Here is a 55,994-nt window from a genome sequence, read left to right as displayed (position 1 = left end):
CATCACCTGCGGCGGCGCGGCGGTCAGTATCGATGTCCTGCGCGGTCTGGCTGAGCAGGGCATTGAGGTGTTCCAGGGCTACGGGCTATCCGAGAACGCTTCGGTGGTCAGCATGAATACCTTCGAACAGCAGCGCCTGGGCAGCGTCGGCAAACCGTTACCCCATGTCCAGGTGCGTATCGGCGCCGACCAGACCATCGAGGTCAAGAGCAGCTCACTGTTCAGCGGCTACTCGGGGACGGACCCCAGCGCCTGCTCCATGTCCGATGACGGATGGATGGACACCGGAGACCTGGGGATGCTGGATGCCGATGGCTACCTCTACGTGCACGGGCGCAAGAAGAACGTGATCTGCCTGCCCAATGGCCGCAACGTCAGCCCGGAACAGGTCGAGCTGGAGTATCGCAAATACCCGGGCGTAAACGACGCCGCCGTGTTTTTCGATGAGCACCACGGTCTGGTGGCGTTGCTGTGTGTCGAGTCGACACCGGCGCGAGATGAACTGGTCGCCTGGTCGGCCGAACGCTTCTCCGATATCGAACGACCGAGCAGACTTTGGTTGTTGACCCAGGACGACCCCTTGATCGAGCAGCTTTATACCGTCACCGGTCGGCCGAAACGCGCCGATATCGCCACTGCTTTTTCCACTCTGCAAAGGAATGCATCCAATGAGCACACCTGCCTTTCACTGTGAAAACCCGGACGTATCCATCGTCGAGGCGCATCACTTCGCCAGCCTGGGCAAGGCTGAGCTGTACGAGCTGCTGGGGCATTACGGTGTCGTGCTGTTTCGTAACTGTATTCACAGCGCCGAGGATTTCAGCGCCTATGTGAAGCAAAACAGTTCGCGGCTGAGCCTGGATCCGGCCCGTATCATGGTCGGTGGCGCTGCACAGTTGGTTGACGCAGGGCGGCAGGCGGTCGGCCTGCATTGCGAGAATGGCAACTCGCCGTTCTGGCCGGACATGACCTGGTTCTATTGCCAGGAAGCACCGCGCAAGGGGTCGCAGACCACCTTGTGTGATGGCGAGAAGGTGCTGGCGAAACTCTCTCCAGGCTGCCGCACCTTCTTTGAAGAAAACCCTATTCGCTACAGCCGTACCGTGGCGGGCGAAAAGTGGCGCCGCCTGGTCTGTCACTACTCGCCGACCTTGTCGGACCCCGCGGCCGTCGACATCGAGGACCTGCTGCAAATCATCGGGAATGACCCGCAGACCCTGATTTCCTTCAACCCGGTCGATGATTCGATTCACTACGCCTTCAGCACCCCGGCGATCCTGACATCCGCTTTCAGCCAGCGTCCGGCCTTTGCCAACAGCATCCTGGGGCCATCCTTTAACTACGAGGCGCCGTTGATCGATACGGTGGCCGGACAGCCGATTCCGGCCGGGTTCCTGGCCGAGATCGAGAAGGTGTCCGCCCAGTACACCTGCCCGGTTGGCTGGCGTGACCACGACGTGGTGATGATCGATAACCGTCGGGTCATGCACGGTCGTGAAACCATCGTTGACGAGCGTCGGCGCATCTTCAACGCCTTGAGCTATCGCTGAGACTCCTCATGAAAAACAACAAACAAATTATCAGCGGGCAGTACGAGACCTACCTCGACGGCGATGGCCGACAGATCATCGACCTGACCGGCGGGTTCGGCTTCCAGGTGCCGTCAGTGATCGAGGCGGTCAGCCGCCAGGCGGACATCATGGGTTTGTCCAACCGGGTACTGATGTCCGAACCGTTGATTGCCTTGTGCCGACGCCTGGCCGAGCTGCTGCCCGCGCCGCTGGCCAGCTCTTATGTGTGCAGCTCCGGCGACGAGGCGTTTGAGGGTGCCTTGAAGTTGTGCAAGGGGCTCAAGCCCAAGGGCAACACCATCGTGTTTATCCAGGGTGGCGATTACGGATCGCTGACTTACGGACGTTGTCTCAATGCCGCGCCAGGCGATCTGGGTGTCCAGAGTTTTCTGGGGTTCAGGCGGGCGGCGATTCGTCATCTCCCTGACCTGGATACGGTGGATTGGAGTGATTGTTTTGCGGTGTGCCACAGCAATACCCGCACCGATGCAAACGGCCGACTGAAACTGCTTGAACCTGCGTTGATCGAGCAGTTGCATGCCCGCGCGGCACAGGCGTCGGTGCCGGTCATCGCGGTGGACACCCACAGCTGCCTCGGTAGCCTGGGTTCGCTGTTCGGTTTTCAGCGTTATCGCCCCGTCCCGGACATTGTCGTACTCGGTGGCCCCCTGAGCGGCAGTGCGATTCCCATCGGCACCTATACCTGCAGTGAGCGCATGGCCTGGCAGGTTTATGGGCGCAGCAGCCCGGCCAAACACGGCAGCACCACGGCCGGCAATCCGATGGCTTGCGTGGCGGCCCTGGCCGCTCTGGATTATGTGCAGGCTCACGATTCGCCCCGGCAATGCCATGAAAACGGCCAGCGACTGGCGCAAACCCTTGCTCCATTCGGTGCGGTGGCCGTGGGGGCCTGGGTTAGCCTGCCGCTGGCCGATGACCTGCAACCGGCCGTGCTCTGCGAAGCGCTTTACCAGCAAGGCGTCTATGTCAGCGCTCCCCGTGGCCGCGAATTGATTTTTCGCTGCCCGATCACTGCCCGCCCCGAACAGATTCAACGTGCTGCCCACCTCATCAAGGAGACCTTGAGCCATGTCCTTACTCAGGCCGCATGAACAACTGCTGGATGACTGCCAGCGGCACTGGAGCGCGTCGGCGGCCAAACTGTATCGCCTGGGCAAGACCAGCGTCGAGCAACAGGCCGATGGCATCCATGTCACCGACCACACCGGAAAGCGCTTCATCGACTGCGCGTGCAGCTATGGGGTGTTTATCGTCGGGCACCGCAACCCGACGGTGCTCGAGCGGGTGCAGGCGCAATTGATTCAGATGGCCTGGGTGCCGGAAGGCCGGCACCACCCGCTTCAGGACAAACTGTCCGAGCGTCTGTGCCAGTTGGTGCCAGGGGACTGGGGCGATGTGCAATTTATGGTGTCGGGCGCCGAGGCCGTCGAGCAGAGCCTGCGCTATGCGCTGCGGATCCAGCCGCAGCGGCGCGGGATCGTGGTGATGAGTGGCTCCTACCACGGCAAGACCCTGGCGGCGATGAGCATCCTTGGCCAGCAACAGAACCATGGCAGCTACGGTATCGATCCTCCCGAAGTGACCTGCGTGCCCTACGGCGATTTCGCTGCGCTGCAAAAGGCCGTGGGCGAGGGCGTGTGTGCGGTGTACGTCGAGCCGATTTTGGGCGGTGCCCATTTGCAGGTGCCTGCGGTGGGCTACATGGCCAACATTCGGGCGTTGTGCGATGCCACCGGCACGCTGTTGGTGGCGGATGAAATCCAGACCGGTTTCGGTCGCTGCGGCAAATGGTTCGCCGTGCAATATGACGACGTGGTGCCCGACATCATGATCCTCTCCAAGGGGCTGACCGGCGGTTACACCTCGTTTGCCTGCGCCATGTACAGCCAGCGACTGGCCACCCAGTTCCCGCTCAGCGAAATCGAGCCGGACTCGCGAACCAATGGCGGGCACCCGGTAGCGTGCGCTTCGGCGCTCGCGGCCATCGATTACATCGAGCAGCACAACCTGGTGGAACTGTCGCGGGTCAACGGCGGCTTGCTGCGCCATGGCCTGCAACGGCTGGCCCTGCGTTATCCGCGTATCGTCGAGGACGTGCCGGGCGTGGGCCTGATGACAGGGCTGCGCCTGCGCGGCTCGGTCTATGAAGCCTTGATGAGCATGGAACTGGGCAAGCGTGGCGTCCACGCCGGGCATTCGATGAATGAAAAGGCCGATCGCCCGGTGCTGCGTTTCTATCCGCCGCTGAACATCACCCCCGAAGCGTTGCGCCATGTCCTGACGATGATTGAGGAGGCCCTGGATGCCATTGACCGGCGTCCTGCGCTGGCGATCAAGGCGTTTTCCCTGGTAGTGCGCAATATGTATCTGTTGCCCAACAAGTGGTTGCGCAGCAAGGAGGCCTCGTGAGCATGTTCAATCCCGACACCCTGACCCTTCGGGAAATGGCCGGTCTGCTTCGACGTGGCATGCTGACCAGCGTCACACTGCTGGAGTTCTACCTGCAGCGCATCGCCGAGCGTAACCGGCACATCAACGCACTGATCCAACTGGCGCCTGTGGACGATCTAAGGCGCCAGGCCCGCGAGGCTGACGAGATGGCGCGTGTTGGCCAGTTCAGTGGTCCGCTGCACGGTATTCCCCTCACCATCAAGGACGTCCTCCATGTTCGTGGGTTCAAGATGTCCCGCGGGTTGGGGGAACTGTTGGGCGAGGTCAGCCAGGAAGACGCGACGGCCGTTGCCCGACTTCGGCAGGCCGGTGCGATCATTCTGGGTATCAGCAATGTGCCTGAACTGTGCATGGCCTTTGAAACCGAGAACCTGATCTACGGTCGCACCCTCAACCCCCACGATTTGCAACGCTCGGCCGGTGGCAGCAGTGGCGGTGAAGCGGCGGCGATTGCTGCTGGGTGCTCGCCGGCCGGCCTGGCTTCCGATGCCTGCGGCAGTGTACGGATACCGGCGCATTTCAATGGTATCTGCGGCCTGAAACTGACCCAGGGACGAGTGCCGTTGACCGGCCAGTTTCCCAATGACCGCTCCGGGCTGTTTCATATGACCTCAGCTTTTGGCGTGATGGGGCGTTATGTCGATGATCTGGCGCTGCTCGGGCAGTTGATCAGCGGTGCCGATGGGCATGACCCGGACACCGTCGATGTGCCGTTTGTCGACAGCGAGCCGCTGGCCAGCCTGCGGGTCGCGCTGTTCTCGGAGTCGAGCCGGACCCCGGTTAGTGAGGCTGTGAGCCAGGTATTGCAACAGGTTGAACGGTGCCTGAGCCCAGTGGTGGCGCAGGTGAGCACGCAAGCGCCGCCGATGCTCGACGAAGCCTGCGATGTGCTGTGGCGGGTCTTCATCACGGGGGCCGATGCTGGGCGCGGTTGGCGGAAGTTGTTCGAGTCCATGAACAAGCGCTGCTATACGCCGGCCATTACCCAGTTGCTGGACATGAGCGAGGCGGTGGAGCTGAGCGTGGATGAGGTCAAGCGCGACTGGATCATGATCGATACGTTTCGCTATCAGTTGGCGAAGTTCTTCAAGCAGCACGATCTGTTTATCTGCCCGGTATTCCCGGACGTCGCGTTCCATCATGGGGAGTCCCTGAAGGATCGGGGCCAGTATGCCTTCGTGTTCCCGTTCAGCCTCAGCGGCTCACCGGCGGTGGTTATTCGCGCCGGGTTCGACCCGTCGACCGGGATGCCCATCGGCATTCAGATTGTCGGGCCTCATTGGCAGGAAGAACGGCTATTGGCGGTGGCGGCTTTCCTTGAGCGGGAGCTGGAGCGCTGGAGCCCGGTTTCGCCTCGCCCAGCATCGACGTACTGATCGACCTCAGGCCGTAACGGTCCTGGTGCTACGGCTGCTGATCACCAGTGCCAGCATGCCGACACCCACCAGCGCGGCGCCGATGATCTCGATCATCATCGGTTGCTGCCTGAGCCAGAACCAGTGGAGTACCGTTACGAACAGGGTGTTGAGGTAAACATAAGAAATCACCGTGGATGGCGCGATCACCCCGATTGCCCGGTGCAGAAGCCAGAAAGTGGCGAGGGTACCGAACAGTGCCAGGTATACCAGCCAGCCGATATCCAGCGTCGACAGCTGCAGGCCGCTGCGCCAGCCGCCGCTGAACAGGCAGAACACCAGCAGAAACAGTGAACCGAACAACATGTTCCAGAACGTCATCGCCACCGGGTCCCGGCCCTTCAGTGCCGTGGCTTTGAACCGTTGGCTGAGGGGTGAATACACCGCCATCGCCAGGCAACCGGCACCGAAGACCAGCACGGGATAGAGCGTGGGCAATTGCCCCGGGGCCGAGCCTTTGAGGGTCAGCAACACAGCGCCGATTGCCGCGATCAGCATGGGCAGCAAGCGGGTTTTGAGGCTTGGACTGGGCAACAGGAACGCTTCGAAAAACAAGGTCATCAACGGCACCAGCGTGTACAGCGTCGCGGTATTGACCGCCGAGGTGTAGCGCAATGCTTCGAATAACGAACCAAAGTAAGTCGCCAGCAGCAGGCCGAGCACGGCATGGGCCAGCAGGCCTCTGGTGGAGTTGGGCGAGGTGTTTTTCAGTAGCAGCAACGGCAGGAACATCAGTGCGGAAAACAGCAGCCGCAAGCCCGTGAGCAAGATCGGATCAATCGACTGACTGACCTGTGCCGCTGCAAAAAACGACGAGGCGATCAGCATTGCCCAGATGAGCATGCCCCAGTGAGCGGCTGCAAAACCGACGGATTTCATCGAGGCTTTATTCCTGTGATTGAGTACATGCGAGTGGGACCGACCTCGGTGACTAGCTGATATGCCGCGCGTATTGCTTGGGATTGAAGCGCAACACCATCACGATCATCAGTGCCATGACCGCCGTGAGTGACCACCAGGCCCATTCGAAGCTGCCCAACTGATCGCGGATCATCCCGGCAATCAACGGCGAGAGCCCGGCGATCAGGTAACCGATGCCTTGCACGAACGCCGTCAGGCCACCGGCCCGGCGCGGGTTGTCCAGGTGGTCGAGGGACACGATCAGGCTCATTGGGAACAGGCCGCCGATACCCAGCCCCAGCAGGCAGGGCCACAACAGGCTGAAGCGTTCCGGGCTGAGGATCAGGCCGCAGAAACCGCCCATGATCAACGCCAGCAGGACCGCCAACACCAGGCGTTTATCCTGGCTGCGGTTGGCAATCGCCGGGGTGACGAGGCCGGACAACACTTCCATCGCCGTGAGGAAGCCCAACAGCAGGCCGGCGTGCTGTTCGCTCCAGCCTTTTTCCACGTAGTACGGCGCCAGCCAGGCCAGCACGCAGGTGTAGGAGGCGGTGCCCAGGCCGAAGAAAATTGCCAGCAGCCAGGCCCGGCCATTGGCGAAGAATGATTCCTGGTGGCGGGTCGGGGCATCGGGCAGGGGCGTGACAACCGCGCGCTGGGCGTACCAGAACCCCAGGGCGATCAGCGCGAGCAATGCCCAGATCGCCAGGCCGATGCGCCAGCTGCCGGTCTGCGTCAGGACGAAGGGGGAAAACGACGCGGCAATCGCCGCCCCGCCCATGATGGAAGTGACGTACAACCCCATGAACAGGGAGACGTTGTCGGCGAAGCGCGACTTGATCAGTGCCGGCATCACGGCCTGGATCAGGGCGATGCCGACCCCGGCCACCACCGCACTGGCGATCAGCTGCGCGGCACTGTCCAGGTACAGGCGCGACGCCGTGGCAATACCGATGATCAACAGCGACAGGACGATGGTGCGATGTTCGCCGATGCGCAGGGCGATGCGCATCCCGAGGAACATCGCCAGGCCCATCGCCATGACCGGCAACATGGTCAGCAGCGAAGCGGTACTGAAGCTCAAGGGCACTTCGCCGCGAATGGCCGACAGCAATGGCCCGACCGCTGCCATCGAAGGCCGCAGGTTCAGCGCCACCAGCACCACACTGACCATCAGCCAGACGGCGTGGGTGCTTGAAGTTCGAACGTTTTCCATAACAAAGCCTTGGCTGGATAAAGTGCCATTTAGGCTGGGGTCGATTGCCGGGGGCAAACTGAAAACTGGCGGGGGGTATTGAAAAATTAAATATGGCGCCCGATCAATGAAGGTTCGGTGCTCTTGTGGCGAGGGAATTTATCCCCGCTGTGGGAGCAAGGCTTGCTCGCGATGGCCGCGCCGCGGTCTAACAGCTGAACCGCGTTATCGTTCATCGCGGGCAAGCCTTGCTCCCACAGGATTTGCTCTACACGGCGGGGATAAATCGCTGCTACTCCATTGCCGGGCTCAACGTCCCCAGCCATGCCACCAACCCCAGTATCAGGACGGCTGTGCACAATTCCAGAATCATGCTGCGCCGCAAGGCATTCACCGCGACGCTGTGCTCCCCGGTCTGCCGGGCCTGTTCCAGCAGTGGGCTCAGATGAAAACGGTTTAGCGCGGCGAACACCAACATCGCTGCGAACAAGGCGAGTTTAAGCGCCAGCAACTGACCATAGGTGCTGTCCAGCAGCCCTTCGACATTCGGGCCGACAATGAACAGATAATTCACCACCCCCGTCACGCCGATCACCAACACGATCACTGCCCCGGCGGTTTCAAACCCGGTCAGCGTCCGCGCCAGTACCGGCTGCCGAGGTTCGGCCTGGCGCAGCAGTAGGGCAAACGCGGCCAAGGCGCCGAGCCAGCCACCCGCTGCCCACAAATGCAAAAAGTCGGTGATGAAGTGCCAGGTGCGGCGCTCACCTTGATCCATGGCGCCGTGCCCTGCCCAAGCCAGCGTCGCCAAAGCCACGGCGCCGCCAAGCAGGACCAGTGCCAAGCTGGCGGTCGGCCAACGTTTATTGAGCGTCACCGCGAAACCGGCCAGCACAAGCGCCGCGATCCGCAGGTTCCAGCTCCAACCCACGTCGGTCTCGAACACCATCATTTCAATGTGCGGCCACAGCTCGGCCCAATCCGCAATACCGCTCATGGCACGGGCCATGCCCACCATGGCGAGCACGGACAGCAGCACGCCGAGCACGGTCGTCGTCAGCAGCAACGACGTGAAATTCAACACCGCCCCCGACATCCGCTCTTTGCCACGCAGGCTATAGAGACCAAAAGCGGCCAGGCCGAACAGCAACATCAAATCCAGGTACAGGGCGAAGCGCAGAGCGATGTTGATGGCCTCGCTCATCGAATCACGTTCACCTTGAACGTGACGTTGCCGGTGATCGGGTGAGTGTCGGATGACACCGCGCGCCACTGCACCTGGTAGGTGCCTGCGGTGAGCGGGGTGTTGGGGATGATGACCATGGTCTTGGGGTCATCGCTGCCGGACACCTTGGCCGGCATGGGCATCGGCGGATGGGCCGCCATGCCGGGCATTTCAGTCATCATCAGCTTGGCGCCGGAAAACTTGGTCATCAGGTTCTCCGAAAAATGCAGTTCGATTTTCGCCGGTGCCGCCCCGTCTGCGCCTTCGGCGGGGGTGGAGGACAGCAGTTTCGGATGGGCCTGGGCCAAGCCACTGAGCAACAGGCCGGCGGACAGCGTGACAGCAACAACAGCGGTTTTGAGTAATGACATGCAAGGACTCCTACAACTCGTTTTTTTAGTTTTCAGTGGAACAGATCAGCGGGTCAGAACCACATGCGCAGGCCCAATACCAGGCGCGCTTCGCTGCGGTCTTCGTCTTCTTCACGGGCGTAGTCGGCGGTATTGCCGTAGACACGGTTCCAGGTCACACCGATATACGGAGCGAATTCACGGCGGACTTCATAACGCAGCCGCACGCCGAGTTCGGTGTCCGATAGCCCCGAGCCGACGCCGCGGGCGGGATCGTTCTTGCCATAAAAGTTGACCTCGGCGGTGGGCTGCAGGATCAATCTATTGGTCAGCAGAATGTCGTAGTCACCTTTCAGGCGCGCCGCGCTTTGGCCGCCCTCACCAATGAACGCGGTGGCCTCGGCTTCGAAGTTGTAGAGCGCCATGCCTTGCACACCGAAGGCGGCCCAGGTTTGCGGGTCGCCTGGCTTGAAGTCCTGGCGCACGCCGGCCACTACGTCCCACCAAGGACTGATGGCGTGGCCCCACAGGGCCTGGAGTTCCGCTTCTTCGGTCTTGCCATTGAGGCGCTCACCTTCGGAGCGCAGCCACAAACGGTCGATATCGCCGCCGATCCAACCCGAGGCGTCCCAGCTCAGGGCACTGCCGGCATCGGCGTCCTGCCATTCCAGTTGATCGATGAGGAAGAACGAATTGATCGCGCTGTCATGCACTGCGTGTCCGCCATGATCGTCGTAGACGGCAGCGCGGTCGGCGTCGGTCAGTTCGGGGATCGGCGTGCGGCTGGTGGTCGGTGCCGACTGCATCGGTTCCATGCCCTGCATCGAGTCCATGCCTTGCATCTGGTCATGGTCCATCCCCGGCATCTGGCTGTGATCCATGCCTTGCATATCGTTGCTCGCCGACCAGGCCGAGGCGGTGGCGCCGAGGGTCAGGCTGGCAATAAGCACCATGGGGTATTGAAAAACAGTGGTCATGGTCGGCTCCTCATTCCTGCACCCGAACTTCACGGAACATCCCCATCTCCATGTGAAACAGCAGATGGCAGTGATACGCCCAACGCCCGAGGGCATCGGCGGTGACCCGGTAGCTGCGGCGAGAGCCTGGCGGTACGTCGATGGTGTGTTTGCGCACCATGAACTGGCCGTTCTCGTCCTCCAGGTCGCTCCACATGCCGTGCAGGTGAATCGGATGAGTCATCATGGTGTCGTTGATCAGCACGACGCGCAGGCGTTCGCCGTACTTGAGCAGCAGCGGCGCGGCGTCGGAGAACTTCACGCCGCTGAACGACCAGGCGAATTTCTCCATGTGCCCGGTCAGGTGCAATTCGATGGTTCGCCCCGGTTCGCGGCCGTCCGGGTCGGGGAAGGTACTGCGCAGGTCCGAATAGGTCAGGACCTTGCGACCGTTGTTGCGCAGGCCAATGCCTGGGTCGTCGAGCTTGGGCTTGACGCTCATGGCCTGCATGTCCACCAGCGGGTTGTCTTTCTCTGTGTCCGGATGGGACTGCATGTTGCCCATGCCTTGCATGGAACCGTGGTCCATACCGGCCATGTCGCCCATGCCCATGTCATCCATGCTGAGCCGCGGTCGAGGGTCCAGCGCAGGCACCGGTGCTGCAAGACCTGCCCGGGCGGCGAGGGTGCCGCGGGCGTACCCGGTGCGGTCCATCGACTGGGCGAACAAGGTGTAGGCCTCTGCGGTTGGCTCGACGATGACGTCGTAGGTTTCGGCCACGGCGATCCGCAATTCATCGACGCTCACCGGTTTGACGTACTGCCCGTCGGACGCCACCACGGTCATTTTCAGGCCCGGAATGCGTACATCGAAGTAGGTCATGGACGAACCGTTGATCAAGCGTAGGCGAAGCCGTTCGCCGGGTTTGAACAGGCCGGTCCAGTTCATGTCCGGCGCCTGGCCGTTCATGAGATAGGTGTAGGTGGCGCCGCTGACGTCGGCCAGGTCCGTGGGATTCATCTTCATTTCGGCCCACATCTTGCGATCCGCCACGGTGGCGGCCCAGCCGTTCTTGCTCACATCGTCGATAAAGTCGCCGACGGTGCGCTTGTTGTAGTTGTAGTAATCCGACTGTTTCTTGAGCTTGCGGATGATGTCGCCGGGGTCTTCGTCGGTCCAGTCGGTGAGCATCACCACATAGTCCCGTTCGTACTGGAACGGCTCGGGGTCCTTGGCGTCGATCACCAGCGGGCCATAGACCCCGGACTGTTCCTGGAAACCGGAATGGCTGTGGTACCAGTAAGTGCCGTTCTGCCGGACCTTGAACTGATAGACATACATGCCGTCGGGCTCGATGCCTTTGAAACTCAGCCCCGGTACACCGTCCATGTTGGCCGGCAGCAAAATGCCGTGCCAATGGATGGAGGTGGTGTCCTTCAAGCGATTGCGCACCCGCAGGGTCACGGTGTCGCCTTCGCGCCAGCGCAGCAACGGGCCGGGAATGCCACCGTTGATGGTCTGGGCGGTGCGTGGGGTGCCGGTAAAGTTGACCGGGCTTTCGCCGATGAACAAATCGAATTCGGTGCCCGTCAGCACGTTGGGCTGGCCTGGACTGGTGACTGCCCAGACGGGCGCTCGCCACAACCCCAGGCCACCCAGGATGCCGCCGGCGGTCAGGCCTTTTACGAAGGTTCTCCGGGAAGTATTTGATTGCATGCCGTTTGAAATCCGTCAGTCGATTTGCAGGTTTGAAAAGAAGATGACACAGGCGGGAAGGGCGGGTGATTACATTTCAGTCAGGTTGGTGACGGGTGGGCACCCACCGTGGCAAAGGGCGCTTTTGTGGCGAGGGAGCTTGCTCCCGCTGGGGCGCGTCCTGTAAGAGCTGCCGAAAGCTGCGATCTTTTGATCTTTCGCTCTGGACTCAATTGGGCGGATAAAGATCGCAGTCTCGTTGCACTCGACAGCGCCTACGCAGCCCAGCGAGAGCAAGCTCCCTCGCCACAGTGGAGCGCGTGCGTTTCTGTGGCCGGGCACAGGTCAGAATGATCTTTTGCATCGGCGGGTTATTCTGTAGCCTTGCCGGCTTCACGCTGTCCCGTGCCTGATTGATACCCACTTTCCCGGCGGTACCCGAGTGGTCCGGAGCCGGGTGTATACTCGACTTTCGCGCTAGACGCGCCTGCAGGTCTTGCGAACATGACGCAAATTTCCGAACGCCTTCTGGTCCAGGCCCACCTCGACGCCAAGCAGCCCAAGCCGCTGACCGCCGAGCAAGAGGCCTGGTACCGCGCTGCCATCGCTGCCGAGCTCAAGGCTCAGGACGCGGTGCTGGTTGCGCACTTCTATTGTGACCCGATCATCCAGGCCCTGGCCGAAGAGACCGGGGGCTGCGTGTCCGACTCCCTGGAAATGGCCCGCTTTGGCAACGCCCATCCGGCCAAGACCGTGGTGGTGGCCGGGGTCAAGTTCATGGGCGAGACCGCCAAGATCCTCAACCCCGAAAAGCGCATATTGATGCCAACCCTGGAGGCCACTTGCTCCCTGGACCTGGGTTGCCCGGTGGACGAGTTCTCGGCGTTCTGCGACCAGCATCCGGAGCGCACCGTGGTGGTGTACGCCAACACCTCGGCGGCGGTCAAAGCCCGGGCCGATTGGGTGGTGACGTCCAGCTGTGCGCTGGAAATCGTCGAGAGCCTGATGGACAACGGCGAGACCATCATCTGGGCCCCGGACAAGCATTTGGGCACATACATCCAGCGCAAGACCGGCGCTGACATGCTGTTGTGGGACGGTGCCTGTATCGTCCACGAAGAGTTCAAGTCCAAGCAGTTGGAGGACATGAAGGCGCTGTACCCGGACGCCGCGATCCTGGTGCACCCGGAGTCGCCGACCTCGGTCATTGAACTGGCGGACGCCGTGGGCTCCACCAGCCAATTGATTGCCGCCGCCCAAAGCCTGCCGAACAAGACGCTGATCGTTGCCACCGACCGCGGCATTTTCTACAAGATGCAGCAGCTCTGCCCGGACAAGGTCTTTATCGAAGCCCCTACCGCCGGCAACGGCGCGGCTTGCCGCAGTTGCGCTCACTGCCCCTGGATGGCGATGAACACCCTGGAGCGCACGCTCAAGAGCCTGCAGGAAGGTGCCAACGAGATATTCGTCGACCCGGCGCTGATCCCCCAGGCCATTCGCCCGCTCAAGCGCATGCTGGACTTCACCCAGGCAGCGCGGATGAAGCTGGCGGGGAATGCTTGAGAGGCAGCTTCAAGCTGCAAGCCCCAAGCTTGCAGCTTATTTCCCTTTCTTGGGAATCCGCACCAGCTGCGTATCTGAGTAGATGTCATGCCAGCTGCGCTTGCGCTTGTCGAACAGGGCCCAGATGAAGCCCAGCCCCACCAGCAGCAATGACGCAATCGATACCACAAACCGCAACAGCGCCTGCCACAGGCTGATGGCGGTGCCATCGGCGTTCTGTACGCGGATGCACCACACCTGCATGCCCAGGGTCTGGCCGTTGTGGGTCCAGAACTTGGCGAAGAAGCCGAACAGGACAAAAAACAGCACGGTGGACAGCAGCGGGTCGCCGTCCAGCGCTCCGGCTTCGGTGAGGGCGCGCATTTTTTCTTCGCCGATGATCCCCATCTGAATCATCTTGTAGACGCCGCCGGTGACGATCAGCAGCGCCGTGCACAGCAGAAAGTCATAAAACATCGCGGCCAGGCGACGGCCCAGACCGGCGGGGGGAAAGTCGCCCTGGGGGGTAAGCAGGTGTTTCGGCATGACGGCCTCGGACGAAAAAAGAAAGCCATTTTACGGATTTACGCCCATAAAAAAGCCCCTGATATCAATCAGGGGCTTTTTAGTTCGCGAAAGCCTTAGGCTTCGGCTTGTACCTCGTCAGCCTGCATGCCTTTCTGGCCTTGCACAGCGACGAAAGTGACTTTCTGGCCTTCTTTCAGGCTCTTGAAGCCGTTGCCCTGAATGGCGCGGAAATGCACGAACAGATCCGGACCGCTTTCAGGAGTGATAAAACCAAAACCTTTTTCGTCGTTGAACCACTTGACGGTACCGCTCTGACGCTCAGCCATTTTCTTATTTCCTTTGACGCTTAAATTGATGACAGCCTCTTTCGCATGAAAGAGTACTGGGGCTGGGTTGCAGGAAAGTAAGAGACGTCGAACGGGATGTAGCAAAACTTCATAAGCTACTGCCCAGGTCACGATTCCAAGCGACCCATGCAAACACAGTGATCAAACTCTACGCCAACTACGAACAAAAAAACAACCCCCTCTGAGGGCCCGTATTTGCTCAGCCTTACCGGCATTTGCACACTCGCAGGCCTGGGCTTGTTCGATAGTCTAGTTCAATTGTTTTCAATCGTTATAAGCGCAGTTCAATGACGAAAAGATGCACCTTTTTATGGCGGTTGCGTTACACATTAGTGCACGTATAAGGCAACCGCGTTACGTATAGAAGCAATCAATCAGCCACGGTAGTAACGTTGTGGAACAAATGGCATTTTGCTTACAAGCAAAGGCACCTTTTTCCCACGAACAATGGCCCAGACCGGTGTATCCAGTGCGACATATGCACTGTCGAGATAACCCATCGCCAACGGACCGCCCAGGGTCGGGCCGAAACCACCGCTGCACACTGCACCAATAATTTCGCCCGTTTCGTTGACGATCTCTGCGCCTTCGCGCACCGGTGTGCGTTCTTGGGGCAGCAGACCGACGCGTTTTCGCTTCACGCCGCTCTGTTGCTGGGTAAACACGATTTCAGCCCCAGGGAAACCACCGGCGCGGGCGCCATCGGCACGTCGCACTTTGGAAATGGCCCACAGCAGGCTGGCTTCGATGGGTGTGGTTTCGGTATTCATGTCGTGGCCGTAGAGGCACAGGCCGGCTTCCAGGCGCAGGGAGTCACGGGCGCCAAGGCCGATGGCGGCCACTTGCGGTTCGGCCAGCAGGGCGCGGGCGAGTTTTTCGGCGTCGGCGGCGGGTACGGATATTTCGAAACCGTCTTCACCGGTGTAGCCCGACCGGCTGACAAAACAGTCCACGCCCAACAGCGTGATGCGTTGGAACTGCATGAAGGTCATCTTCGCCACGTCTGGCGCCAGTCGTGCGAGCACGGTGACGGCGGCCGGGCCTTGCAGGGCGAGCAGGGCGCGGGCCTCGAACAGCGGCTCGATGCTGCACTGCTCGCCAATGTGGGCACGCAGGTGGGCCAGGTCCTGATCCTTGCAAGCCGCGTTGACCACCAGGAACAGTTCGTCGTTACCCAGGTTGGCGACCATCAGGTCGTCGAGGATGCCGCCGTTCTCGTGGGTGAACATGGCGTAGCGCTGCATGCCCACCGGCAGATCGATGATGTCCACCGGCACCAGGGTTTCCAGGGCTTTGGCGGCGCTTGCGCCGGTCAGGCGGATCTGGCCCATGTGGGACACGTCGAACAGCCCGGCCTGATCGCGGGTGTGCTGGTGTTCTTTCATCACGCCCAGTGGGTATTGTACCGGCATGTCGTAGCCGGCGAATGGCACCATGCGGGCGCCGAGTTCGAGGTGCAGGGCATGCAGCGGGGTTTTCAGCAGTTGTTCGGTGGACATATCAGCTCCTGGAATATGTAGAAGGGAGGCGAGCAGCGCGCCTCAGCATTCGATGATGTTGACCGCCAGACCGCCGCGGGCGGTCTCCTTGTATTTGCTTTTCATGTCGGCGCCAGTCTGGCGCATGGTGCGGATGACTTTGTCGAGGGAAACGAAGTGATGCCCGTCGCCGCGCATGGCCATGCGCACCGCGTTGATGGCTTTTACCGAGCCCATGGCGTTGCGTTCGATGCACGGCACCTGCACCAGGCCCCCAATGGGGTCGCAGGTCAGGCCGAGGTTGTGTTCCATGCCGATCTCGGCGGCGTTTTCCACTTGTTGCACCGTACCGCCCAATACTTCGCACAGGGCGCCGGCGGCCATGGAGCAGGCCACGCCGACCTCACCCTGACAACCGACCTCGGCGCCGGAGATGGATGCGTTTTCCTTGTACAGGATGCCGATGGCGGCGGCGGTCAGCAGGAACCGCACCACGCCATCTTCGTTGGCGCCGGGGATGAAGCGCATGTAGTAATGCAACACGGCCGGGATGATCCCCGCCGCACCGTTTGTTGGGGCGGTGACGACGCGCCCGCCGTAGGCGTTTTCTTCGTTGACCGCCAAGGCGTACAGGTTGACCCAGTCCAGTACCGACAGTGGATCGCGCAGTGCGGCTTCCGGGTTATTGCACAGCTGGCGATGCAGCTCCGCCGCCCGTCGTTTGACCTTCAACCCGCCCGGCAGAATGCCTTCGTTGCGGCACCCGGCCGCCACGCAATCCTGCATCACCTGCCAGATCTTCAGCAGGCCGGCGCGGGTTTCGGCTTCAGGGCGCCAGGCGCTTTCGTTGGTCAGCATCACCTGGCTGATGGACAGGCCATAGGTGGTGCAGTGGCCCAGCAGGTCCTTGGCGCTTTTGAACGGGAAGGTCAGGGGCGTTGCATCTTCGACGATCCGGTCAGCGCCGGCAGCGTCTTCGTCGACGACAAAACCGCCACCCACCGAGTAGTACTCGCGGCTGCGCACTTGTAGCCCCGCCGCATCGAAGGCGCGGAAGATCATGCCATTGGGATGAAAGGCCAGCGGCTTGCGAATCATCGCCAGGTGCAGTTTTTCGTTGAATTCGATGGGGTGTTGGCCGAGCAGGTTCAGGCGTCCGTTACTGCGAATGTCCTGCAGGCGGGCATTGACTGTTTCGGTGTCTACGGTGTCCGGGTGTTCACCTTCCAGGCCCAGCAGCACGGCCTTGTCACTGCCGTGGCCCTTGCCGGTGGCGCCGAGCGAGCCGTAGAGCTCGACCTTGACGCTGGTGATGGTTTCAAGCAGGTCATCACGGCGCAGCCCCTCGACGAAACGGGCAGCGGCACGCATCGGGCCGACCGTGTGGGAACTGGAGGGGCCGATGCCGATCTTGAACAGGTCGAACACGCTTAACGACATGGTGTTTCTCCGGTTTCTTTTTATGAGGATCGACGGTGTAAGTTCTGGCATAGATCCTTGTGGGAGCGAGCCTGCTCGCTCCCACAAGGGATTCGGAGGGCAGGCAGACCGCCCTCCGCTCAGGTCAAGCGTAGCTTTCGATCGACGGGCAGGCGCAGACCAGGTTGCGGTCGCCGAACACGTTGTCGACCCGGCCCACCGGTGGCCAGTATTTGCCTTCGATCAACGACGCCACTGGGTACACCGCCTGTTCGCGGCTGTAGGGATGAGCCCACTCGCCGACGATTTCCGCCGCGGTATGCGGGGCGTTTTTCAGTGGGTTGTCGTCTTTGTCCAGGCTGCCGTTTTCCACCGCGCGGATTTCTTCGCGAATACAGATCATGGCGTCGCAGAAACGGTCCAGTTCTTCCTTGGATTCGCTTTCGGTCGGCTCGATCATCAGTGTGCCGGCCACCGGGAACGACATGGTCGGGGCATGGAAGCCGAAGTCGATCAGTCGCTTGGCCACGTCATCGACGCTGATGCCGCTGCTGTCCTTGAGCGGGCGCAGGTCGAGGATGCATTCGTGGGCCACCAGGCCGTTGCTGCCGGAGTAGAGCACCGGGTAGTGCTCCTCCAGGCGTCGGGCGATGTAGTTGGCGTTGAGGATCGCCAGTTGCGAGGCACGCTTGAGGCCCGCGCCGCCCATCATGCGGATGTACATCCAGGTGATCGGCAGGATGCTGGCGCTGCCGAACGGCGCTGCGCACACCGCGCCTTCCTTGCGTTCCATGTTGGCGTGGCCTGGCAGGAACGGCGCCAGGTGGGATTTGACGCCGATTGGGCCGACGCCCGGGCCACCACCGCCGTGGGGGATGCAGAAAGTCTTGTGCAGGTTCAGGTGCGACACGTCGCCGCCGAATTTACCCGGGGCGCAGAGACCGACCATGGCGTTCATGTTGGCGCCGTCGATGTACACCTGGCCGCCGTTGTCATGAATGATGCCGCAGATTTCGCGGATGCCTTCTTCAAACACACCGTGGGTGGACGGGTAGGTAATCATCAACGCCGCGAGGTGTTCGCGGTGTTCGATGGCCTTGGCCCGCAGGTCTTCGATGTCGACGTTGCCGCGGGCATCGCAGGCGGTCACCACCACGCGCATGCCGGCCATGTTGGCGGTGGCCGGGTTGGTGCCGTGGGCCGAGGAAGGGATCAGGCAGATGTCGCGGCGGTCTTCGCCACGGCTCTGGTGATACGCGCGGATCGCCAGCAGGCCTGCGTACTCACCCTGGGAACCGGCGTTGGGTTGCAGCGACACCGCGTCGTAACCGGTGGCGGCGCACAGCATGGCTTCCAGCTCAGAGGTCAGTTGCTGGTAGCCGGCGCTTTGTTCGGCCGGGGCGAACGGGTGCAGGGCGCCGAATTCGGCCCAGGTCACCGGGATCATTTCGCTGGCGGCGTTGAGTTTCATGGTGCAGGAGCCCAGCGGGATCATGGTGCGATCCAGGGCCAGGTCCTTGTCGGCGAGCTTGCGCAGGTAGCGCATCAGCTCGGTCTCGGAGTGGTAGCGGTTGAACACCGGGTGGCTGAGGATCGCCGACTGGCGCACCAGTTCGGCCGGGATGCGGCTTTGCACGGTGGCGGCCAGGGCGGCGAAGTCCGGCAGGGCCTTACCGTCGGCCAACAGGCTCCACAGGGTTTCGATGTCGGCCTGGCAGGTGGTTTCGTCTAGGGACAGGCCCAGGCGCTCAGCGTCCACGACACGCAGGTTGATGCGCTGGGTGCGGGCCTTGACGTGCAGGGCGGCGGTTTGTGCGCCGGTATGCAGGGTCAGGGTGTCGAAGAAGCTCTCTTGCTCGGCCTTCAGGCCCAGCGCGGCGAGGCCCTTGGCAAGGATCGCGGTCAGGTAATGGATGCGATTGGCGATCTGCGTCAGGCCTTTAGGGCCGTGGTACACGGCGTACATGCTGGCGATGTTGGCCAGCAACACTTGAGCGGTGCAGATGTTGCTGGTGGCTTTCTCGCGGCGGATGTGTTGCTCGCGGGTCTGCATGGCCAGGCGCAGGGCCGGCTTGCCGAAACGGTCCACGGAAACACCGACCAGACGGCCCGGCATGTCGCGCTTGAAGGCATCCTTGGTGGAGAAGTAAGCCGCGTGCGGGCCACCGAAGCCCAGTGGCACGCCGAAGCGCTGGGCGCTGCCGATGGCCACGTCGGCGCCGAATTCGCCCGGCGGGGTCAGCAGGGTCAGGGCCAGCAGATCAGCGGCAACCGCCACCAAGGCGTTGGCGGCGTGCAAGCGTTCGGTCAGTTCGCGGTAGTCGAACAGGTCACCGTTGCTGGCCGGGTATTGCAGCAGCGCACCGAAGAAGGTGCTGACGTCGGTCAGCTCGCGCTCGTCGCCGACGATCACGTCGATGCCCAGGGGCTCGGCACGGGTGCGCAACACGTCGAGAGTCTGCGGGTGGCAATGGCGGGAGGCGAAGAAGGCAGTGCTGCCCTTGTTCTTGCTCAGGCGCTTGCAGAAAGTCATGGCTTCGGCGGCGGCGGTGGCTTCGTCCAGCAAGGATGCGTTGGCGATTGGCAGGCCGGTGAGGTCGCTGATCAGGGTTTGGAAGTTCAACAGCGCTTCGAGACGGCCCTGGGAGATTTCTGGCTGGTACGGCGTGTAGGCGGTGTACCAGGCCGGGTTTTCCAGCAGGTTGCGCAGGATCGGTGCCGGCGTGTGGCAGTTGTAGTAGCCCTGGCCGATGTAGGTCTTGAACAGTTGGTTCTTGGCGGCGATGGCCTTGATCGAGGCCAGTGCATCGGCTTCACTCTGGCCGTCGCCCATGTCCAGCACGCTGGTGCCCTTGATACTTTCGGGAATGACGCTGGCGCTCAACGCTTCCAGGGAACCGAAGCCCAGGCGCTCGAGCATGGCTTGCTCGTCGCTGGCTCGCGGGCCGATGTGGCGAGCGATGAATTCGTTGGCGGTGCCGAGATTAACGGTCATGTTGCGCTCCTCAGGCTTGGGCGTTGGCTTTGATCAGGCGGTCGTAGGCGTCCTGGTCCAGCAGTTGGCCCACGTCGGCGGCGTTGGCTGGGTTGAAACGGAAAAACCAGCCGTCGCCCAGCGGATCTTCGTTGACCAGTTCTGGATTGCTTTCCAGGGCCGGGTTCACTTCGAGCACTTCACCGTCCAGTGGCATGTAGACACCGCTGGCGGCTTTCACCGATTCCACGGTAGAGGCTTCGGCACCCTTGGCGTAGTTTTGCAGTTCCGGTAACTGAACATAGACCACATCGCCCAAGGCGTTCTGGGCAAACGCAGTGATGCCGACTGTAACGCTGCCGTCGGCTTCGGTGCGCAGCCATTCGTGATCTTCAGTGAAACGCAACTCGCTCATGGAAACTCCTGGGGCCAGATTCGTCTGGTGGACGCGAAAAAAGGCGCGGGACATGGCCCGGCCGAATGGCTATACCCATAGCAAGAATACGGCCAATGTTAATAAACTCTTATATATCAATGGTTTGTTGTGTTTTCTGAGCGTGCAAGAAGACAGCTCTGTAGCGAAATCGCTACAGGGCTGGGTCTGGATAAAACCATTGTGGGATCAAAGCCTTACCCGGCGCAGGTTAGCGATGAGTGTAGCGATATCATTCCGCTGTAGCGCTTTCAGTACAGGTGGAGGTCGGTTTTGGCTAAATTTCGAACACGTCACCGGCCCCTGTGCGCTCACGGTTTGTTGGGAATCCCATACTTGCGCAACCGATGGGCAATCGCGGTGTGGGAGGTTTGCAGGCGGCTGGCGAGTTGGCGGGTGGATGGGTAGTTGACGTAGAGGTTTTCGAGCAGGTGTTTCTCGAAGGTTTCCACGGCCTGCTCCAGGCTTTCGACCTCTACATCGCCCTGACGCGCCACGGAGGTGCCGGCGATGTCCAGGTCGCCGATGTCCACCAGGCTGCTTTCGCAGATGGCGGCGGCGCGAAAGATCACGTTCTGCAATTGCCGCACATTACCCGGCCAGCGGTTGCCCAGCAGCGCCGGGTAGGTGCCGGGGGCCAGGCGGCAGACCGGGCGTTGGATCTGCGCACAGGCCTGCTGCATGAAATAGCGCGCCAGCAGTAGGATGTCCTGGCCGCGCTCACGCAGTGGTGGGACTTCGACGTTGAGCACGTTCAGGCGATAGAACAGGTCTTCGCGAAACGAACCTTCACTGACCATTTTTTCCAGGTTGCGGTGAGTGGCGCTGAGGATCCGCACGTTGACTTTGATTTCCCGGTCGCCGCCGACCCGGCGGAAGCTGCCGTCGTTCAAGAAGCGCAGCAGCTTGGCTTGCAGGTACGGTGACATCTCGCCGATTTCATCGAGAAACACCGTGCCCTGGTTCGCCAGTTCCATCAGCCCCGGCTTGCCGCCCCGCTGCGCCCCGGTGAAGGCGCCAGGGGCGTAGCCGAACAGTTCGCTTTCCGCCAGGTTCTCTGGCAGCGCGGCGCAGTTCAGGGCCAGGAACGGCGCGCCGTGACGGGCGCTGATGGCGTGGCAAGCCCGGGCCACCAGTTCCTTGCCGGTGCCGGTTTCACCTTGGATCAGCAACGGTGCATCCAGGGTCGCCACCCGTTGGGCCCGGGCCTTGAGGGTGCGAATCGCCGGGGATTCGCCCAGCAGCGCGTCAAAACCTTCGGCGTGGTCGTGATGCAACGCGGACAGGCGTTCGCCGATGCGGTTCGGCGGGTAGAGCGTTAGCAACGCACCGGCGTCGGTGATGGGTGTGGCGTCCAGCAGCAAGGTCTGGCCGTTGAGGGTGATTTCCCGCAGCGGCAAGCGGAAACCGTTCTCCAGCAGGGCCTCCAGCAGCGCTTTGTCACTGAACAGATCGGCCACGCTTTGCCCAGCCGGTTCACGACCGTACAGGGCAATCAGCGCCGGGTTGGCCAGCAATATATTGCCGGCGCTGTCCAGGGCCAGTACCGGGTCGGTCATGGCCGCGAGCAGGGCATCAAGCTGCAAGTGCCGACGCTGGCCCGGCAGGATGTCTACCACGGTGACCGCCTGCACGCCCCGCACGCTGAACAGCGCCTCGCGCAATTCGTCCAGCACCTGCGGGCTGAGGGTCGGGGCGTCGATGTAGACGTTGGGCGGCACCATCTCCACCGCATCCAGATTGAGATTGCGTCCACCGAGCAAAGCCAGGACTTCCTGGGTGATGCCGACGCGGTCGATGAAGCTGACGTGGATACGCATGGGGCGGTTTTGGGTTCTGGAATACGGAGGGTGGCAAGTATGCCTTGGGGCGGGCTATTGGTGAAATCCTGGTGCAAGGCTTAAGGCCGTACAGAGAACTCCCACAGGGATATTGTTTACAGCCCCACATCCCACTCAGGCGTCTCGGGGAATTTGAGTACCAGAAAATCCAGCATGCTGCGCAGCGTCGACGGCATGTGCTTGCGTGATGCATACACCGCGTACATGTTCATTTGCCGCGGTTCGGCGTGGGCCACCAGGCGGGTCAGTTCGCCGCTTTTGATGTGGGTGCCGGCCTGATAGCTGGGCAGCATCGCCACGCCCGCGCCCGCAATGGTCGCCCGCAGCAGGGTGCTGGCCTCGTTGGCGCTGATATTGCCCTGCACCGGCACCGAGACCTGCTCGCCGTCCTGCTCGAAATGCCACAGGCTCTTGCCGAAGTAGGAGTGGGTCAGGCAGTTGTGCCGGCTCAGGTCCTCCACCCGCAGCGGTGCGGGGTGTTCGCGCAGGTAATCGGGCGAGGCGCAGATCACCGAGCGGCAGACCGTGAGGCGCCGGGCGATCAGGTTAGGGTCCAGATCGTTGCTTACACGGATCGCCAGGTCGATGCGCTCATCCACCAGGTTCACGGTGCGATCAAGCATCTGCAGGTCAACGCTTACCCCGGGGTATCGCCGGACGTACTCGGCCATGGCGGCGGCCAATTGGGCCTGGCCGAACGAGGTGCTGGCGCTGATGCGCAGCATGCCCCGTGGCGCGTCGTGCGGCGTGCTGACGGCTGCTTGCATATCGCCGGACAGCTCCAGCATCTGCCGGCAGCGCGGCAGGGTCTCCGTACCGGCGGCGGTCAGGCTCAGCTTGCGGGTGGTGCGGTGCATCAGCCGGGCACCGACCCAGTCTTCGAGCTCCGCCAGATACCGCGACACCACCGGCCGCGACAGGTCCAAATGTTCAGCCGCCGCCGACTGGCTGCCCAGGTCCACTACCGTGACGAACACCTGCATTGCTTGTAGACGATCCATGATTTGCCCGATTTCAGAAACAAACTATGTTCCAGCATCGCATTTTTTGGAACGAGCCAGGTAACTAAGCTCTGTCTCATCCCCTTTCGGGTTTTTGGACAACGGAGCACAGCATGACCGTATTTACCCCACTCAAGCGCCTGCTGCTGGCGACCACCGCCCTGGCCTTCACAGCCCACGCCTGGGCCGCGGACCTGACCCTTGATGTCTACAACCCTGGCGCGGCAGCAATTTTCCCGGTGACCTCGGTATTGGTCAGCGGCGAAAAAGAGGCGATTCTGGTGGACGCCCAGTTCGGCAAGTCCCAAGCCGAACAGGTTGTGGAAAAAATTCGCGCCAGCGGCAAACAACTGACCACGATTTACATCAGCCATGGCGATCCAGACTACTATTTTGGTTTGCAAACCCTGACCGCTGCGTTCCCTGAGGCCAAGGTGCTGGCATCCGCGCCGACCGTCGAGCACATCAAGCAAACCGCAGAAGGCAAGCTGAAATATTGGGGGCCGATCTTGAAGGCTGACGCACCGGCCAAAACCATCGTGCCTCAGGTACTCAAGGGCGACAGCCTGACCCTGGAAGGCAAGCGCTTGCAGATAGTCGGCCTTCAAGGCCCGCAGCCGGACCGCAGTTTCGTGTGGATTCCATCGATCAAGGCCGTGGTTGGCGGTGTGGTGGTGGCTGAGAACATTCATGTCTGGATGGCCGATACCCAGACGCCGCAGTCCCATAAAGACTGGCTGGCAACCCTGGCGGGCATTGAAAAGCTGCAACCGAGCACGGTGATCCCGGGCCATTACCTGGGTGAAAGTGCCCGGACCCTGGCCCCGGTGACATTCACTGCCGGTTACATCAAGGCTTTTGACGAGGAAACCGCCCGCGCCAAGGACTCCGCCGCGCTGATCGCCGCCATGAAGCAACGCTATCCGAACCTGGGTGAAGACAGCTCCCTGGAGCTCAGTGCCAAGGTTGCCAAAGGCGAGATGAAGTGGTGAAAACCTACGGGGCTGCCTGACTGAAGGGGGCTCGGTTGAAGCGCTTTTGTGGCGAGGGAGCTTGCTCCCGCTGGGCTGCGCAGCGGCCCCAAAACCAGAACATCCATTGCCCCTGACACACCGCATGAACCGTATTGCGACTGCTTCGCAGCCGAGCGGGAGCAAGCTCCCTCGCCACAACGGTGTTCATACCGCAAAGACTTGTCATGTCTGTTTCAAGCAACAGTTTCAATCGCATCTATGTGTAATCACTGGAGAACATCATGAGCAAAATCGCAATCATCGGCGCCACCGGTCGTGCTGGCAGCCAACTGTTGAAAGAAGCTTTGCGTCGCGGTCACAGCGTCACGGCCATTGCCCGCAATACCGCAAAAATCGGCAAAAGGGCCGGGGTGGTCAGCAAGCAGTTGGACGTGTTGGACAGCGAGGCGTTGACCGCGGCGGTGACCGGCCACGACGTGGTGATCAGCGCGGCCCACTTCTCCACGGTGCCGGCCGACAAGGTCATCGCTGCGGTGAAGGCGGCTGGGGTCAAGCGGTTGTTGGTGGTGGGCGGGGCCGGTTCGTTACTGCTGCCGGACAACAACCGTGTGATCGACAGCGAGGGCTTTCCAGAGGCATACCTCGCCGAAGCCAGCGCCGGTGCGTTGTTTCTGGATGTGCTGCGCAAGGAACAGGAGCTGGACTGGACTTTTCTCTCGCCCTCGGCGGAGTTCGTCGAAACCGAGCGCACCGGTCAATTCCGTATCGGCGAGGATCACTTACTGTTCGACGACGCCGGGCGCAGCTGGATCAGCTTTGCCGATTACGCCATTGCGATGATCGATGAAGTGGAAACGCCGCAGTTTTCGCGGGCGCGGTTCACCGTCGGTTACTGATCTTGCACGGCCTGTAGCATCAGCCGTGGACCTTTCCCCAGGCGCTGACCAGCACCGCCTTGGCCTAATGGCTCAGGCCATATTTTTTGACTTTGTCGAACAGTGTGGTCTTGGCCATGCCCAGCTCCAGGCTGGCCTGGGTCAGGTTGCCACCGCTGCGTTGCAAGGCGTCCACCAGCAAGTTGCGCTCGAAGGCTTCCACCGCTTCGGCGAAGGCCAGGCCCTGGCTGCCGCTGCTGGCGCCAGACTTCTTGAAGGCCGGCAGGCCGAGGGCGTAGCGTTCGGCGACGTTGCGTAGTTCCCGCACGTTGCCCGGCCAGTCATGGCTCATCAGGTTCGACAGGGTCTGGTTGTCCAGCTCCGGCACTGTGCGGTCGAAGCGCAGGGATGACTGCTGAAGAAAATGTTTGAACAGCTGCAGGATGTCTTCGCGCCGTTCGCGCAGGGGTGGCAGCTCCAGGGTCACCACGTTGAGGCGGTAATACAAGTCGCTGCGAAACTGCCCGGCCCGGCCCATTTCGTCCAGGTCGGACTTGGTGGCGGCGATTACCCGGCAATCCACGGCCACGCTCTGGTTCGAACCCAGGCGTTCAAGGGTGCGTTCCTGCAACACCCGCAGCAGTTTGATCTGCAACGGCAGGGGCATGCTTTCCACTTCATCGAGAAACAGCGTGCCACCATCGGCGTGCTCGATCTTGCCGATCCGGCGTTTGCCGGCGCCGGTAAAGGCATTGGCCTCATGGCCGAAAATCTCGCTTTCGAACAGGTTCTCCGGCAGGCCGCCGCAGTTGAGCGCGACGAACTGTTTGCCGTGGCGTCGGCTGAAGTCATGCAGGCAACGGGCGACCAGTTCCTTGCCGGTGCCGGTTTCGCCTTCGATCAGCACGTTGGCCGAGGTGTCGGCGACGTTGGCGATCAGCGCTCGCAGGTGCTGCATGGCCGGCGAGCGACCGATGATCCGGCCTTCCAGTGAATCGCGTTCGGCCAATTGCCGGCGCAGCGATGAAACCTCCCGGGCCAGGCCGCGCTGCTCCAGGGCGCGGCGGGCGACGTCCACCAGGCGTTCTGGGGAGAAGGGTTTCTCCATGAAGTCATAAGCGCCTTTTTGCATGGCGTCGACGGCCATGGAGATGTCGCCGTGACCGGTGATCAGCACCACCGGTAGGCTGCGGTCCCGTGCCTTGAGGCGGGTCAGCAGCTCCAGGCCATCGATGCCCGGCAGGCGAATGTCGCTGATGACGATGCCGGCAAAGTCATCGCCGACCCGCTCCAGAGCCTCTTCGGCACTGCCCACGCCGATGCAGGGAATGTCTTCCAGGGTCAGGGCCTGTTGGCAGCCCAGCAGGACATGGGGGTCGTCTTCGACGATCAGTACGCTCAGGTCGTTGTTCATAGCGGCTCGGCAGGTGAAAGGCTTACCAACGGTAAACTGAGGACAAACGTGGTTCCACTGCCCTCAACCGGGTACTCGACGCCCAGGTATCCGCCCGTGGCGGCGGCCAGGCTCGCCGAGAGCGTCAGGCCCAGCCCCAGGCCTTGTTCGCCGGGTTTGGTGGTGAAGAAGGGTTCGAACAGATGCTTGCGCGTCTCTGGATCGATGCCGTGGCCGTTGTCCCGTACCCGCAGGCGGTATTTGCCGTCGCTGGTTTCACCTTCAAGCCATAGTCGCGGCTCGGGTTGGGTCTGCATGGCGTCCAGGGCATTACCGATCAGGTTCACCAGGATCTGTTCCAGGCGCGTCTGGTCGATTTGCACCTGAACGTCCTCGAAAGCGGCATGGACCTGGATATGCGAGCTCTCGAGGCGGGCGCCCAACAGTTGCAGCGCGGCCTCGACCGCCTTGCCGAGGCTGGCCTGGCCCTGGTCGTCCCCGCGCCGGGCAAAGGAGCGCAGGCTGGCGGTGATCCGGCCCATGCGATCGATCAATTCGTTGATGGTCTTGAGGTTGGTGCTGGCGACATCCAGTTGGCCACGCTCCAGGAAGCGCACGGTATTGCCCGACAGGGTGCGCAGTGCGGCCAGCGGTTGGTTGAGTTCATGGGCGATGCTGGTGGACATCTGGCCGATGGCCGCCAGTTTCCCGGCCTGCACCAATTCGTCCTGGGCCCGACGCAAGGTCTCTTCGGCTTGCCGGCGTTCGCGAATCTGGCCCTTGAGCCGTTCGTTGCTGGCCCGCAGGTCGGTGGTGCGTTCGGTAATCCGACGTTCCAGCTGATTGTTGGCTTCCTGCAAGGCTTCGCGGGCGGCGAGGCGGGTGGCGATGACCTTGCGCCGCTCGTTCCAGGCGATCAGCAGGAACGCCACCAGGGCGAAGGCCACGGCCACCAGGATGCCCTGGTTGATTGCCTGGCGACGCAGGTCTTCCAGCGGAGTCAGCAGGGTGAAACTCCACGGTGTGTCGCTCAAGGGCCGGGTCTGTGACAAGTAGCTGATGGCCTGCTCGTCAGACACCAGTTCGGTGTTGGCCGGGAACGTCAGCTTCTCCATGCCTTCGGCCAATCGTTCCCGGGCCAGGGGGATCAGTTCGTTCAACGGGAACCAGTAATACTGCAGGCTGCGGGCCAGGCGCTCCTTGGTTTCATCACTCAGCGGCCGCACGGACCTGAGCCGTCGCGCCGGGTCGCTGGACAAAATGATGATGCCATTCTCATCGCTGACGAACGCCTCCAGGCGTGCCCGCTGCCAACGTTCTTCCAGGGCTTCGAGGCGCACCTTGACCGCAGCGACGCCGATGATCTTGCCCTGTTCTTCCAGGCCATGGGCCAGATAGTAGCCAGGCTCGCCGTTGGTGCTGCCGATGCCATAGAAGCGCCCGGGCTGGCCGCGTACGGCGTTCTGGAAATAGGCGCGAAAGGACAGGTCTTCACCCAGGTAACTGTCGACGTCGCGCCAGTTGCTGGTGGCCATGACCCGGCCGGTGGTGTCCATCACGTAAATGGCCCGGCTGCGGCTGCGTCGGTTCAGGCCTTCGAGGTATTCGTTGACGGCCTTGCGATGCTCGGGCGTCGGGTCGGCGAGCAGTTGCGAGACGCTGGATTCAAGCTCCAGCAAACTGGGCAGGTAGGTGTACTTGCTGATCTCGCTCTCGACCGCACGGGCGTGCAGCTCCAGCTGACGCTCGCCGTTCTCGGCAAGGCCGCGAATGCCATAGTGCTCGCTGATCCAGAAGCCGACGTAACCCAGGCCGATCATCAGGGCAATGATCAGCGGCGGCAGAAACAGATGACGGATCAGGCGGGGTTTCACGGCGAGTGATGGCGGCGCGGCGCGATAGAGAGTGGGGTCGCATTTCATCACAGAAGCCTTGGGTCAACCACAACACTTACTAGAGAACACCGCGGTCCCTTGTGGGAGCGGGCTTGCTCGCGAAAGCGGTGGATCAGTCACATGGATGTTGAATGTGCTGCCCTCTTCGCGAGCAAGCCCGCTCCCACAGAGGGAGCGGTGTTGTTTAGTGCTGCAGGATTTTCTCAAGGAAATGCTGCGCACGTTCGGAGCGGGCGCTGATGTCGCCGAAGAACTCTTCTTTCTTGCAGTCTTCGATGATCTGGCCCTGGTCCATGAAGATCACCCGGTTCGCCACTTTGCGGGCGAAGCCCATTTCGTGGGTCACGCACATCATGGTCATGCCTTCGTGGGCCAGTTGCACCATCACGTCGAGCACTTCGTTGACCATTTCCGGGTCAAGGGCCGAGGTCGGTTCGTCGAACAGCATCACCACCGGGTCCATCGCCAGGGCACGGGCAATCGCCACGCGCTGTTGCTGACCGCCGGAGAGCTGGCCCGGGTGCTTGTGGGCGTGCGCGGAAAGACCGACCCGCTCAAGCAATTGCAGGCCTTTCTGGGTGGCTTCTTGCTTGCTGCGGCCCAACACCTTGATTTGCGCGATGGTCAGGTTTTCGGTGATGGTCAGGTGCGGGAACAGCTCGAAATGCTGGAACACCATGCCTACGCGCGAACGCAGTTTCGGCAGGTTGGTCTTCGGGTCGGCGATGGACGTGCCGTCGACCACGATGTCGCCTTTCTGGAACGGCTCCAGGGCGTTCACACATTTGATCAGCGTGGACTTGCCCGAACCCGACGGCCCGCACACCACCACAACCTCACCCTTGCTGACCTCGGTGCTGCAATTGGTCAGTACCTGGAAGTCCCCATACCACTTGTTGATGTTCTTGATAGAGATCATACGGCGAACCTTTTTTGCAGACGCTTGACCAGCAGCGAGGCGGCAAAGCTGATTGTGAAGTACACGAGACCTGCGACGATCAGGAACTCATTGGCGCGGCCGATGATGTCGCCATTGGCCCGCGAAGCATTGAGGAAGTCCACCAGGCCGACCGTGTAGACCAGCGAGGTGTCCTGAAACAGGATGATGCTTTGTTGCAACAGCAGCGGGGTCATCTTGCGAAACGCCTGGGGCAGGATGATCAGGCGCATGGTCTGGCCATAATTCATGCCCAGTGCCTGGGCGGCGCCCATCTGGCCCTTGGGGATCGCCTGCACGCCGGCCCTTACGATTTCGCAGAAGTACGCCGCCTCGAACATCATGAACGCCACGACGCAGGAGCCGAACGCACCGATCGGTGTGTCTTCGCCGGTGATCCAGCGCAGCACGAACGGCACCGCCAGGTAGAACCAGGTGATCACCAGCAGCAGCGGGATCGAGCGGAAGTAATTGACGTAGGCGCCGGCAATGTTGGAGACCAGCTTGTTGTGGGACAGGCGCATCAGCGCCAGGATTGTCCCCAGGATGATCCCGCCGACGACGCCCATGGCCATCAGTTGGAGGGTCATCAGCATGCCGTTCCACAAGCCGGGAATGGCCGGGATGACGCCACTGAAATCGAATTCCATTATTTACCCCCCACGGAGATCAGGCCGGGCACCGCGACTTTCTTCTCGACCAAGCGCATGAGCAGCATCAGGGTCATGTTCAAGGTGAAGTAGATCAGCGTGGCCAGGGTGAAGGCTTCGAACAGGTTGGCGGAGAACTCGGCGGTCTGTTTGGTCTGCGCGAGCAGTTCCATCAGGCCGATCAGCGAAGCCACGGACGTGTTCTTGAAGACGTTGAGGAATTCCGAAGTAAGTGGCGGAATGATGATTCGGTAGGCCTGGGGCAGCAGCACGTTCCAGTAGATCTGCGGCAGCTTGAAACCCATGGCGCGGGCGGCGGACTCCTGACCGCGCGGCAGCGCCTGGATACCGGTGCGAACCTGTTCGCAAACCCGGGCGGCGGTGAACAGGCCCAGGCACACGACAACGCTCAGGTAGGCCGAGGTGGTCGGGTTCAGGTCCTGCTTGTACCACTCCTGCAGGTTTTCAGGCAGCAGGTCGGGCACCAGGAAGTACCAGATGAACAGCTGAACCAGCAGCGGCACGTTGCGAAAGAGTTCTACGTAGCATGTGGCGATACCCGACACCAGCCGGTTCGGCACCGTGCGCATCACGCCCAGAACCGAGCCCAGCAGCAGGGCGACAATCCAGGCCACGATGGCGATGGCGATGGTCCAGCCCAGGCCGGTCACGTACCAGTCGAGATAAGTCTCGCTGCCCACGCCGGTGGACTTGAAGAACACGCCCCAGTCCCAGTTGTAATTCATTAGGGTCTCCCCTCAGATCGTTCGATGTACAAATGCTTGACTGCCAGGCACACACGATCGGCTCGACAGCCACCGTCCGAGTGCTTCCAGAATTGCCAGCAGGGAGTGACACCCCCTGAAAGGGCCGAGCCCCTTCAGGAGATAAGGTTAGTCAGAAATCAGGATTTCTTGTCGTCAGCCGCTTTGTCGGTCGGATTGGCGATCAGTACCTTGAGCTCTTCGCTCATCGGGAAGTTCAGATTCAGACCTTTTGGCGGGATTGGCTGCATGAACCATTTTTCGTAGATCTTGTTGATCTCGCCCGACTTGTAGGTCGCGACGATGGCATCGTCCACAGCCTTTTTGAACGGCTCGTCGCCTTTGCGCACCATGCAGCCGTAGATTTCGTAGGACTGTGGCGTACCGGTTACGGCCCAGTCATCGGCCTTCTTGGCCTTGGCGGCTTCACCGGCCAGCAGGGCGTCGTCCATCATGAACGCGACGGCCCGGCCCGATTCCAGCATCTGGAAGGATTCGCCGTGGTCTTTGGCAGAGATGACGTTCATGCCCATCTGCTTGTCGGCGTTCATTGCCTTGAGGAGGCGCTCGGACGTGGTGCCGGCGGTGGTCACGACGTTTTTGCCCTTGAGGTCGTCGAAATCCTTGTACTTGGAGTCTTTCTTGGACAGCAGGCGGGTGCCGATCTCGAAGATGCCAATGGAGAAGTCAACTTGTTGCTGACGCTCGACGTTGTTGGTGGTGGAACCGCACTCCAGGTCCACGGTGCCGTTCTGCACCAGCGGGATACGGGTTTGCGAAGTCACCAGGTTGTATTTGATCTGCAGGTTGGGCAGGTCCAGGTCTTTTTTGATGGCTTCGACGACTTTCATCTGGATGTCGTGGGAGTAGCCGACCGGTTTGCCGGAAGCGTCCGCGATGTAGGAAAACGGAATGGAAGCGTCGCGATGCCCAAGCGTGATAACGCCGGACTCTTTGATCTTTTTCAGCGTGCCGGTCAGTTCGGCTGCGAAAACCGGAGTGCTGATCAGAGCGGCAGCAATGGCTGCGCCCAGGAGAAGATGGGGAACGATACGCATCGATGTTTCCTCGACATTGTTTTTTTTATTTAGCCGGTTCGTCGGCCCTGAGTGCTTCGAATGCCTGGCAGCTCCTGTTGTGTTGCGTGCAGGCATTCGTCTCCAAGAGTGTAGAGCATGACTCATGCCAGGCCTGGAGCTCATGGTTAACGTGTTGTTTTTAATGGTAATTAATGTTTTGTTGCGGATTTTTGGCAACCAGATCATCCGGTTAGCCGAATTGATGGGTGGGTCGCGTTCGGAAAACCGAATATATTTACGGCTCACATCAATCCCTGTGGGAGCGAGCCTGCTCGTGATAGCGGTATGTCAGACCCGTTGATGTGGAGGCCGATGGCCCCATCGCGAGCAGGCTCGCTCCCACAGGGGATAAACGGGGATTGCAGAATGCAAAAAGCCCCTGAATCGCAGGATTCAGGGGCTTTCGTGTAAGCGGTTAACCGATCAGGCCGCTTCGATCTTGCGGCGATTGTGCTCAACCTTATTCAGGTACTGCTGCAGTTTCTCCTGTTCGGCCGGGGTGGTGAACAGGCCCAGTTTGCTGCGGCGCCAGAGGATGTCCTGGGCATCGATGGCCCATTCGTCGCTGCATAGGTAGTCGACTTCCCGGGTGTACAGGCCCGCACCGATGTGTTCGCCCAGGTCGCCGAGGCTGTGCACGCCTTCGAGCATGCGCCAGGTGCGGCTGCCGTAGGTGGTGGCCCAGCGGCGAGCGATGTCAGTGGGCAGCCAGTCGAACTTGTCGCGCAGCGCCGAGCACAGCGCCTGCGGGGTGGTCATGTTTTCGCCGCCGGGGAGGGCAGCTACGGCGGTCCAGCTCGGGCGCATCTGAGTGAAATACGGGGCCAACTGTGCCATGGCCGACTCGGCCAGCTTGCGGTAGGTGGTCAGCTTACCGCCGAACACCGACAGCAACGGGGCTTCTTCGCCACTGCCAGAGAGCGCCAGGGTGTAATCCCGGGTGACGGCCGACGGGTTGTCGGATTCGTCGTTGCACAGCGGACGAACACCGGAATAACTGTGCAGGATATCGTCGCGGCTGATCTGCTTTTTGAAGTGAGCGTTGACCACCTTCAGCAGGTAATCGGTTTCGCCATCGGTAATCGTCACTTTGGCCGGGTCGCCCGTGTATTCGCGGTCGGTTGTGCCGATCAGGGTGAACTGGTTCAAGTACGGAATGGTGAACACAATGCGCTGGTCTTCGTTTTGAAGAATGTGCGCGTGCTCGCCTGCGTAGAGTTTCGGCACAATCAGGTGACTGCCCTGGATCAGGCGGATGCCGTAGGGCGACTCCATCTTCAGGTCATCGCGAATGAACTTGGCGACCCACGGGCCAGCGGCGTTCACCAGCGCCTTGGCGCGGATCGAAAACAGGCTGCCGTCGGCGCGTTCCAGATGCAAGTGCCACAAGCCTTTACTGCGGCGGGCGTTCACGCAGCGAGTCCGGGTGTGGACATGAGCGCCTTTTTCCCGGGCAGCCATGGCGTTGAGCACCACCAGGCGCGCGTCATCGACCCAGCAGTCGGAGTATTCGAAGCCTTTGGTGATCTCGCTCTTCAATGCGCTGTCGGCACCGAATTTCAGGCTTTTAGAGCCAGCGAGCTGTTCACGCTTACCCAGGTGGTCGTAGAGAAACAGACCGGCGCGAATCATCCAGGCCGCACGCAAGTGCGGGCGGTGAGGCAGCACGAAGCGCATCTGCTTGACGATGTGCGGGGCCTTGGTCAGCAGCACTTCGCGTTCGGCCAGTGCTTCGCGCACCAGGCGGAATTCGTAATGTTCGAGGTAGCGCAGGCCGCCGTGGATCAGCTTGCTGCTGGCCGACGACGTGTGGCTGGCCAGGTCGTCCTTTTCGCAAAGGAACACCGAAAGACCGCGACCGGCAGCGTCTGCGGCAATCCCCACGCCGTTGATACCACCACCAATGACGGCGATGTCGTAAACCTCAGCGAGAGGGGGCGTAGGCAAGGTAGAAGTGGGCATCGGCTGGCCTCGGGCTCTTTTTCGGCATGTTGGAATATTTGAATTCGAACATTAATGTTCATTTGCGAAAATACTAGCCCATAAATACGGCAACAGCCAGTCGACTTCGATTGAAAATACTGATCAAAGGATGGTGAAAGGAAAATTTACGAACATGAAGAGGATCATGGGGGGCGAAAAACGCTTCTGTGGCGAGGGAGCTTGCTCCCTCGCCACAGGGTACCGCGGGTGAAGTCAGACCACTTCCAGCCTGATCTTGTGTTGGCTCAGCAATTGCGCCAGGGCCGGCACCGGTTGCTGGTCGGTCACCAGGCAATCAATCAGGCTGATGGGGCCCAGGCGGACCATGGCGTTGCGCCCGAATTTGCTCGAGTCGGCGGCCAGCAGCACTTTCCGGGCGTTGGCGATGATCGCCTGGGAGACCCGAACTTCCTGGTAATCGAAATCCAGCAGGCTGCCGTCTTCATCAATACCGCTGATGCCCACCAGGGCGAAGTCAACCTTGAATTGGTTAATGAAGTCCACGCTGGCCTGACCCACCACGCCGCCGTCACGCCGTACGTTGCCGCCAGCTATCAGGACTTCGAAATCGTCCTTGGTGCTGAGGATCGACGCCACGTGCAGGTTGTTGGTGATGACCTTCAGATGATTGTGATTGAGCAGCGCCCGGGCGATGGACTCGGTGGTGGTGCCGATGTTGATGAACAGCGAGGCATGATCGGGGATCTGGGCAGCGATGGCTTCGGCGATGCGTTGCTTCTCGTCGCGCATTTGATCGGCGCGCATGGCATAGGCGGTGTTTTCCACGCTCGAATCGTAGGCGGCGCCGCCATGGTAGCGGCGCAGCAGATTCACTTCCGCCAGTTGATTGATGTCGCGGCGGATGGTTTGCGGAGTGACCACGAATAACTGGGCCATTTCCTCAATACTGACGTAGCCGCGTTCGCGGACCAGTTCGAGGATTTGCTGCTGACGCGGAGGCAGATTCATGGGGCTTCCTTTGGGCTGCCGTGCAAAATTTGCCCATGATGCCGCAGGAATCCACTCCCGACCAGTTTCAAGCCGTCATTGCGTCTGGCTTGGGCTTATTCAGCGTCTTCGTGGGGTTCCCAATCGCGGGTGCGGCTGACCGCTTTCTTCCAGCCACCGTAGAGTTTTTCTTTCGCCTGCTCGTCCAGTTGCGGTTCGAATTCGCGCTCGATCACCGCTTTGCCACGCAGTTCTTCCAGGCTGCCCCAGAAGCCGCACGCCAGGCCGGCCAGGTACGCGGCGCCCAACGCCGTGGTTTCACGCATTTTCGGGCGTTCGACCTGAGTACCGAGAATGTCGGCCTGGAACTGCATCAGGAAGTTGTTCGCCACCGCGCCGCCGTCTACGCGCAGGGCCTTGAGGCGTTCGCCCGAATCCTGCTGCATCGCGTCGAGTACATCGCGGGTCTGGTAGGCAATCGACTCCAGCGCTGCACGAATGATGTGATCGACGCGTACGCCGCGGGTCAGGCCAAACAGCGCGCCACGGGCATAGGGGTCCCAATACGGTGCGCCCAGGCCGGTGAAGGCGGGCACCAGGTACACGCCGTTGCTGTCCTTGACCTTGTTGGCAAAGTATTCGGTATCGAAAGCGTCGTTGATGACTTTCAGTTCATCGCGCAGCCATTGAACGGTGGAACCGCCATTGAATACCGCCCCTTCCAGAGCGTAGGCCACTTCGCCGCGGGGGCCGCAGGCGATGGTGGTGAGCATGCCGTGATTGGATTTGACGGCCTTGTCGCCCGTGTTCATCAGCAGGAAGCAGCCGGTGCCGTAGGTATTTTTCGCCTGGCCTGGTTCCACGCACATCTGGCCGAAAAGAGCGGCCTGCTGGTCACCGGCGATGCCACCGATGGCGATGCCGCTCTTGGTGTGGCCATAAATTTCCGAGGACGACTTCACTTCTGGCAGCATTTGGCGAGGGATGTCGAGGATGTCGAGCATCTTCGCGTCCCACTCCAGCGAGTGAATATTGAAGAGCATGGTGCGCGAGGCGTTGGTGTAGTCGGTGACGTGGACCTTGCCACCCGTAAATTTCCAGATCAGCCAACTGTCGACGGTGCCGAACAGCAGTTCACCATTGCGCGCACGCTCGCGGCTGCCTTCGACGTTGTCCAGGATCCACTTGAGCTTGGTGCCGGAGAAATACGGGTCGGTAACCAGACCGGTGGTTTCGCTGATGTATTGCTCGTGACCGTCGCGCTTGAGCTGCTGGCAGATCTCGGTGCTGCGCCGGCATTGCCAGACGACGGCGTTATAGATTGGCCGGCCGGTGGTCTTATCCCACACCACGGTGGTTTCACGTTGGTTGGTGATGCCGATGGCGGCGACTTGATCATGATGCAGGCCAGCCTGGGCCAGGGCCTCGACCATGACCGCGCTCTGGGTCGCGAAGATTTCCATCGGGTCGTGTTCGACCCAGCCGGCCTGGGGGTAATGCTGGGCGAATTCGCGCTGGGCGGTGCAGACCACGTTGGCATCACGGTCGAAAATGATCGCGCGCGAGCTGGTCGTACCCTGGTCGAGGGCAATGATGTAGTTCTTGTTCTGAGTGTCGGTCATTTCGATTGCCTTGGGACGTAAATAAAAGGAAAGGCCATGAAGGGCGGCAGCATGCGCCCATGGTTTCAGGACGTTCTGGGCTTGCCGTCAATGGCCGGTTTTGCATCCTTTGTAGCAGTTATGGCGCTGGGCAAATGGCGGGAAATCAGCCCGCGATAGGCAGCAGCACCCAGGCACGCACCAAAAATCGGTGCAAAAATCGGAACCAGGAAGTACGGGATGTCGCGTCCACCCGTGAGGGAAATTTCACCCCAGCCAGCGAAGAAAGTCATCAGTTTAGGGCCGAAGTCGCGCGCCGGGTTCATCGCGAAGCCTGTCAGTGGCCCCATCGAGCTGCCGATCACCGCAATCAGCAGGCCGATCAGCAGCGGCGCCAGCGGGCCGCGAGGCAGGCCATTGTTATCATCGGTCAGGGACATGATCACACCCATCAGGATGGCGGTGATGATCATTTCCACCACGAAGGCCTGGCCGGTGGACAGTGCCGGGTGCGGGTAGGTCGAGAACACCGAGGCCAGTTCGAGGCTGGCTTGCGTGCCACGAATCATGTGCTGGGACTGTTCGAAATCGAAAAATAGATTGCTGTACAGCGTATAGACCAGGAGCGCACCGCAGAAGGCGCCGGCAACTTGGCTAACGATATAGAAAGGTAGTTTGCGCTTCTCGAAGTCGGTGAAAATGCATAGGGCAATGCTGACGGCAGGGTTCAGGTGGGCGCCCGAAACGCCTGCGCTGAGGTAAATCGCCATGCTGACGCCGACACCCCAGATGATGCTGATTTCCCACAGACCGAAACTCGCACCTGCGACCTTGAGCGCTGCAACGCAACCAGTGCCGAAAAAAATCAGCAGGGCAGTCCCCAGAAACTCGGCCAGGCATTGGCTGCTAAGGGATGGCTGTTGTAAAGCAATTGTCATTCAAACCTCGGTTTTTGTTGTTGTCCGGCGCGTTCGACATATAGCTCGATAGCGCGTTTCTCCGAGGCAGGATCCCCATCCTGGTCTCGGGGTGTTGCTTGAGACATTCGTTGTGGCTTTCAGTTTCGAAAAAATATAGACAAGAAACGCTGGTGTCAAAGGTCGAAAGTGAACCATTGGTCACATTTCAACTATTCGTGGCGTGAATGACGCATTTATCGACATGGCCGCTTCGGTACTGACAGCCCAGTCGCGAAGTCTTTTGGCGGACGATGGCTTAGAATCGCCCCACTCTTTTTGATTTCCTTGTCAGGAGCAGTCATGACACCCGCGTTGGATCTGCTTAAGAAAGTGCGCGCCGAACATCGCATTCACAGTTACGAACACGATCCCAAGGCAGCGTCCTATGGCTTGGAAGCGGCTGAAAAGCTCGGGCTGGATCCGGCGCAGGTGTTCAAGACGCTGTTGGTGGCCAGCGAAAAAGGTGAGTTGTTGGTGGCGGTGGTGCCAGTGGCCGGGAGCCTGGATTTGAAAGCCCTGGCCCATGCTGCCGGCGTCAAGAAGGTCGAGATGGCCGCCCCGGCCGCCGCCCAGCGCTCAACTGGTTATCTGCTCGGCGGCATCAGCCCGCTGGGGCAGAAGAAGCGGCTGCGTACTTTCATTGATAACTCTGCCCAGCCGTTCGCCAGTATTTTTGTCAGTGCGGGACGGCGGGGTTTGGAGGTAGAGCTGGCGCCTTCGGTACTGGCGGAGCATACCGGGGCGAAGTTTGCGGCTATCGGGCGGGCCTGAAAAAGCTGAGTGGCTGCTGCGCAGCCAAGCGGGAGCAAGCTCCCTCGCCACAATGGTGTAGGGCTGAGGCCTTGGCAGGATTTTCACTCTAAGCTGTAGGGTGAAAATTGCGCTGATCTGTCACTGGAAAACCGGGAGCTCGGGCCCTCATGCTGGCGCATCAATAAAAAGGAGAAGTGCCATGCAGCTTGCGTTTCATCAGGTCGATGCGTTCAGTGACCGACCGTTTGGCGGTAACCCGGCGATGGTCTATCGGCTCGGCGCCTGGCTTGCCGATGACTTGATGCAAAAGATCGCCGCCGAACATAACCTGGCTGAAACCGCTTTTCTGGTGCGCGAAGGCCAGTATTGGCATATCCGCTGGTTCACCCCCACCACTGAAGTCCCTTTATGTGGGCATGCCACCTTGGCCAGCGCCTACGTGCTGTTCGAGGTCTACCACGAAACCGCCGAACGACTGGATTTCATCTGCAAGTCCGGGCCGTTGAGCGTCAGTCGCGAAGGCGATCGCTTGTGGCTGGATTTTCCGGCCATTGTACCGAGTGAATTGGGCGCGTCCCTGGCTGTCCAGAATGCCCTGGGGGTCGAGGCAGTGGATGTGCTGAGCTCCAACGAACTGTTCGTGGTGCTGGAGTCGGAGCAGGCGGTGCTCAATTGCAAGCCGGACATGGCGGCCCTGGCAAAATTGCCATGGCCGGGTGCCATCGTGACTGCCCCGGGAACCAAACATGATTTTGTCTCACGCTACTTCGCCCCTGCCATCGGCATCAACGAAGACCCGGTGACCGGTTCGACCCATTGCAGCCTGATTCCCTATTGGTCCCGACGCTTGGGCAAGCAGGCGCTCACGGCTTATCAGTGCTCGGCCAGGGGCGGGGCATTGTTCTGTCGACTGGAGGGCGAGCGAGTGAAGATTGGCGGGAATGCGACGTTGGTGGCCAGTGGAACGTTGATGCTGGGTTGATAACATTCCTGCGAGGGATTTAATCCCCGCTGGTCTGCGCCCTGTAGGCGCTGGCGAAGCCTGCGATCTTTTGATCTTTCGCTTGGGACTCAATTGGCAGGGGAAAGATCGCAGCCTCGTTGCACTCGTCAGCTCCTACAGGCTGTAGCGCCGCACGCCACTTTCCACCGGTGGTATGTGCGCTGCCGTACTGCCCGACGCCTGGAACAGCACCAGGTGTTCAGCCGCCACGCGGATACCGACACTGGCCCCGATCTGATGGTCGGAATGGCTCGGGAAGATCGATTCCAGTTGGGCGCCTGTCGGCAATTGCAGGCGATACAAGGTTGAAGCCCCCAGGAACGTCTTGCCGACAATTTTGGCGGTGAGCGGGCTGTCCGGTGCGTAGACGATATCGTCCGGGCGCAGCAGCACGTCCACCGCGCCGCCGATGGGCCAGGTGTAGGCCCGGTTACCGCGCAGGACGCCCAGCTCGGTCTGCACCGATTCCGGGCTCTCAAGCTGCCCGCGAATGAAGTAGCCCTGGCCAATGAAGCTGGCGACGAAGGGTGTCAGCGGTTCGTGGTACAGGTTGTAGGGCGTGTCCCACTGTTCCAGTCGACCTTCCTTGAACACCCCGACATGGTCACTCACGGCGAAGGCTTCTTCCTGGTCGTGGGTGACCAGGATCGCGCTGGTGCCGCGGGCCTTGAGAATGTCCCGTACCTCATGGCTAAGCTTGCGTCGCAGCTCGCCATCGAGGTTGGAGAACGGCTCGTCGAGCAATAGCAACTGCGGCTCCGGTGCCAGTGCACGAGCCAGGGCCACACGCTGTTGCTGACCGCCGGACAGCTCATGGGGAAAGCGCTTGCCCAGGTTCTTCAGGTTGACCAGTTCCAGCAGTTCTTCGACCACGCGATCCTTGTTCGGATGCTTGCGAATGCCGAAGGCTATGTTCTCGGCCACGCTCAGGTGAGGGAACAGCGCGTAGTCCTGGAACACCATGCCGATGCGGCGCTTTTCCGGGGCGAGGGTGAAACCGGCGCGGGAGATGGTTTCTCCGGCCAGTTGGATCTCACCCTCATGCACCGGCTCGAAGCCGGCGATGGCTCGCAACGTTGTGGTCTTGCCGCACCCGGACGAACCGAGCAGGCAACCGATATCGCCGGCATTGAGGTGCAGGTTGAGGTTCTGGACGACCCGCTGGTTTTGGTAACCGCAGGCCAAGTTGCGCAAATTCAGTAACAGCGAATGGCTCATGCGTGGCGGTACGCCGGCTCGACAAGGAACTCAAGCAGGGCCTTTTGTGCATGAAGACGATTTTCTGCCTGGTCCCATGCCACCGAGCGTGGGTCATCCAGCAGGTCGAAGCTGATCTCCTCGCCACGGTGGGCCGGCAGGCAGTGCATGAACAGCACTTCGGCGTCCGCCAGGTCGAGCAGGGCCCGGTTGACCTGAAGCGGGGCGAACAGCTTGAGACGCTTGGCGGTTTCTTCTTCCTGGCCCATGGAGGTCCAGACGTCGGTGCTCACCAGGTGTGCACCGGCCACGGCCTGTTTCGGATCACGAACGACGGTTACCCGCGCTCCGGCCTTGGCGACCAGTTCGGCATTGGGGTCGTAGCCTTCGGGGCAGGCAATGCGCAGCTGGAAGTCGAACTGCACCGCGGCTTCTATATAGCTGTTGCACATGTTGTTGCCATCACCGATCCAGGCCACGGTCTTGCCCTGGATCGAGCCACGGTGCTCGAGGAACGTCTGCATGTCGGCCAGCAGCTGACAGGGGTGCAAGTCATCGGACAGACCGTTGATCACCGGCACGCGGGAATGAGCCGCGAACTCGGTCAGGGTGCTGTGGGCAAAGGTACGGATCATCACGGCGTCGAGCATGCTCGACATGACGATGGCGCAATCGCTGATGGGTTCGCCACGGCCCAGCTGGGTGTCGCGGGGCGACAGGAAGATCGCCTGGCCACCAAGCTGGATCATGCCGGCTTCGAAAGAAATACGGGTGCGGGTCGATGACTTCTCGAAGATCATCCCCAACACACGGTTTTTCAAGGGCTCGAACAGTACGCCGCGGTTACGCAGGTCCTTGAGCTCCACGCCTCGACGGATCACGCTGAGCAACTCATCGGGCGTGAAATCCATCAGGGAGAGAAAGTGCCTTGCGCTCATGATTGACTACCTTTTTGTAACTGACCGCAGATGCTCAAAGCCTTGTTTAATAAAAAAACGGGCGAGACCTGCGGCAAAAGCCGCACGGGGCGACGAAATAGGGGAAGGCGCGATCTTATAAGGAAATGTCGCGTCTTACCAATAGGGGCTACGGTTTTAGGGGATTTCAGCGAAGCCGTCACAGGGCTGCGAGGGCATGTATGGGGCCGGTTTCCTGACAGCAGCGACCCATTTGTACACTGGCGTTGCGCAGCTTGGCAATCAAGCAGGGCGGGCACGGCATCGTTTACGGTAGGTTTGTCGCCTGTCGTCCCATGATTTCGCCTGTTGTTGTCGAGCTTGAAATATTTCCTAATGCAAAGGCCTGGGTTATAAATAAGCCCTTAGACGCAGGAGCCCCGAAATGGATTCGAAAGAGCAACAACTGATGGAACTATTGGGGCTGACGGCACGCTCGCTGACCCACCTGACGGCTTCAATGACGTCCATGTCATTCGAGCTGCTGCGAAGCGAGGATGAGGTGACCAAGGCCGCAGGCCGCCGAATGATTGATCGCATGGCCACCATCAGCAGTGGGCTTGACGAGCATTGGCGGTTGATCGGCGAGCTGACGGGGGTGCCCATCGCTCAAGAACAGGTGCAAACCATCGAAGAAATCCAACTGCAGGCGCCGCCTCCCGAGCAGCCTTGATGCCACTTCATCGGCGGGCCTGATGCCCGGCAATTCACAGGACGAACGTCGCTGGCAAAGGGCTGGATCAGGCGCCATAGTTTTGTTCCCGCGGCCGAAAGCGCCCGCCACGAATAAAACAGAGACTGGCCATGACCAAGACTCTCCACCACCGTGCGTGCCATCTGTGTGAAGCCATCTGTGGCTTGACCCTCGAAACCACCGAAACCGACGGCCAGGGCCTGGCGATCACCTCGATCAAGGGCGATGCGCTGGACAGCTTTAGCCGTGGCCACATCTGCCCCAAGGCGGTGGCCCTGCAAGATATCCAGAACGATCCGGACCGCCTGCGCCAGCCCATGCATCGGGTTGGCAGCGAGTGGCAGCCCATCGCCTGGGACGATGCCTTCGCGCTGGTGGCCGAACGCCTGGCGGGCATTCAGGAACGCCACGGCCAGAACGCGGTGGCGGTCTACCAGGGTAACCCCAGCGTGCATAACTATGGGCTGATGACCCACAGCAACTACTTCCTGGGCCTGTTGAAAACCCGCAGTCGCTTCTCCGCGACCTCGGTGGATCAACTGCCCCATCACCTGACCAGCCACCTGATGTACGGCCACGGCCTGCTGCTGCCGATACCGGACATCGATCACACTGACTTCATGCTGATCCTGGGCGGCAATCCGCTGGCGTCCAATGGCAGCATCATGACCGTGCCGGACGTGGAGAAACGCCTCAAGGCGATCCAGGCCCGTGGCGGCAAAGTGGTGGTGGTCGATCCGCGGCGCAGCGAAACGGCAGCCATCGCGAACCAGCATGTCTTTGTAAGGCCCGGTGGCGATGCTGCGTTGCTGTTTGGTTTACTCAATACGCTGTTCAGCGAGGGCCTGGCCCGCGATAGCCATCTGCCGGTGGATGGCCTGGAAGACGTGCGCCAGGCCGTTGCCACCTTCACGGCAGAAGCCATGAGCCCGCTCTGTGCGGTGCCCGCGCCGCAGATCCGGCAGCTGGCCCGGGACTTCGCCGCCGCGCCGTCAGCGGTCTGTTATGGACGAATGGGGGTCTCGACCCAGGCTTTTGGCACGCTGTGCCACTGGCTGATTCAGCTGATCAACCTGGTGACTGGCAATCTTGATCGCGTTGGCGGGGCACTGTGCACCGAGCCGGCGGTGGATCTGGTCGCCACCACCTCGGGAGGGCATTTCAACCGCTGGCAAAGCCGGGTGTCCGGGCGTCCCGAGTACTCTGGCGAGTTGCCGGTGTCGACCCTGGCCGAGGAAATGCTCACCGAGGGCGAGGGCCAGATTCGTGCGCTGGTCACCGTGGCCGGCAACCCGGTGCTGTCCACCCCCAACGGACGGCAACTGGAGCAGGCGCTGGACGGGCTGGAATTCATGGTCAGCATCGATTTGTATATCAATGAAACCACGCGCTACGCCGACCTGATCCTGCCATCGACCTCGGCATTGGAAAATGATCATTACGACACCACGTTCAACCTCTTTGCGGTGCGCAACGTGACCCGTTTCAACCGGGCGATCCTGCCCAAGCCCGAGGGGGCCCTGCACGACTGGGAGATCTTTGTCGGCCTGGCCAAGGCCTTCGCTGCTCGAACCGGCAAGGAACTCAAACCGACCATGCCGCCGGCGCAGATGATCGATTTCGGCCTGCGGGCGGGGGCGTATGGGGATGCCTCGCCACACAAGCTGTCCCTGGCGACCCTGTTCGACCATCCCCATGGCATTGACCTCGGCGCGCTCAAGCCCAACCTGGCCCTGCGGTTGAAAACCGACAATCAGCGTGTGCAGGCCGCACCCGCGGTGATTCTCGCCGACCTTGAGCGCTTTGCCGCGTTGCAGGCACCCACGCCGGATGAATTGCTGATGATTGGCCGTCGCCACGTGCGCAGCAATAACTCCTGGATGCATAACTTTCATCGCCTGGTGAAGGGCAAGCCGCGTCATCAGTTGTTGATGCACCCCGATGACCTGGCCAGTCGCGGTCTTGTCGACGGGCAGCGAGTGAAGGTCAGTTCGCGGGTGGGCGTGATCGAAGTCGAGGTGCAGGGCAGCCTGGACATGATGAGAGGCGTGGTCAGCCTGCCCCACGGCTGGGGCCATGCCCGGCCGGGCGTGCAGATGACCATTGCCAGCGGGCAGCCGGGTTCCAGTGCCAATGACCTGACCGATGACTGTCAGCTTGACGAGTTGTCCGGCAATGCGGCGCTTAACGGTGTACCGGTGAAGGTGGCGGCTGCGTGAATTTGTCTCTGGGTCAGACCGAGCAGCGGGCTTGGCTTTCCGTTACAATGCGCCACCGTGTCGACAACTTAAGTCGCAAAAGTTTAAGCCGAGGTGCTCCATGGATATCATCGAAACGATTAAAGACCAGATTGCCAACAACACCATCCTGCTTTACATGAAAGGCTCGCCGAATGCCCCACAGTGCGGCTTTTCGTCCAAGGCTGCTCAGGCTGTGATGGCGTGTGGCGAGAAGTTTGCCTACGTGGACATCCTGCAGAACCCGGAAATCCGCGCCAACCTGCCCAAGTACGCCAACTGGCCAACCTTCCCACAGTTGTGGGTGGGCGGTGAACTCATCGGCGGTAGCGACATCATGACCGAGATGGCCGCTGACGGCTCTCTGCAGGCCACGATCAAGGAAGCGGTAGAAAAAGCTGCGGCGAACAAGACTGAAGCCTGATTTGTGGGAGCGAGCCTGCTCGCGATGAGGGAGTGTCAGTCAATACATTTGTGACTGACGCACCGCTATCGCGAGCAGGCTCGCTCCCACAATGGATTGCAGTTGTCTTGAAATCCAGGCAATAAAAAGCCCCGCCTCTCGTAAGAGGGCGGGGCTTTTTATTGGGTTAAACGCGAAGAATTACTCTTCACCCATCTGCGATTGCAGGTAGTTCTCAAGACCCACTTTGTCGATCAGGCCCAATTGGGTTTCCAGCCAGTCGATGTGCTCTTCTTCGGACTCGAGAATGTCTTCCAGCAGTTCACGGCTGCCGAAGTCGCCAACACTTTCGCAAAGGACGATGGCGGCTTTCAGGTCGGCGTGGCCGGTGCGTTCGATACGCAGGTCACACTCAAGCATTTCACGGGTGTGTTCGCCGATTTGCAGCTTGCCCAGGTCCTGGACGTTCGGCAGGCCTTCGAGAAACAGGATGCGCTTGATCAGCTTGTCCGCGTGCTTCATCTCGTCGATGGATTCGTGGTACTCGTGCTTGCCCAGCTTGTTCAGGCCCCAATCCTCGTACATGCGCGCATGCAGGAAGTATTGATTGATCGCGACCAGCTCATTGGCGAGGATCTTGTTGAGCTGCTGGATGACTGTAATGTCGCCTTTCATGGCGAGGCCTGCCCTGTAATAGCTGTGTATAGGGCGAGTTTGAGCCGCGCACCTACGGGTGTCAAACCTAAGTTATTGAATAATAAATGAAAATTAATCGGAATAAGAATGTTTGTGTTCCGCGTCTGGAGGCTAAGCGTTTGATTTACAGGCATAAAAAAACCGGACATTGAGTCCGGTTCCTTGAAAATCCGTTATTACGCGGCAGTAAATTCTACCGGGTAAGGGATCGAGGCCTGGGCGGTTTGCACGTTGGCGAGGGTTTCGCGAACCACTTCCTTGGCAAGGCAGGCACATTTGCCGCATTGGCTGGCTACGCCGGTGGCTTGGCGGACTTCGCGGTAGCTGCAGCAACCTTCATAAATTGCTTCGCGGATTTGTCCGTCGGTGACGCCAGTGCAGAGGCATACATACATAAGTAAGAACCGTCGCTGGTTGTGACTCAATTGAGACGGATCTTAATGTTAACGAGAATGATTGTCAAAGTGGTTTCTGAAACCCTTGCGCCAGAGCGGCCCCAACCTGACGAACGGTTTTAACCATCGCTGAATAAGAGACCCTGGAGTAGGGCGGCGATTTTTGCGCTCACTGAAAAACCGTTGAAGACAGCCCAAATGTGCGGTGTATGATGTTCGGTCCTTGCTAAGCGGGTTCGTGTCACAGGGCTGTCGCCTGAGGGTGACAGGCTGATGCGAACCTTGTTTTTCACGTTATTACACTAGGAGATATCCAATGAGCGTACTCGTAGGCAAACAAGCCCCTGACTTCACCGTTCCTGCCGTCCTCGGCAACGGCGAAATCGTCGACAGCTTCACCCTGTCCTCGGCCATCAAAGGCAAATACGGCCTGGTGTTCTTCTACCCGCTGGACTTCACCTTCGTCTGCCCGTCCGAGCTGATCGCACTGGATCACCGTATGGATGACTTCAAGGCTCGCAACGTTGAAGTGGTCGCCGTTTCGATCGACTCGCACTTCACCCACAACGCCTGGCGCAACACGCCGATCAACAATGGCGGTATCGGTCAGGTGAAATACACCATGGCTGCCGACATGAAGCACGAAATCGCCAAGGCCTATGACGTTGAGTCCGAAGGCGGCGTGGCCTTCCGTGGCGCGTTCCTGATCGACGACAAAGGCGTTGTCCGTTCGCAGATCATCAACGACCTGCCGCTGGGCCGTAACATGGAAGAGCTGATCCGTCTGGTCGACGCGCTGCAATTCCACGAAGAGCACGGCGAAGTCTGCCCGGCCAACTGGAAAAAAGGCGACAAGGGCATGACCGCGTCCCCTGAAGGCGTTGCCGCTTACCTGGGCGAGCACAGCGACAAGCTGTAAGCGCACAAGGCATAAAAAAACCGGCCTCGATAGGCCGGTTTTTTTATGGGCGTTGTAGGAGCTGCCGAGTGTAACGAGGCTGCGATCTTTGGGTGAAAGCCTAAGATCAAAAGATCGCAGCCTGCGGCAGCTCCTACGGAATGCACAGGGCAATCCGGCGGGGATAAATCCCCTCGCCACAATGGCTCTACTCTCTAGTCGTCGAAATCCTGCCAACCACCCATTTCTTTCCAGCGATTGACGATGCCGCAAAACAGCTCGGCCGTTTTCTCGGTGTCGTAGCGGGCCGAGTGGGCTTCACGGCCATCAAAATCGATGTCGGCCGCCTGGCAGGCCTTGGCCAGTACGGTCTGACCATATGCCAGGCCGGCCAGGGTCGCCGTGTCGAAGCTGGAGAACGGGTGAAACGGGTTGCGCTTCATGTCCAGGCGCGCGACGGCGGCGTTGAGGAAGCCCAGGTCGAAGCTGCTGTTATGGCCGACCAGGATCGCTCGCTTGCAACCGTTGGCCTTCAATGCCTTGCGCACGCCACGGAAGATGTCGGTCATGGCCGTCTCTTCGCTCACTGCCATGCGCAATGGGTGATCGAGCTTGATCCCGGTGAACTCCAGGGCGGCCGCTTCGATGTTGGCGCCTTCGAACGGTTCGACGCGGAAGAAATAGGTGTGATCAGGAAACACAAAGCCTTTTTCGTCCATGCCGATGGTGGTTGCGGCGATTTCCAGCAGCGCATCGGTGGCGGAGTTGAAACCGCCGGTTTCTACGTCGATGACGACCGGCAGGTAGCCCCGGAACCGGGCTGCCATGGGGTGACGGGCGCCGCCCGAACCACCGTTGCCCTCCAGTTCGTCGTCGAAATGATCTTCACTCACGCGTTTTCCTCCAGCAGGCGCCAGCGCAGTTTTTCACCGGCGCGCAGCGGGATTACAGTCAGCTCGCCGAAGGGCAGGCTGGCGGGGGCGGTCCACTCGTCGCGGACCAGGGTAATACGATCGGTGTTCACCGGCAGGCCATAGAAACGCGGGCCATGCAGGCTGGCGAAGCCTTCGAGTTTGTCCAGCGCATTGCGCTGCTCGAACGCCTCGGCGTACATCTCGATGGCGGCATAGGCGGTGTAGCAGCCGGCGCAACCGCAGGCGGCTTCCTTGGCGTGCCGGGCGTGGGGCGCCGAGTCCGTGCCGAGGAAAAACTTGGCGCTGCCACTGGTGGCGGCGTCGAGCAACGCTTGCTGATGGGTGTTGCGCTTGAGGATCGGCAGGCAATAGAAGTGCGGCCGAATCCCGCCCACCAGCATATGGTTGCGGTTGTACAGCAGGTGATGCGCGGTAATGGTCGCGCCGACGTTGGCCGTGGCCTCGTTGACGAACTGCACGGCATCGCCGGTAGTAATGTGTTCGAACACCACCTTGAGTGTCGGGAAACGCTCCACGACGCGGCGCATGTGCTCGTCGATGAAAAGTTTCTCGCGGTCGAACACGTCGACGTCGCCCCGAGTGACTTCACCGTGGATCAGCAAGGGCATCCCGACTTCGGCCATGGCCTCCAGCGCCGGGAAGATCTTGTCGATGCTGGTGACACCGGAATCGGAGTTGGTGGTGGCGCCGGCAGGGTACAGCTTGGCGGCATGGACGAAGCCGCTGGCCTTGGCGTCGCGTATTTCTTCGGGCTGGGTGCGGTCGGTGAGGTAAAGCACCATCAGCGGTTCGAAGCGGCTGCCAGCCGGGCGTGCGGCGAGGATGCGCTGGCGATAGCCGTCGGCCTCGGCGGCATTGCGCACTGGCGGAACCAGGTTAGGCATGATGATTGCGCGCCCGAAGGTGCGCGCGACATCGGCGACGGTATGGGTCAACACAGCACCATCGCGAAGATGAATATGCCAGTCGTCGGGACGCAGCAGGGTCAGGCGGTCAGACATTGGGGGCTTCCAGGCGGGTCAAACTCTGGGGAATGCTACCGGAAAAGACCGATTCAGGCACCCGCTATCAAGTTCTGCGGCAAGTTACCGATAGCTCCTACAAGTGTGCCGCGAATCCGTGCACTGCCCCGGACGGGCGTCATGCCCTCAGTCTGTGTCGATATTTGTATAGAAGCCAGTGGAGCCTCCCGTGCGCCAGCGTTATCTAGCCTTGCTCAGTGTGTTTGCCAGCCTTCCCGCCATGGCGCTCACTTTCCAGACCCGTCTGGAGAGCATTGAGTGGACGGTCGAAGGTGACAAGTTCGAGTGTCGGCTGAGCCAGTCGATCACCGATTTCGGTAGCGGCGAGTTCGTGCGCCGGGCGGGCGAACAGGCCACGTTCCGGCTCAAGGCCTATAACCCGATGCTCGGTGGCGGTTCCGCGACCTTGTTGGCGGCCGCTGCGCCGTGGCAACCGGGGCGGGGCGACATCAACCTGGGCTCGGTCAATATCGGCAGTGGCGATGTGTTGTTCAACAGCTCCCAAGCCCAGGCTGGGCGTCTGATCATCGGGCTGATGGACGGGCGTAGCCCTGTGGTGCGGCGCAACACCGAGGATGGGCGGGTATCGGAAGTCCGCCTGCTGCCGGTGCGCTTCAACAAGGCCTTCAGTGACTATCAAAGCTGTGTGGCGAAACTGCTACCGAAGAATTTCGAGCAGGTGAAGCAATCCCAGATTGCCTTCCCCGGCGAGGGGGTCGAACTCGATGCCCAGGCCAAGGCTCAGTTGCAAGTGATGCTCGACTTCATCAAGGCCGACCCGAGCGTCAATCGAGTCGAACTCGACGGCCACTCCGACAACAGCGGTAACCGCTTGACCAACCGTGAGCTGTCGCGCCGTCGGGCCTTGGCAGTCATGGACTTCTTCAAGGCCAATGGCTTCCAGGAGTCACAGATCACCCTGCGTTTCCACGGTGAGCGCTATCCCCTGGTGCCGAACACCAATGCCACCAATCGGGCCAAGAACCGCCGCGTTGTCGTGCGCCTGGAGCGCGGGGCGCCCGTCGAGGCCCCAGCACCGCAGTCGACTACACCGCCGCCAGCCCCCGCAGCAGCTCCTGCCAAGGCTCCGGCGCCGGCCGCAGCTCCAGCCAAGGCCCCCGCGACCGCGCGCACATCCTGATTGGGCTTTGATCGTCGCGCGGTCGACATAATCTGTCGCTTCGTCGTCATAAGCTGTCGCGCCTCTGTAAATTATCCGCGCTGGACGTTAGACTTCCCGGCTTTCCGTACAACCCGTGGAGTGATGGCATGGCGGACGTAAACAAGGTCGTTCTGGCGTATTCCGGCGGCCTGGACACTTCGGTGATCCTCAAGTGGCTGCAGGACACTTATAACTGCGAAGTGGTGACCTTCACCGCTGACCTGGGGCAGGGCGAAGAAGTCGAGCCTGCACGCGCCAAGGCTCAGGCCATGGGCGTCAAAGAGATCTACATCGATGACCTGCGCGAAGAATTCGTGCGCGACTTCGTCTTCCCGATGTTCCGTGCCAACACTGTTTACGAAGGCGAGTACCTGCTGGGTACGTCCATCGCCCGTCCGTTGATCGCCAAGCGCTTGATCGAAATTGCCAACGAAACCGGTGCCGACGCCATTTCCCACGGCGCTACCGGCAAAGGCAACGACCAGGTGCGTTTCGAACTGGGTGCCTACGCCCTCAAACCCGGCGTGAAAGTTATCGCTCCGTGGCGCGAGTGGGACTTGCTGTCCCGTGAAAAACTGATGGACTACGCCGAGAAGCACGCGATCCCGATCGAGCGTCACGGCAAAAAGAAATCCCCGTACTCGATGGATGCCAACCTGCTGCACATCTCCTATGAAGGCGGCGTGCTAGAAGACACCTGGACCGAGCACGAAGAAGACATGTGGCGCTGGACCGTCTCCCCGGAGAAAGCCCCTGACGCCCCGCAATACCTGGAGCTGACCTATCGCAACGGCGATATCGTCGCACTGGATGGTGTGGAAATGAGCCCGGCCACCGTGCTGGCAACCCTGAACCGTATCGGTGGCGAACACGGCATCGGTCGTCTGGACATCGTCGAGAACCGCTATGTCGGCATGAAGTCCCGTGGTTGCTACGAAACCCCGGGCGGTACCATCATGCTGCGCGCTCACCGGGCAATCGAATCGATCACCCTGGACCGCGAAGTGGCTCACCTCAAAGACGAGTTGATGCCCAAGTACGCCAGCCTGATCTACACCGGTTACTGGTGGAGCCCTGAGCGCCTGATGCTGCAACAGATGATCGACGCATCCCAGGCCCATGTGAATGGCGTTGTGCGCCTGAAACTGTACAAAGGTAATGTGATCATCACCGGGCGCAAGTCCGACGAGTCACTGTTCGATGCCAACATCGCGACCTTCGAAGAAGACGGCGGTGCCTACAACCAGGCCGACGCGGCTGGCTTCATCAAGCTCAATGCCCTGCGCATGCGCATTGCGGCGAACAAGGGTCGCAAGCTGTTCTGATCCTGGCTATATGAGAACGGCCTGCCATGAGCAGGCCGTTTTTTTGCCCCTTTCCCGTGCTGCCCATCTGTGGCGGCGCTATCTTTTCCATCGGTCCTGCCTGTCTGGTCCAACGCCTGCGCTGTCGCCGCTGTAAATGACGTACACGACGATTTCCGCGTGTTCCGCAACGTGTTTTGAGCGTTTTGATCGATAGGCTTCTATCAGGCCTTCCGATGGGCTGCCCACCAGAAAAATGACCTGCTGTGGATCGTGCCTGCGTCGATGAAGGCGCAACAATAACCCTTTGACCTTGTTCGCTCGTCGTAACGTGCGTCTACGCCGGCAGGTCGAGTCATCCATGCTCTTTATGAAGTGTTTGCTCTTGCGAAAGTCCGAGGGTGAATATAACGAACGATAGTTGAAGTTGAGTGTGATGAAAAAAAGCAGCAATAGATAAAACGGAAAGCTGATCAAGAACCAGAGATAATATTCACGGTCCTGATCATCCAGAAAAGGCAGGGAGATCGCCGCGGATGTTTCGGATAACGTTGCGAATATGGCAATGAGGGTCATGGGGTTGTTGATGGTTTTCAAAGGTTTGGTCATGGTGAATGCTCATGGGTAATGTACGCTCGGTGATTGAATAACGTGAGGTGTATTGTTGACGATTGAAAACAGTATAGGTGGCGTGACCAGCGACGACTATATTCTGCTTAAGTCGTTGAATTAAATTTCGCAAGCTCCTATATAAAATTTATTCCAGTGGGCGGAATGCTTGCTGTTTTATCGATAAATAATTCAGTTACTTTTTATGAGTGGGGCGGCTTTTATCTCCCTGTGTATGGGACGGTTTGGCGGAGAAAAAGCGCGCTATTCGTAGGGCTGTCAGGTCGTTGGGAAGGACCGGTCGGTCACTGTAAACAAATTCATGGCACATTATTTCCGGGGTTATTTGTAGGATTTTTCTGTATTGCTTGTAGGTTGCGTCTCTCGGTGCGAGCGGTCAGGGGGGGCGGCATGCCAAGGTAGAAATGACTAGGCTATTGTGCGTGCTCTAAAAATTCGAACAGCGAAGTTGGATTTGCCCATGAATAAAGTGCTGATCGTGGATGATCATCCCGTCATTCGTCTTGCTGTACGTTTGCTGATGGAGCGTCATGGATATGAAGTTATTGCTGAAACTGATAATGGCGTCGATGCGTTGCAACTTGCTCGTGAACTTATGCCTGATATCGTTATCCTGGATATCGGTATTCCGAAACTGGATGGGTTGGAGGTTATTGCGCGCCTGACCGCCAACCCTTCACCTTTGAAAGTGTTGGTGCTGACCTCGCAGGCCCCTGGGCATTTTTCCATGCGTTGTATGCAGACGGGGGCGGCCGGTTATGTCTGCAAGCAACAGGACCTTACCGAGTTGTTGAGTGCGATCAAGGCAGTGCTGTCCGGTTACAGCTATTTCCCCAACCAGGCATTGCATACGGTGCGTTCGAGTCTTGGTAACGCCAGCGAGTCCGATATGGTGGATCGTTTGTCCGGACGAGAAATGATGGTCCTGCAGCAATTGGCTCGCGGAAAGACCAACAAGGAAATTGCAGATGGGATGTTTTTGAGCAACAAGACCGTCAGTACTTACAAGACGCGCTTGTTGTTGAAGCTCAATGCCCGCTCGCTGGTCGATCTGATCGAGCTGGCGCAACGTAATGGATTGGTGTGAGTTTTCGGTCACGCGTACTCAGTAAAAAGCCTCCATCAGGGAGGCTTTTACGTGTCAGAGGTCAAAGTCGTAATCAGCCAGTTGCTTCTGCAAGCGGCGCTCTTCCAGCAAATTATCGATGGTGCGGCGTTTGCTCAGATTGGTTTTCGCCACTTCCACGACAGGTTCCGCGTCGTCGGCCTCAACGGCGGTAAAATCCTCTTCTACATCCAGTTGTTCTTTACCAGCACTCATGGGTTCGACTCCAGGCTAAGACTGCCATTGGCGCCCCTTATATCGATAAACCACGGGCGGGTAAAAAAGATTTTTTCAATCGATGAATCAATAAAAGCAATAGCGCCTCAATCGTCCGAGGTCTTTTGCTTGTATTCGCATAAATCTTCGATTCGGCAGCTGCCACAGCGAGGTTTGCGTGCCAGGCAAACGTAGCGCCCGTGGAGGATGAGCCAGTGATGGGAATCAAGGAGAAATTCCTTAGGTACGAACTTCATCAGTTTCTTCTCCACCTCCACCACGTTTTTACCGGGGGCCAGCCCGGTACGGTTGCTGACGCGGAAAATGTGGGTGTCGACCGCCATGGTCAACTGACGAAACGCGGTATTGAGCACCACGTTGGCGGTTTTGCGGCCGACGCCTGGAAGCGCTTCCAGCTCTTCGCGCGTCTGCGGGATTTCACTGCCGTGGCGCTCGATCAGTAGGCGGCAGGTTTCGATCACGTTTTTTGCCTTGCTGTTGAACAGGCCGATGGTCTTGATGTATTCGCTGAGCCCCTCGACGCCCAAGGCGTAGATCGCCTCCGGGGTGTTGGCCACCGGGAACAACTTGGCTGTGGCCTTGTTGACGCCGACGTCGGTGGATTGGGCCGACAGAATCACCGCGATCAACAACTCGAACGGCGAGCAATAGGCCAGCTCGGTTTTCGGCTCCGGGTTGTCTTCGTGTAAGCGACGAAATATTTCCAGGCGTTTTGCGGCGTTCATGGGTGCGGCGTTTCCTCAAGAGTTGAATGGGGTTTGGCGACCGTCCAGGCCTGGTAAGCAGCGAGCAGCAGGCCGAGCAGAATGAACCCGCCGGGGGCGAGCAGGGCCAACGGTATGCCGCTGCCAATCAGCTCGCGCAGAGCGCCCAGGCCGATCATCACCATGCCGAACAGCCCCGCCAGCCGGAGGTGGGCACGCAAGCGGGGCTCAACGAAGAAGTCGTCGTACTCCAGCGCCATGCAACTCAAGGCGATCCAGCCCATGTAAAGGCTTAACGGCCAATACAGTTGCAGCATCCAGGCCTGGGCGGCAAGGCTTGCACAAGCGGTCAGGGTGGCGGCCAGTACGACGGATGCGAGCAGCCGCTGATGCGCTGTCAGGCGCGACCGTAAAAGCGCCATTGCCAAGCCATGGCCCGAGCTGATCAAAAACCAGGCCAGCCATAAACCCAGCGCGTTTGCCAGCGAGTCGCTTGCACCGACCAAGGGCACGAGCAGCAGGCCGCGGGTCAGTATCAATGGCTTATTCATTGGCAACCCCTCCGGTCAGCTGGGCCTTGTTCTCGTCGAAGTAACGCAGTGCATCGTGAACGGCCTGGATGACCGCCCGGGACGTAACCGTTGCACCTGCCAATTGGTCGAACTGCCCCTGATCCTTTTTCAAGGCCCAGCCGTTGTCGTCAGGCGCCTGGCGCGATTTACCGTTGAAGGTTTGCAGCCAGGCATTCGGCCAGCCGGCAATTGCCGCGCCCAGGCCGGGTGTTTCGGATTGGCGCAGGGTTTTCACACCCAGCAGCCGGCCCTGCGGGTCGATGGCAATCAGCAATTCGATGCTGCCCTCATAACCCAATGTCTGGCTGCGTAACAACACAGCGGTGGGCTGGCCGGCGCGGGTCGCGAGGTAACCGCTCAGCAACGTGCTATGGGCCAAGGTCTGCGGGGCTACCACGACAGGCCGCGCCAATGGCTGGTTGTCATATTGGTCGGCGGGTAGCACGTCGAGCAAGGTTCTGTTCGCGACGGCCTGCTGCTGGGCCTCGATGCGCCCGGCAGTGCTGATGTGGGTGAGGTAAGTGGCACCGATACCGACGCCGATCAGCAGGATCAGAACCGCAACGCCGCTGGGATTTTTCATGTCACCTGCTGCCTTTGTCGTGCCTCGACGAACCGGTCCAGCGCCGGCACGCCAAGGTTCATCAGCAGCACGGCAAACGCCACGCCGTCCGGATAGCCGCCCCAGGTGCGGATCAGGTACACCAGCAGTCCGACGCCTGCGCCAAACAGCAGGCGAGCGAGTGGGGCTTTGGCGCCCGAGACCGGTTCGGTCACGATAAAAAACGCACCGAGCATGGTCGCGCCGGTGAATAGATGAAACAGCGGCGAGCCATGGGAGTCGGAACCCGAACCGTTCCAGCACAACAGGCTGACGATAAACAGGCTGACCAGCATGCCCGCCGGCGCATGCCAGCTGAACACGCGTTGCTGCAGCAAAAACAGACCGCCCGCCAGGAAGGCCAGATTGACCCATTCGACACCTCGGCCACCGAAGCGCCCGAATGCCGGGTCATTGGCGAACAGTTCATCGATGGTCAGGCTTGTGTTGATTCGCAGGCCGCCCAGCGCGGTCGCCCCGGCCCAGGCATCGGGCGCCGTATGAACGCCGAACACCTGTTGCAGGCCTTCGAGCAAGCCCATGGCGTGTGGGGCGGGCCATTGATTCATATGTGAAGGGAACGCCACCAGCACCAGGGCGTACCCGAGCATCGCCGGGTTGAATGGGTTATTGCCGACACCGCCCCACAGGTGCTTGCCAAACAACAAAGCGCTGGCCGCCGCCGTGACGGTCAGCCACCAAGGGCAATACGCCGGCAAGGCCAGGGCCAGCAGCGTGGCGCTGACCAGCGCGCTGCCGTCGTTCAGCTCGGGTTTGAGGGGGCGGCACCGCAAGCGCAACACCAGTGCTTCGACCGCCAGCGCGGTGAGGCCAGACAACAACAGGTTGAGCGCCACGCCCCAACCATAAAACCACATCAACGCCAACGCGCCGGGCAGCGTCGCCAGCAGCACCCGCGTCATCGCTTGTCGCAGCCGTTCGTCCACGGGCTCAAGACGCGACATGGGCGTCCACCTGGCGTTCGGCGTCTTTGACGGCTTGTTCCAGTGTTTGCACGTGTTCGTTCGGTGCGGCGGCGGCCCGGGCCTTGCTGAGCTCGGCGCGGCGCATGGCCAGTTGGATCTT

54 protein-coding genes (2 of these 54 cut by a window edge) are annotated in these 55,994 nt (G+C 60.5%); 17 read left to right on the top strand and 37 right to left on the bottom strand.

The features are described 5' to 3' along the window. The 5 genes in view from ACA047_RS23290 to ACA047_RS23270 are tightly spaced (at most 8 nt apart) and all read left to right on the top strand, a layout consistent with a single transcriptional unit that may run on beyond the window. Positions 1-694: the end of an AMP-binding protein gene (locus ACA047_RS23290; RefSeq protein WP_497353361.1), read on the top strand. Its footprint begins 872 nt before the window's first position; 694 of the gene's 1,566 nt are visible here — the last part of the coding sequence; the start codon falls outside the window, past its left edge; it ends in the stop codon at positions 692-694. After that, positions 669-1,550, top strand: a complete 882-nt coding sequence (locus tag ACA047_RS23285) for a TauD/TfdA family dioxygenase (RefSeq protein ID WP_497353359.1) — start codon at positions 669-671, stop codon at positions 1,548-1,550. Before ACA047_RS23290 ends, ACA047_RS23285 begins: the two co-directional genes overlap by 26 nt. 8 nt (positions 1,551-1,558) lie before the next feature. After that, positions 1,559-2,683, top strand: a complete 1,125-nt coding sequence (locus tag ACA047_RS23280) for an aminotransferase class III-fold pyridoxal phosphate-dependent enzyme (protein ID WP_497353357.1) — start codon at positions 1,559-1,561, stop codon at positions 2,681-2,683. Further along, positions 2,661-4,001, top strand: a complete 1,341-nt coding sequence (locus ACA047_RS23275; protein WP_497353355.1) for an aspartate aminotransferase family protein — start codon at positions 2,661-2,663, stop codon at positions 3,999-4,001. The genes ACA047_RS23280 and ACA047_RS23275 overlap by 23 nt, the downstream gene beginning before the upstream one ends. 2 nt (positions 4,002-4,003) lie before the next feature. Beyond that, entirely contained in the window at positions 4,004-5,419 is a 1,416-nt protein-coding gene (locus ACA047_RS23270) for an amidase (protein ID WP_497360504.1), read from the top strand. Between the two features lie 6 nt (positions 5,420-5,425). Here the strand turns inward: ACA047_RS23270 and ACA047_RS23265 are convergent, their stop codons facing one another. From ACA047_RS23265 to ACA047_RS23240, 6 genes are all read right to left on the bottom strand, one after another. Then, on the bottom strand, positions 5,426-6,337 hold the full coding sequence (locus tag ACA047_RS23265) for a DMT family transporter (RefSeq protein ID WP_497353353.1): 912 nt from the start codon (positions 6,335-6,337) through the stop codon (positions 5,426-5,428). Between the two features lie 52 nt (positions 6,338-6,389). Next, on the bottom strand, positions 6,390-7,577 hold the full coding sequence (locus ACA047_RS23260; RefSeq protein WP_497353351.1) for a cyanate transporter: 1,188 nt from the start codon (positions 7,575-7,577) through the stop codon (positions 6,390-6,392). A 271-nt stretch (positions 7,578-7,848) separates the two neighbouring features. Continuing rightward, positions 7,849-8,760, bottom strand: a complete 912-nt coding sequence (gene copD, locus ACA047_RS23255; RefSeq protein ID WP_497353349.1) for a copper homeostasis membrane protein CopD — start codon at positions 8,758-8,760, stop codon at positions 7,849-7,851. Further along, complete coding sequence (gene copC, locus ACA047_RS23250) at positions 8,757-9,152, bottom strand: copper homeostasis periplasmic binding protein CopC (protein WP_497353347.1); 396 nt, start codon at positions 9,150-9,152, stop codon at positions 8,757-8,759. The genes copD and copC overlap by 4 nt, the downstream gene beginning before the upstream one ends. Positions 9,153-9,205: 53 nt before the next feature. Then, on the bottom strand, positions 9,206-10,108 hold the full coding sequence (locus ACA047_RS23245; RefSeq protein WP_497353345.1) for a copper resistance protein B: 903 nt from the start codon (positions 10,106-10,108) through the stop codon (positions 9,206-9,208). Positions 10,109-10,118: 10 nt separating this feature from the next. Further along, a complete protein-coding gene (locus tag ACA047_RS23240; protein WP_497353343.1) occupies positions 10,119-11,804 on the bottom strand; it encodes a copper resistance system multicopper oxidase in 1,686 nt (561 codons plus the stop codon). A 483-nt stretch (positions 11,805-12,287) separates the two neighbouring features. On the opposite strand from ACA047_RS23240, the gene nadA reads away from it, so the two are divergent. Continuing rightward, positions 12,288-13,346, top strand: a complete 1,059-nt coding sequence (gene nadA / locus ACA047_RS23235; RefSeq protein ID WP_497353341.1) for a quinolinate synthase NadA — start codon at positions 12,288-12,290, stop codon at positions 13,344-13,346. A 36-nt stretch (positions 13,347-13,382) separates the two neighbouring features. On the opposite strand, the gene ACA047_RS23230 is transcribed toward nadA, so the two are convergent. The 8 genes from ACA047_RS23230 to ACA047_RS23195 all read right to left on the bottom strand — a co-directional run bounded on the left by ACA047_RS23230 (position 13,383) and on the right by ACA047_RS23195 (position 23,346). Beyond that, positions 13,383-13,871, bottom strand: coding sequence for an RDD family protein (locus ACA047_RS23230; protein ID WP_497353339.1), 489 nt, complete (start codon positions 13,869-13,871; stop codon positions 13,383-13,385). Between the two features lie 95 nt (positions 13,872-13,966). Further along, positions 13,967-14,179 carry a cold-shock protein gene (locus ACA047_RS23225; RefSeq protein ID WP_027902257.1) on the bottom strand — a complete coding sequence of 71 codons (213 nt, stop codon included), beginning with the start codon at positions 14,177-14,179 and terminating at the stop codon, positions 13,967-13,969. A 395-nt stretch (positions 14,180-14,574) separates the two neighbouring features. Continuing rightward, positions 14,575-15,699 (bottom strand): glycine cleavage system aminomethyltransferase GcvT, encoded by a 1,125-nt coding sequence (gcvT, locus tag ACA047_RS23220; protein ID WP_497353336.1) that lies wholly within the window; start codon positions 15,697-15,699, stop codon positions 14,575-14,577. Between the two features lie 42 nt (positions 15,700-15,741). After that, the gene (locus ACA047_RS23215) at positions 15,742-17,118 is read right to left on the bottom strand and encodes an L-serine ammonia-lyase (RefSeq protein WP_497353334.1); all 1,377 of its coding nucleotides are present in this window, start codon (positions 17,116-17,118) and stop codon (positions 15,742-15,744) included. Positions 17,119-17,242: 124 nt separating this feature from the next. Next, positions 17,243-20,092: an aminomethyl-transferring glycine dehydrogenase gene (gene gcvP / locus ACA047_RS23210; protein WP_497353332.1), complete on the bottom strand. Its 2,850-nt coding sequence runs from the start codon at positions 20,090-20,092 to the stop codon at positions 17,243-17,245. 10 nt (positions 20,093-20,102) lie between these two features. Then, on the bottom strand, positions 20,103-20,486 hold the full coding sequence (gcvH, locus tag ACA047_RS23205) for a glycine cleavage system protein GcvH (RefSeq protein ID WP_497353330.1): 384 nt from the start codon (positions 20,484-20,486) through the stop codon (positions 20,103-20,105). 329 nt (positions 20,487-20,815) lie between these two features. Continuing rightward, the gene (gene gcsR / locus ACA047_RS23200) at positions 20,816-22,324 is read right to left on the bottom strand and encodes a transcriptional regulator GcsR (protein WP_497353328.1); all 1,509 of its coding nucleotides are present in this window, start codon (positions 22,322-22,324) and stop codon (positions 20,816-20,818) included. 116 nt (positions 22,325-22,440) lie between these two features. After that, entirely contained in the window at positions 22,441-23,346 is a 906-nt protein-coding gene (locus tag ACA047_RS23195) for a LysR family transcriptional regulator (protein ID WP_497353326.1), read from the bottom strand. Between the two features lie 113 nt (positions 23,347-23,459). Here ACA047_RS23195 and ACA047_RS23190 point away from each other — a divergent pair, with 113 nt between their 5' ends. Beyond that, positions 23,460-24,338 carry an MBL fold metallo-hydrolase gene (locus ACA047_RS23190; protein WP_497353324.1) on the top strand — a complete coding sequence of 293 codons (879 nt, stop codon included), beginning with the start codon at positions 23,460-23,462 and terminating at the stop codon, positions 24,336-24,338. Positions 24,339-24,601: 263 nt separating this feature from the next. Next, on the top strand, positions 24,602-25,216 hold the full coding sequence (locus ACA047_RS23185; protein WP_497353322.1) for an NAD(P)-dependent oxidoreductase: 615 nt from the start codon (positions 24,602-24,604) through the stop codon (positions 25,214-25,216). A gap of 64 nt (positions 25,217-25,280) precedes the next feature. Here ACA047_RS23185 and aauR read toward each other — a convergent pair whose 3' ends face one another. The 10 genes from aauR to ACA047_RS23135 form a co-directional block, all read right to left on the bottom strand. Then, on the bottom strand, positions 25,281-26,609 hold the full coding sequence (gene aauR, locus ACA047_RS23180; protein WP_497353320.1) for a two-component response regulator AauR: 1,329 nt from the start codon (positions 26,607-26,609) through the stop codon (positions 25,281-25,283). Continuing rightward, positions 26,606-28,510, bottom strand: coding sequence for a two-component sensor histidine kinase AauS (gene aauS, locus ACA047_RS23175; protein WP_497353319.1), 1,905 nt, complete (start codon positions 28,508-28,510; stop codon positions 26,606-26,608). The genes aauR and aauS overlap by 4 nt, the downstream gene beginning before the upstream one ends. A 157-nt stretch (positions 28,511-28,667) precedes the next feature. After that, entirely contained in the window at positions 28,668-29,402 is a 735-nt protein-coding gene (locus ACA047_RS23170; RefSeq protein WP_497353317.1) for an amino acid ABC transporter ATP-binding protein, read from the bottom strand. Next, positions 29,399-30,070, bottom strand: a complete 672-nt coding sequence (locus ACA047_RS23165; RefSeq protein ID WP_497353315.1) for an amino acid ABC transporter permease — start codon at positions 30,068-30,070, stop codon at positions 29,399-29,401. Before ACA047_RS23165 ends, ACA047_RS23170 begins: the two co-directional genes overlap by 4 nt. Continuing rightward, a complete protein-coding gene (locus tag ACA047_RS23160; RefSeq protein WP_497353313.1) occupies positions 30,070-30,816 on the bottom strand; it encodes an amino acid ABC transporter permease in 747 nt (248 codons plus the stop codon). Before ACA047_RS23160 ends, ACA047_RS23165 begins: the two co-directional genes overlap by 1 nt. A 158-nt stretch (positions 30,817-30,974) precedes the next feature. Further along, positions 30,975-31,892 carry a glutamate/aspartate ABC transporter substrate-binding protein gene (locus ACA047_RS23155; RefSeq protein WP_497353311.1) on the bottom strand — a complete coding sequence of 306 codons (918 nt, stop codon included), beginning with the start codon at positions 31,890-31,892 and terminating at the stop codon, positions 30,975-30,977. Between the two features lie 444 nt (positions 31,893-32,336). After that, positions 32,337-33,875: a glycerol-3-phosphate dehydrogenase gene (gene glpD / locus ACA047_RS23150; protein ID WP_497353309.1), complete on the bottom strand. Its 1,539-nt coding sequence runs from the start codon at positions 33,873-33,875 to the stop codon at positions 32,337-32,339. A gap of 234 nt (positions 33,876-34,109) precedes the next feature. Next, complete coding sequence (locus tag ACA047_RS23145) at positions 34,110-34,865, bottom strand: DeoR/GlpR family transcriptional regulator (protein WP_497353307.1); 756 nt, start codon at positions 34,863-34,865, stop codon at positions 34,110-34,112. Positions 34,866-34,960: 95 nt separating this feature from the next. After that, positions 34,961-36,466: a glycerol kinase GlpK gene (gene glpK, locus ACA047_RS23140; protein WP_497353305.1), complete on the bottom strand. Its 1,506-nt coding sequence runs from the start codon at positions 36,464-36,466 to the stop codon at positions 34,961-34,963. A 65-nt stretch (positions 36,467-36,531) separates the two neighbouring features. Further along, complete coding sequence (locus ACA047_RS23135; RefSeq protein ID WP_497353303.1) at positions 36,532-37,383, bottom strand: MIP/aquaporin family protein; 852 nt, start codon at positions 37,381-37,383, stop codon at positions 36,532-36,534. A 321-nt stretch (positions 37,384-37,704) separates the two neighbouring features. Between ACA047_RS23135 and ybaK the strand changes: the two genes are divergently transcribed. After that, positions 37,705-38,175: a Cys-tRNA(Pro) deacylase gene (gene ybaK, locus ACA047_RS23130; protein WP_497353301.1), complete on the top strand. Its 471-nt coding sequence runs from the start codon at positions 37,705-37,707 to the stop codon at positions 38,173-38,175. Between the two features lie 181 nt (positions 38,176-38,356). Continuing rightward, positions 38,357-39,139, top strand: coding sequence for a PhzF family phenazine biosynthesis protein (locus tag ACA047_RS23125; RefSeq protein WP_497353299.1), 783 nt, complete (start codon positions 38,357-38,359; stop codon positions 39,137-39,139). 135 nt (positions 39,140-39,274) lie between these two features. Here ACA047_RS23125 and ACA047_RS23120 read toward each other — a convergent pair whose 3' ends face one another. Together ACA047_RS23120 and argF are read right to left on the bottom strand one after the other, a co-directional pair. After that, entirely contained in the window at positions 39,275-40,378 is a 1,104-nt protein-coding gene (locus ACA047_RS23120) for an ABC transporter ATP-binding protein (RefSeq protein ID WP_497353297.1), read from the bottom strand. Next, complete coding sequence (gene argF / locus ACA047_RS23115; protein ID WP_497353295.1) at positions 40,375-41,295, bottom strand: ornithine carbamoyltransferase; 921 nt, start codon at positions 41,293-41,295, stop codon at positions 40,375-40,377. The genes ACA047_RS23120 and argF overlap by 4 nt, the downstream gene beginning before the upstream one ends. Positions 41,296-41,698: 403 nt before the next feature. Between argF and plzR the strand changes: the two genes are divergently transcribed. From plzR to grxD, 3 genes are all read left to right on the top strand, one after another. Further along, a complete protein-coding gene (gene plzR, locus ACA047_RS23110; RefSeq protein WP_497353293.1) occupies positions 41,699-41,986 on the top strand; it encodes a PlzR type 4 pili assembly inhibitor in 288 nt (95 codons plus the stop codon). A gap of 131 nt (positions 41,987-42,117) precedes the next feature. Next, on the top strand, positions 42,118-44,226 hold the full coding sequence (locus ACA047_RS23105; RefSeq protein ID WP_497353291.1) for a molybdopterin oxidoreductase family protein: 2,109 nt from the start codon (positions 42,118-42,120) through the stop codon (positions 44,224-44,226). 100 nt (positions 44,227-44,326) lie between these two features. Beyond that, entirely contained in the window at positions 44,327-44,668 is a 342-nt protein-coding gene (gene grxD, locus ACA047_RS23100; protein WP_497353289.1) for a Grx4 family monothiol glutaredoxin, read from the top strand. 180 nt (positions 44,669-44,848) lie between these two features. Here the strand turns inward: grxD and bfr are convergent, their stop codons facing one another. Both bfr and ACA047_RS23090 read right to left on the bottom strand, forming a co-directional pair. Further along, a complete protein-coding gene (gene bfr, locus ACA047_RS23095; RefSeq protein ID WP_497353287.1) occupies positions 44,849-45,322 on the bottom strand; it encodes a bacterioferritin in 474 nt (157 codons plus the stop codon). A 197-nt stretch (positions 45,323-45,519) separates the two neighbouring features. Beyond that, complete coding sequence (locus ACA047_RS23090; protein ID WP_497353285.1) at positions 45,520-45,738, bottom strand: bacterioferritin-associated ferredoxin; 219 nt, start codon at positions 45,736-45,738, stop codon at positions 45,520-45,522. A gap of 316 nt (positions 45,739-46,054) precedes the next feature. On the opposite strand from ACA047_RS23090, the gene ACA047_RS23085 reads away from it, so the two are divergent. Next, positions 46,055-46,657, top strand: a complete 603-nt coding sequence (locus ACA047_RS23085; RefSeq protein ID WP_003204949.1) for a peroxiredoxin — start codon at positions 46,055-46,057, stop codon at positions 46,655-46,657. A 194-nt stretch (positions 46,658-46,851) separates the two neighbouring features. Here the strand turns inward: ACA047_RS23085 and rnt are convergent, their stop codons facing one another. Then, entirely contained in the window at positions 46,852-47,529 is a 678-nt protein-coding gene (rnt, locus tag ACA047_RS23080) for a ribonuclease T (protein ID WP_497353282.1), read from the bottom strand. Continuing rightward, positions 47,526-48,572, bottom strand: coding sequence for a dihydroorotase (pyrC, locus tag ACA047_RS23075; RefSeq protein ID WP_497353280.1), 1,047 nt, complete (start codon positions 48,570-48,572; stop codon positions 47,526-47,528). The genes rnt and pyrC overlap by 4 nt, the downstream gene beginning before the upstream one ends. A 190-nt stretch (positions 48,573-48,762) precedes the next feature. Between pyrC and ACA047_RS23070 the strand changes: the two genes are divergently transcribed. Continuing rightward, entirely contained in the window at positions 48,763-49,734 is a 972-nt protein-coding gene (locus tag ACA047_RS23070) for a flagellar protein MotY (protein ID WP_497353278.1), read from the top strand. Between the two features lie 128 nt (positions 49,735-49,862). After that, entirely contained in the window at positions 49,863-51,080 is a 1,218-nt protein-coding gene (locus tag ACA047_RS23065) for an argininosuccinate synthase (protein WP_497353276.1), read from the top strand. Positions 51,081-51,158: 78 nt separating this feature from the next. On the opposite strand, the gene ACA047_RS23060 is transcribed toward ACA047_RS23065, so the two are convergent. Continuing rightward, entirely contained in the window at positions 51,159-51,668 is a 510-nt protein-coding gene (locus ACA047_RS23060; protein WP_497353274.1) for a hypothetical protein, read from the bottom strand. A 481-nt stretch (positions 51,669-52,149) separates the two neighbouring features. Between ACA047_RS23060 and ACA047_RS23055 the strand changes: the two genes are divergently transcribed. Beyond that, positions 52,150-52,776 carry a response regulator transcription factor gene (locus ACA047_RS23055; protein WP_256231297.1) on the top strand — a complete coding sequence of 209 codons (627 nt, stop codon included), beginning with the start codon at positions 52,150-52,152 and terminating at the stop codon, positions 52,774-52,776. A gap of 54 nt (positions 52,777-52,830) precedes the next feature. Here the strand turns inward: ACA047_RS23055 and ACA047_RS23050 are convergent, their stop codons facing one another. The 6 genes from ACA047_RS23050 to rsxB all read right to left on the bottom strand — a co-directional run. Further along, positions 52,831-53,010: a PA3496 family putative envelope integrity protein gene (locus ACA047_RS23050; RefSeq protein ID WP_497353271.1), complete on the bottom strand. Its 180-nt coding sequence runs from the start codon at positions 53,008-53,010 to the stop codon at positions 52,831-52,833. 107 nt (positions 53,011-53,117) lie between these two features. Then, entirely contained in the window at positions 53,118-53,756 is a 639-nt protein-coding gene (gene nth / locus ACA047_RS23045; protein ID WP_497353269.1) for an endonuclease III, read from the bottom strand. After that, on the bottom strand, positions 53,753-54,286 hold the full coding sequence (locus ACA047_RS23040; RefSeq protein WP_497353267.1) for an Rnf-Nqr domain containing protein: 534 nt from the start codon (positions 54,284-54,286) through the stop codon (positions 53,753-53,755). The genes nth and ACA047_RS23040 overlap by 4 nt, the downstream gene beginning before the upstream one ends. Further along, the gene (locus ACA047_RS23035) at positions 54,279-54,890 is read right to left on the bottom strand and encodes an RnfABCDGE type electron transport complex subunit G (protein ID WP_497353265.1); all 612 of its coding nucleotides are present in this window, start codon (positions 54,888-54,890) and stop codon (positions 54,279-54,281) included. The genes ACA047_RS23040 and ACA047_RS23035 overlap by 8 nt, the downstream gene beginning before the upstream one ends. Further along, complete coding sequence (locus tag ACA047_RS23030) at positions 54,887-55,873, bottom strand: RnfABCDGE type electron transport complex subunit D (RefSeq protein ID WP_497353263.1); 987 nt, start codon at positions 55,871-55,873, stop codon at positions 54,887-54,889. Before ACA047_RS23030 ends, ACA047_RS23035 begins: the two co-directional genes overlap by 4 nt. Continuing rightward, positions 55,860-55,994, bottom strand: the final stretch of a protein-coding gene (rsxB, locus tag ACA047_RS23025) for an electron transport complex subunit RsxB (RefSeq protein ID WP_497353261.1). 873 nt of this gene lie beyond the right edge of the window; only the last 135 of its 1,008 coding nucleotides appear in the window; its start codon lies off the right edge, out of view; it ends in the stop codon at positions 55,860-55,862. The genes ACA047_RS23030 and rsxB overlap by 14 nt, the downstream gene beginning before the upstream one ends.

This window comes from Pseudomonas sp. LBUM1664 (assembly GCF_059695895.1).
Note: the sequence above shows the minus strand (reverse complement) of the source record. Positions and strands in the feature narration are given on the sequence as shown.

Excerpts from the sequence above, each read along its gene's own strand:
- argF (WP_497353295.1), bottom strand. The coding sequence starts at position 41,295 with ATGAGCGCAAGGCACTTTCTCTCCCTGATGGATTTCACGCCCGATGAG.
- nadA (WP_497353341.1), top strand. The coding sequence starts at position 12,288 with ATGACGCAAATTTCCGAACGCCTTCTGGTCCAGGCCCACCTCGACGCC.
- nth (WP_497353269.1), bottom strand. The coding sequence starts at position 53,756 with ATGAACGCCGCAAAACGCCTGGAAATATTTCGTCGCTTACACGAAGAC.
- ACA047_RS23275 (WP_497353355.1), top strand. The coding sequence starts at position 2,661 with ATGTCCTTACTCAGGCCGCATGAACAACTGCTGGATGACTGCCAGCGG.
- ACA047_RS23240 (WP_497353343.1), bottom strand. The coding sequence starts at position 11,804 with ATGCAATCAAATACTTCCCGGAGAACCTTCGTAAAAGGCCTGACCGCC.
- ACA047_RS23155 (WP_497353311.1), bottom strand. The coding sequence starts at position 31,892 with ATGCGTATCGTTCCCCATCTTCTCCTGGGCGCAGCCATTGCTGCCGCT.
- ACA047_RS23260 (WP_497353351.1), bottom strand. The coding sequence starts at position 7,577 with ATGGAAAACGTTCGAACTTCAAGCACCCACGCCGTCTGGCTGATGGTC.
- ACA047_RS23145 (WP_497353307.1), bottom strand. The coding sequence starts at position 34,865 with ATGAATCTGCCTCCGCGTCAGCAGCAAATCCTCGAACTGGTCCGCGAA.
- ACA047_RS23125 (WP_497353299.1), top strand. The coding sequence starts at position 38,357 with ATGCAGCTTGCGTTTCATCAGGTCGATGCGTTCAGTGACCGACCGTTT.
- gcvH (WP_497353330.1), bottom strand. The coding sequence starts at position 20,486 with ATGAGCGAGTTGCGTTTCACTGAAGATCACGAATGGCTGCGCACCGAA.
- ACA047_RS23055 (WP_256231297.1), top strand. The coding sequence starts at position 52,150 with ATGAATAAAGTGCTGATCGTGGATGATCATCCCGTCATTCGTCTTGCT.
- ACA047_RS23030 (WP_497353263.1), bottom strand. The coding sequence starts at position 55,873 with ATGTCGCGTCTTGAGCCCGTGGACGAACGGCTGCGACAAGCGATGACG.
- ACA047_RS23195 (WP_497353326.1), bottom strand. The coding sequence starts at position 23,346 with ATGGATCGTCTACAAGCAATGCAGGTGTTCGTCACGGTAGTGGACCTG.
- ACA047_RS23035 (WP_497353265.1), bottom strand. The coding sequence starts at position 54,890 with ATGAAAAATCCCAGCGGCGTTGCGGTTCTGATCCTGCTGATCGGCGTC.
- bfr (WP_497353287.1), bottom strand. The coding sequence starts at position 45,322 with ATGAAAGGCGACATTACAGTCATCCAGCAGCTCAACAAGATCCTCGCC.
- ACA047_RS23270 (WP_497360504.1), top strand. The coding sequence starts at position 4,004 with ATGTTCAATCCCGACACCCTGACCCTTCGGGAAATGGCCGGTCTGCTT.
- ACA047_RS23120 (WP_497353297.1), bottom strand. The coding sequence starts at position 40,378 with ATGAGCCATTCGCTGTTACTGAATTTGCGCAACTTGGCCTGCGGTTAC.
- aauS (WP_497353319.1), bottom strand. The coding sequence starts at position 28,510 with ATGAAATGCGACCCCACTCTCTATCGCGCCGCGCCGCCATCACTCGCC.
- ACA047_RS23245 (WP_497353345.1), bottom strand. The coding sequence starts at position 10,108 with ATGACCACTGTTTTTCAATACCCCATGGTGCTTATTGCCAGCCTGACC.
- ybaK (WP_497353301.1), top strand. The coding sequence starts at position 37,705 with ATGACACCCGCGTTGGATCTGCTTAAGAAAGTGCGCGCCGAACATCGC.
- ACA047_RS23170 (WP_497353317.1), bottom strand. The coding sequence starts at position 29,402 with ATGATCTCTATCAAGAACATCAACAAGTGGTATGGGGACTTCCAGGTA.
- gcvT (WP_497353336.1), bottom strand. The coding sequence starts at position 15,699 with ATGTCCACCGAACAACTGCTGAAAACCCCGCTGCATGCCCTGCACCTC.
- gcvP (WP_497353332.1), bottom strand. The coding sequence starts at position 20,092 with ATGACCGTTAATCTCGGCACCGCCAACGAATTCATCGCTCGCCACATC.
- ACA047_RS23105 (WP_497353291.1), top strand. The coding sequence starts at position 42,118 with ATGACCAAGACTCTCCACCACCGTGCGTGCCATCTGTGTGAAGCCATC.
- ACA047_RS23165 (WP_497353315.1), bottom strand. The coding sequence starts at position 30,070 with ATGGAATTCGATTTCAGTGGCGTCATCCCGGCCATTCCCGGCTTGTGG.
- ACA047_RS23040 (WP_497353267.1), bottom strand. The coding sequence starts at position 54,286 with ATGAATAAGCCATTGATACTGACCCGCGGCCTGCTGCTCGTGCCCTTG.
- copC (WP_497353347.1), bottom strand. The coding sequence starts at position 9,152 with ATGTCATTACTCAAAACCGCTGTTGTTGCTGTCACGCTGTCCGCCGGC.
- glpK (WP_497353305.1), bottom strand. The coding sequence starts at position 36,466 with ATGACCGACACTCAGAACAAGAACTACATCATTGCCCTCGACCAGGGT.
- ACA047_RS23160 (WP_497353313.1), bottom strand. The coding sequence starts at position 30,816 with ATGAATTACAACTGGGACTGGGGCGTGTTCTTCAAGTCCACCGGCGTG.
- ACA047_RS23065 (WP_497353276.1), top strand. The coding sequence starts at position 49,863 with ATGGCGGACGTAAACAAGGTCGTTCTGGCGTATTCCGGCGGCCTGGAC.
- ACA047_RS23230 (WP_497353339.1), bottom strand. The coding sequence starts at position 13,871 with ATGCCGAAACACCTGCTTACCCCCCAGGGCGACTTTCCCCCCGCCGGT.
- ACA047_RS23280 (WP_497353357.1), top strand. The coding sequence starts at position 1,559 with ATGAAAAACAACAAACAAATTATCAGCGGGCAGTACGAGACCTACCTC.
- ACA047_RS23285 (WP_497353359.1), top strand. The coding sequence starts at position 669 with ATGAGCACACCTGCCTTTCACTGTGAAAACCCGGACGTATCCATCGTC.
- ACA047_RS23050 (WP_497353271.1), bottom strand. The coding sequence starts at position 53,010 with ATGAGTGCTGGTAAAGAACAACTGGATGTAGAAGAGGATTTTACCGCC.
- ACA047_RS23060 (WP_497353274.1), bottom strand. The coding sequence starts at position 51,668 with ATGACCAAACCTTTGAAAACCATCAACAACCCCATGACCCTCATTGCC.
- plzR (WP_497353293.1), top strand. The coding sequence starts at position 41,699 with ATGGATTCGAAAGAGCAACAACTGATGGAACTATTGGGGCTGACGGCA.
- aauR (WP_497353320.1), bottom strand. The coding sequence starts at position 26,609 with ATGAACAACGACCTGAGCGTACTGATCGTCGAAGACGACCCCCATGTC.
- gcsR (WP_497353328.1), bottom strand. The coding sequence starts at position 22,324 with ATGCGTATCCACGTCAGCTTCATCGACCGCGTCGGCATCACCCAGGAA.
- ACA047_RS23190 (WP_497353324.1), top strand. The coding sequence starts at position 23,460 with ATGACCGTATTTACCCCACTCAAGCGCCTGCTGCTGGCGACCACCGCC.
- copD (WP_497353349.1), bottom strand. The coding sequence starts at position 8,760 with ATGAGCGAGGCCATCAACATCGCTCTGCGCTTCGCCCTGTACCTGGAT.
- ACA047_RS23135 (WP_497353303.1), bottom strand. The coding sequence starts at position 37,383 with ATGACAATTGCTTTACAACAGCCATCCCTTAGCAGCCAATGCCTGGCC.
- ACA047_RS23085 (WP_003204949.1), top strand. The coding sequence starts at position 46,055 with ATGAGCGTACTCGTAGGCAAACAAGCCCCTGACTTCACCGTTCCTGCC.
- pyrC (WP_497353280.1), bottom strand. The coding sequence starts at position 48,572 with ATGTCTGACCGCCTGACCCTGCTGCGTCCCGACGACTGGCATATTCAT.
- glpD (WP_497353309.1), bottom strand. The coding sequence starts at position 33,875 with ATGCCCACTTCTACCTTGCCTACGCCCCCTCTCGCTGAGGTTTACGAC.
- ACA047_RS23215 (WP_497353334.1), bottom strand. The coding sequence starts at position 17,118 with ATGTCGTTAAGCGTGTTCGACCTGTTCAAGATCGGCATCGGCCCCTCC.
- ACA047_RS23090 (WP_497353285.1), bottom strand. The coding sequence starts at position 45,738 with ATGTATGTATGCCTCTGCACTGGCGTCACCGACGGACAAATCCGCGAA.
- ACA047_RS23225 (WP_027902257.1), bottom strand. The coding sequence starts at position 14,179 with ATGGCTGAGCGTCAGAGCGGTACCGTCAAGTGGTTCAACGACGAAAAA.
- ACA047_RS23185 (WP_497353322.1), top strand. The coding sequence starts at position 24,602 with ATGAGCAAAATCGCAATCATCGGCGCCACCGGTCGTGCTGGCAGCCAA.
- grxD (WP_497353289.1), top strand. The coding sequence starts at position 44,327 with ATGGATATCATCGAAACGATTAAAGACCAGATTGCCAACAACACCATC.
- ACA047_RS23265 (WP_497353353.1), bottom strand. The coding sequence starts at position 6,337 with ATGAAATCCGTCGGTTTTGCAGCCGCTCACTGGGGCATGCTCATCTGG.